Genomic DNA, 55,072 nt, shown 5'->3' on the forward strand with positions numbered 1-55,072 from the left:
CTCATTCTGGCACACTGATGCCGTAGGGGGCCGTCCACCCCATCAACCACCGATTTTCATTGGTTAGGCGAAACATCAACTCCGAGTCGTCGGAATCGAGAGGCCGCGGCGTATGGGTCCCGCCCCCATGCGCAATTGCGCACTAGGCCGGGCGACACAACGGAGAGAGCCGTATCAAATCTTGCCGCCATTGACGTCGCGCTGCACTCGGTTGGCCATCTCGATCAGCCGCCGCCAAGCCCGCTCCACGAAAGACATCATGCGATCCATATCGCGGTCGCTCGGCAGCGGAATCTCGATCTTGCGCTCGCCCTCGGCGACCTTCGGCTCAGCCTTCTTCAACGAATCCGATTTCGGCAGCGCCTCGTCGGTCTTGGCCGATGGCGCGCGCGCGGCGAGCTCGCCCTTCAGTCTGTCATTGTCGGCCTGCAGCCGCCCGATCTCGGCATCCAGCGCCGCGCGCTCGTCGGGCACCATGTAACAGGCCCAGCCGGCGCTGGAATTGGTGCAGGTCGAGACCGCGCCGGTGCGGGTGTCGAGCCGCAGGAAGCCATCGCTGGCCGGCGACAACGCGTAGCGGCCGTTCTCGGTGTCGGGCGCGGCTTGCGCGAGGGCCGCACCGCTTGAGATCAGGACAGCAATGATTGCGATGGACAGTTTCGAAGACGACATCGCGATGGGCATGGCTTGCTCCGCCTCAACCTGATTCCTGCCCCTAGACCACAGAGCTATAGGGCTTGCGGCCTGACTTCAACGCGTCCTCGAGCAATTCGATCCGGTCCTGCCCCCAGAACACCTCGCCATCGAGCACATAGCCGGGCGAGCCGAACACGCCGGCGTCCAATGCAGTCTGACGATTCTGCTCATAGGCCGTGCTGATCGCGTCCGAGGCGGAGCGTTCTACCAGCTGCCGGCCGGGCAAGCCTGCATCGTCGGCGAGCTTCACCAGCGTCGCAGCATCGGCAAGGTTCAGCTCAAGCTCCCACACCGCGGGATAGGCGCGTTGCAAAAACGGCTCCGGGTCGAGGCCGGCCTCGAGCAGCGCGATCACGACGCCGTCGGCAAGCCGCCCATTGAACGGCCAGTTGGCCGGCTGCAGGTGAAAATTCAGCCCGCGCTTGTCGCGCCAGCGCTGCAACTCGATCATCCGGTAGCGTTGCCGCACCGGATGGCGCTGGGCAAGCGGCAGCCCGCCGGTCTCCGAGAACAAATCGACCAGCAGCACGGGCCGGTAATTTACCTTGAGATCGTAAGTGCTTACGAGCCGCACGAAGGGCTTGTGACCGATATAGGCCCAGGGGGATTGCAGCGAGAAGTAGTAATCGATCTGGCGTGACATGCGGAACCTTGACTGCACGAGGTGATACGGACTTTCGGCGATCCGAGCAGAGCCGGAAATGCCAGGCAACATCGCTTCACAGCATACAAGCTGTTGCACTGCGAACACTGCGTCACTCTGACCTTGAATATCTCCAAATAAAACCAGCAGAATCAAAGCAATAACTGGTTACGACGCAATCTTGACTTGATTAGACGCGGTAAGTATGGTCCGCGCGGCTTTTGACGGGGACGGGCGCAATTTCCATCATCCGCGGCTTCGGTTAGTGTTTGCAGCATGGCTGAGAACACCAACGACGGCGCAGGTGGAAGTCGCGATCAATCGCCTCCTGACGAAGCTGCGCTTTCCGCAAGGCTCGGAAGTCTCGATCATCGGTTGTCAGAAATTCGCGACAGCCGCAGGAGCAAGACTGATCAATCCGGTACTGAAAGCGGGGACAGTGCCGCCAGAGCTTCGGCGATGGCGCTCGGTTTTCGTCTTTCCTCGGAACTGATCGCGGGCGTTGCCGTCGGAGCGGCGATTGGCTGGGGGTTCGACCGTTTGCTGTCGACGTCGCCATTCGGCTTCATCGTGTTAACGCTGCTCGGCTTCGTCGCCGGCGTGGTCAACGTGGTGAGGTCCGCGGGCGTGGCCTCGGGCAAGCGCTGAGCGCTGGCGGGAAGTCACGACATTTGAAATTCGATTACCGGCACGATGGCCGGTGGACCAAGAGCCGCGCGGATGAAAATCGACCCGATCCACCAGTTCAATATCGAGCCCCTCTTCACGCTCGGCCACATCGGCAATCATACGATCGCCTTCACCAATTCGTCGCTCTTCATGTTCATCGCGGTGCTGCTGATTGCGCTGCTGATGCTGGCGAGCGGCCGGGACCTGGTTCCGGGACGGCTGCAGTCGGTTGCCGAAATCTCCTACGAGTTCGTCGCGTCGACGATCCGCAGCACGGCCGGCTCGGAAGGCATGAAGTTCTTCCCGCTGATCTTCTCGCTCTTCATGTTCCTGTGCGTCTCGAACCTGGTCGGCGTGATCCCCTACACCTTCACGATCTCGAGCCACCTGATCGTCACCGCAGCCCTTGCGCTGCTGGTGTTCTTCACCGTGCTGCTTTACGGCCTCTACAAGAACGGCCTGAAATTCTTCAAGATCTTCGTCCCCTCCGGCGTTCCGATCTACATCCTGCCGCTGGTCATGTTCATCGAGGTCCTGTCGTTCTTCCTGCGGCCGGTCTCGCACAGCGTTCGTCTGTTCGCCAACATGCTGGCCGGCCACATCGCACTCAAGGTGTTCGCGGGCTTCGTCGCGATGCTCGGCTTCTCGCTCGGCGCACTCGGCTGGTTCGGCGGCGTGCTGCCGCTGGCGCTCACTGTCGCGCTGTACGCGCTCGAACTGCTGGTCGCATTCCTGCAGGCCTACGTGTTCGCGATTCTGACCTGCATCTACCTCAACGACGCCATTCATCCGGGACACTAAGCGGTCCGGGGAATCTCCACCCACCAATCTGTCTATCTTTCTCAAGGAGCTACAAATGGAACCGGCAGCAGCAAAACTTATCGGCGCGGGCATCGCGTGCATCGGCATGGGCGGTGCGGGCGTCGGCGTGGGCATCATCTTCGGCAACTACCTCGCCGCTGCGGTGCGTAACCCCTCGGCCGCTCAGGGCCAGTTCGGCAACCTGATCTTCGGCTTCGCCGTGACCGAAGCGCTCGGCATCTTCTCGCTGCTGATCGCGCTGCTTCTGCTGTTCGTTCCGCTCTGAGCGGCACCCCGGTTCCGCATTAGCGGCAACCCGGTTCCGCTCTCGCGGTAACCCGTTCGCGCCGCCCAAAGGTCGTACCGAGGGCGGCGCGCATGACAGCAACAGGAGAACACCGTGGCTGAGAGTCATGGCGAGGCAAAAGGCCAGAATGCCGGCGCCCACACCGAGGCCGATGGCGGACATCACGGCGGAGCCTTTCCGCCGTTCGATTCCTCCAACTTCGCTTCGCAGCTGGTGTCGCTGGCGATTGCATTTGTCGCGCTCTATCTGATCGTGTCGCGTATCGCACTGCCGCGCGTCGGCGGGACGATCGATGCACGCCAGAACAAGATCGAGGGCGATCTGGCCGAGGCGCAGAAGCTGAAGGACGAGTCCGACGCGGCGCTGAAGGCCTATGAAACCGAGCTGGCGAATGCGCGCTCCAATGCGCAGGCGATCGGCAACGAGACCCGCGAGAAGCTGAACGCGGCCTCGGAAGCCGAGCGCAAGGCGCTGGAAGAGAAGCTGGCGGCCAAGCTCGCCGACGCCGAGAAGCAGATCGCAACGACCCGGACCAACGCCATGAGCAACGTCCGCGGCATCGCGGCGGATGCGGCGGGCGCCATCGTCCAGCAACTTGCCGGCGTCACGCCGGACGCGAATGCGGTCAACAGCGCCGTCGACGCGTCGCTGAAGGGATAGACGATGTTTTACGAACCGGAAACCTGGGTTGCGATCGCCTTCGTCATTCTGCTGGTCGTGTTCGGCTATCTCGGCGTCCATCGCACCCTGCTGACGGCGCTCGATCACCGTGCCGAGCGCATCAAGGCCGAGCTTGAGGACGCCCGCCGTCTGAAGGATGAGGCCAACAAGCTGCTCGGCGAATACAAGGCGCGCCGCGCCAGCGCGGAGCGCGAGGCCGCCGACATCATCTCCAGCGCCAAGGCCGAAGCCGAGCGGATCGCGGCTGAAGCCAAGGCCAAGATGGAAGATTTTGTGGCCCGGCGGACCAAGACCGCCGAGAGCAAGATCGCCCAGGCCGAGGCGCAGGCCGTGGCCGATGTGCGCGCCGCCGCGGCCAACGCCGCCGTGACCGCCGCCTCGACCATCCTGTCGCAGTCGGTCAAGGGCTCGGTTGCCGACGACCTCGTCGGCAAGGGCATCGCCGAAGTCCGCTCCAAGCTGAACTGACGCGATCACACTTCCTTCCGGAAAAGGCCGGCGCGAGATCATCGCGCCGGCCTTTTTCTTTGCTCCTGCCGTTTCTTATTTCCAGCGGCCCCGTCACGACCGGCGCTAGTGCTTCTTCTTTTGCGCGCGGACCTTCGGCTCCGGCTTCAGCGCCTGCGGATCAAAGCCGATATAGAAAATGTAGTCGTCGTTCTCCGCGGCCGACGGCGCCGGATAGACGACATCCTCGGCGACCAGGCTGAACGGCACGCTGCCGCTGTCGTCCATCTGGACCGTGGTGGTGTAGGCCTTGGTGGCGATGGTCTTCTCGCCGACGCCGCCCTTCACCACGGCGACGCGCAGCGGCACCTGGATGGTCGGCGGTGCGCCCTGGGGGCCAACAATGATCCGCCCCTGGATACCGATCTTGGCCGTGATCTGGCCGCTGTTCAGATTGCATTCCCGCGCCGTGCGCGTGATCGAGGCCAGGAATTTGACGTCGTTGCCGACCGCTTCCTTGCCGTCCACGGCCACCGAATAGGTCGAGGCCCCGGAGCGGATCTGCACCGGCGGGCAGGTCAGCCCGGCGTCGGCATCGCTGAGCGGCTGCTGCGCCGCCGGCTTCGAATCGGACGAACCGCCGCCGAACAGGTTCTTGAAGCGGTCGCTCAGCGACTGCGCCGAGCTGGCCGTCGGCAGCAGGGTGGCACCGAGACCGATCGATACCGCCGCCGCGAGCGCGAACCTGATCACCCTGTCACCCATGCGATATCCCTAAAGCCCCCAAACCAGAGTTCCCCGTTTCGCGGGCGTTATAGCAAGCCAATGGCGGCGAACCCAAGGCATGTTGCAATGGCATGTTGCAATGGCATGTTGAAAGCAAGCTGAAACGGCTCGGACGCATCCGCCATCAGCCATTGGCCCAAGGTTCAACCGCGGAAATCCTCGTGCAGCAGGCCGAACAACAGGTGGTCCTGCCAGATCCCGTTGATGCAGAGATAGCGCCGCGCCAGGCCCTCGCGGGTGAAGCCGCACTTCTCCAGCACGCGGATCGACGACGCATTGGAGGGAATGCAGGCCGCCTCGATGCGATGCAGGTTGAGCTCGCCGAACAGCGAGGGCAACAGCACCCGCAGCGCCGTCGTCATGTAGCCGCGATGGGCATGCGGCAGGCCGACCCAATAGCCGATCGTGCCGGCCTGCACGATGCCGCGGCGGACATTGGCAAGCGTGATACCGCCGATCATCACCCCGTCCGATTCGCGGAAGATGATGAATGGATAGGAGCGGTCGGCGGCGATATCCTCGCTGTAGCGGCGCAACCGGCGGCGGAAGCCGGCGCGGGTCAGGTCGTCAGAGGGCCAGATCGGCTCCCATGGCGTCAGATAGGCGCGGCTGAACTCGCGCAACTGCGCCCATTGCGGGAAATCCGACATTTGCGGCGCACGCAGCAAAAGCCCGTGTCCCCGCGGCATCAATGCGGCCGGTCCACCAGACGGCAAACGAAACAGGGCCATGGCCCAACACTCCCCCGACTTCTCCCTCGCCCCGTTCTTGCGGGGAGAGGGTCGGGGTGAGGGGCCGTTCCGCAGACGGAATTTGCGGATAAACCCCTCACCCGAAGCCTTCGGCTTCGACCTCTCCCCGCAAGAGCGGGGCGAGGTAAGCTCAATCCTTAATGCAGCAGCGTCTTCGCCTTCGACTTGGTCAATCCTTCCGCAAAAGACACCGCCGTGTCCAGACCCCTGCCGCTGCCGAGTGCAACAACGGCAGGGCGGCTGCGCGACAGCAGCGCGCGGGCAGCGTTGCGGCTCGATTCGACCGAGACCGCGTCGATCCGCGCCACCAGCTCTTCCACCGTCTGCGGTCGGCCATAGGCTAGCACATGGCGCGCCAATTGTTCGGCCCGGGATGAACAGCTTTCCAGCGCCATCAACAGGCCGGCCTTCATCTGCGCCTTGGCGCGGGCGACTTCGGCCTCGGTCAGGGTCTCCACCGCGTCATTGATGACGTCGACGATGACTTCCATCATTTCCGGCGCGTCGGCGGGATCGGTCCCGGTGTAGAGGCCGAAGAAGCCGGTGTCGGTGTAGGGGGCGTGGAAGGTGTAGATCGAGTAGCACAGCCCGCGCTTCTCGCGCACCTCCTGGAACAGCCGCGACGACATCCCGCCGCCGAGCGTGTTGGTGAAGACCTGCAACGAGAACAGCGACAGGTCGGTCTGCGGCACGCCCTCAAGCGCCAGCGTCAGATGCGCCTGCTCGAGATCGCGATGCACCACCCGCGAGCCGCCCTTGCCGAACATCGCAGGCTGCGGCGCCGGCGCCGGCGTGGCGTCGAAGCTGGCGAACTTCTCGGTGACGTCCTCGACGACCCGCTTGTGATCGACGGCGCCGGCAGCAGCGACCACCATGTCCGGGGCGCGGTAATGCGTCGACAGATAGCCGCGCAGCGTGTCGCGATTGAAGGCCTTCAGCGTCTTGGCGGTGCCGAGCAGCGAGCGCCCCATCGGCTGGTCCGGATAGCAGAGCTCGTTGAGGTGCTCGAACACGACGTCGTCGGGTGTATCCTGCGCGGCGCCGATTTCCTGCACGATGACGCTCTTCTCGCGCTCCAGCTCGTCCGGCACGAAGGACGGATTGGCGAGGATGTCGGAGAGCACGTCGAGCGCCAGCGGCACGTCGGCCTTCATCACCCGCGCGTAATAGGCCGTGGTCTCGGTCGAAGTGCCGGCATTGAGGTCGCCGCCGACCGCCTCGATCTCCTCGACGATCTCGCGCGAGGAGCGCCGCGCGGTGCCCTTGAACGCCATGTGTTCCAGGAGATGCGAGATGCCGTGCTCGTTCGGCTTCTCGTCGCGCCCGCCGACCCCGGCCCAGACCCCGAGTGCCGCGGTTTCCAGATGCGGCATGGTGTCGGTGACGACGGTGAGGCCGCTCGGCAGCTTGGTGATCTCAACACTCATCAGGCAACTCCCTGCTTGGCGGCACGGCTGACCGACAGCACGAAGCGCTCGACCTCGGCGGAATCATTCTTCATGACCGTCATCTGTTCGGATTTCGTCATCAGGCTTCCGAGCCAGGCCGGCAGCTGCGGACGCACCCCGCAGGCCGCCTCGACCGCATCGGGGAATTTGGCCGCATGCGCGGTCGACAGCACGATGTTCGGGATCTTCGAATCCGAGGTGTCGCGATCGGCGACCGCGAGCGCCACCGCGGTGTGCGGATCGACGAGATCGCCGGCCTCGCGCCAGGCGGCGCGGATCGCGGCCGCCGTCTCGGTCTCGTCGGCGCGGCCGGCGTCGAAATCGCGGCGCACCGCGGCCAGCGTCGCATCCGGCAGCACGAAGCGGCCGGACTGCTTCAGCGAGGCCATCAGGCGGCGAACCTGATCGGCGTCACGGCCGCTGGCCTCGAACAGCAGCCGCTCGAAATTCGAGGACACCTGGATGTCCATCGACGGCGATGCCGTCGCGTGCACCTCGCGCACCTCGTAATTGCCGGTCTTCAGCGTTCGCGGCAGGATGTCGTTGACGTTGGCGGCAATACGCAGCCAGCGGATCGGCAGCCCCATGCGCTTGGCGACATAGCCGGCGAAGATGTCACCGAAATTGCCGGTCGGCACCGTGAAATCCACCGTCCGCTGCGGTGAGCCGAGCGCGACCGCCGAGGTGAAATAATACACCACCTGCGCCACGATGCGCGCCCAGTTGATCGAGTTGACGCCCGACAACGCCACCCGGTCGCGGAAGCGGTGGTTGTTGAACATCTCCTTCACCAGCGCCTGGCAATCGTCGAACGTGCCTTCGATCGCCAGCGCGTGAACGTTGGAAGCGCCGGTCGTCGTCATCATGCGGCGCTGCACCTCGGAGATGCGCCCGTTCGGGAACAGCACGACGAGGTCGACGTTGTCGAGATTGGCAAAGGCTTCCACCGCGGCGCCGCCGGTATCGCCCGAGGTTGCGACCACGATGGTGGTGCGCTGCGCGCGCTCGGCCAGCACGTGATCCATCAGCCGCGAGATCAGCTGCATCGCGACGTCCTTGAACGCCAAGGTCGGCCCATGAAACAGCTCGAGCAGGAACTGGTTCGGTCCGACCTGGTCGAGCGGCACCACGGCGGGATGGCGGAAGGTGGCATAGGCCTCATTCGCCATGCGGCCGAGCTCGGCGTCGGAAATCTCGCCGGCGGCAAACGGCCGGATGACCTCGACCGCGACCTCCCAATAGGGACGGCCGAAAAAGGCGGCGATGATCTCGGGCGACAATTGCGGCCAGGTCTCGGGCACGTAGAGCCCGCCGTCACGGGCAAGCCCGGTCAGCATCACATCGCAGAAGCCAAGCGCCGGGGCCTCACCCCGGGTCGAAATATACCGCGTCAAACCGCCCTCCAAAGGCTTCGATTATAGCCTTAAGCCTTTGATATCATGGATTTATCGAGTTCGCCGCATGCGACCCGATGTGGTTCACCATAGAAGATCGGACTGGCAATGGGTAGCCCGAAGCGCGCGCCCCGGGGGCGCACGGAGTGGTGAATGACGGCGGGATTCCCCGGTGCGCAATCGCGCACCGGGGGAATGACGATGGATAGCGTTGTGCGATATCTGCGCTATCGGCCTGCATCGCTCTCCATGCTCCGACGAATGCGATCGCTGACCGTCCGTGCGATCGCCGCCGGCGCCTCGTCGGGGATCGCAAAGCACGAGCTCGCGTTGATCTCGCAGAGCACGTAGGTGTCGGCGCCATCGGCATCGCGCGGACCATAGAGGAAGTCGGCATCCCAGATCACCGGCAGCGACGCTTCATCGATCGTCAGCGTCTCCATCAGCTGCGGAATCCATTCGTCCTCCATCAGCCGCCGCAGCGTCTGGAACTGTGCGACATCGGGACCGTGCATGATGCGCGGTCCGGGTTGAGCTTGCGGTGAATCCGGGCCTTCCGGCGGCGGCGGGATCAAGGCCTTGATCAGCTGGTGTCCGAAGCCCGCGACCTTCGTTCCGCTGACATAGCAACGGATCATGCCCTCGGGCAGGCGCGGCTGGAATGCCTGATCGATGATGCAGCCGCCCCAGCCGAAATACGGCTCGCAGCGCGCCATGAAGGCTTCCAGCGGAATCTCCTCGGGCTGGCTGCCGCGCAATGCGTGCAGCACGCGAACGGTCGCGTCCGTCTTCGGCAGAGCCTCCACTTTCCAGACGCCCTGCCCACCATTGCCCCGGTTCTGCTTGAGCACGCGCGGGCCGGCCGCGCGAAGGCGCGACGGAAATTCGGCGCGGAAGGCCTCCACGGTGGCGTATCGATGCGTGTCGGCGCCCCAGCCCAGATGACGTGTCCGATAGAGCACGTCCTTGACGCCCATCTTGAGGATGATGTCCGGATGTGCGCTGACCCACGGACGTTTCATCGCGGCCTCTCTCAGCAGCGGATCGAGCGCCGCGCGAGTCTTGCCCTGATGGATCGGGTCGACCCAGACGAGAACGCCGTCCATGGTCAGCAATTGGTCGCGGACGAGATCGGCAAAGGTCTCGTCAAAGACCACGGGAAAGACCTCGATGCCGGAAGCGGCAAGCGCTTCGAAGACGCGAACGAAACGGCTGTTCTGCGCCGTCGCCTCCTGCCGCGCCGCGGCATCGCCACGCCACAGGATGGCGATTCTGGAACGACGGGATGTGTGTGGTTCGGTGTCCATATGGAAGCTCCACGACGGTTGAGTGTCGCGCAGAGCTTGGACCGAGGCCTCACGGGGAGTCTGCCTTGTCCCCTTGGCAGGAACTCTAGACCACCCCGCGCAGCTTTCAAGATGGAAGTGGGATCATATCCGGGATCAGGCCGTGATCCCGTGCAACCCCAGCCAGCCCGTGTAGAGGCCGACCAGCACGATCAGTGCGGCCGACACGTAGGGCGCGCGTTGGGCGAAACGGCTGAAGCCACCCCAATGGCGCTCGACATGACGCAGACTGAGCGCGGCCACGACACCGGCGGAGACCATGGTGATCGCAAGCCCGATGCCGAAGCAAAGCACCAGCACGAAGCCGAGGCTGAACTGCTTGAGCTGAAGGCAGAGCAGCAGCACGGTGATCGCCGCCGGACACGGAATGAGCCCGCCGGTCAGGCCGAACAGAATGATCTGCCACGTCGTGACGGTCCGCCCGGCAAAGCGCTTGCGGATGTCGGCGGCGTGTGCGCGCGCATGCGCATCATCGGCGTCGCCGAGGTCCATATGCGCGTGGTCATGCTCCTCGAACAGGACTTCCGCAATGTCGGCGCGCACCGACACGCGCGCCTTGAAGGCATGCGGCTCCGGAATTTCATCGATGCTTTCCAGATAGCCTTCGCGCGCGGCAAAGCGGAACTGCTGCTCGCTGCCGTCGGGGCGGATTGTCACGACATCGACCTCGCCGGCTGCCGGAAGCGCCCCGGCCTCGCTGCGCAACCGCCAGCGCGGCGGCACACCGTCCTCGAAGACTTCGAGCGACAGCGATTGCCCTGCCAGGGTCAATTGCCGAGTTTCATCGTGATGATGGTGGTCGTGGTCGTGGTCGTGCTCGGAAGTCTGCTCGCGCCAGGTGCGCCAGGCCATCCAGGCTGCGATCGAAATGATGATCGCCGCCGAGACCAACTGCAGCCAGGCTTCGCTGCGTTCGCCGGACCATTGCTGGCCGAAATGCAGCCCAGCCAGCGCGACGATCCAGACGATGGCCGTGTGCGAGATCGTCGCCGACAGGCCGAGCAGCACCGCCTGCAGCACGGTGCCGCGGATCGCGACGATGAAGGCTGCCATCATCGTCTTGGAGTGGCCGGGCTCGAGACCATGCAGCGCGCCGAGCAGGATCGCGCTGGGGACGAACAGCCATGCATGCGCGCTGCTCTGCTGCAGCAGCTGGGACAGATCGGTCATGTGCTTCACTTCAAATAGGTACGAACGACGTCGATCAGGTCGGCGGCGCCCTGCGCTCGCTCGGGATCCTTTTCCCGGGCAGGGTCCACCACATGATGGCGGATGTGATCTTCGAGCAGTTCCGCGGTGAGGCCATTGATGGCGCCGCGAACCGAGGCCACCAGCATCAACACGTCGGCACAGCCGAGCTCTGACTCCAGCGCCCGCTCGACGGCCTCCAGCTGACCCTTGATGCGGCGGACCCGGCCGACGAGCTTGGACTTGTGCTTGATCGTGTGCGACATTGTCATAATATAGGGGGGTACCCTATATTCCGTCAACCCGTTTCGGGCCGGCGGGGGGCGCGGCCGTGCTCACGCTGGGTTACCTCGCCCACGCTTTACATTGCGGCGCGAACGGCATTGAATCCGGTCAATCCGGCAACAAGACAACTGGCAAGGGAGGCGTCGCGTGAAAGTCCGCATCCTGATGTTGGCTCTCCCGATCCTGCTTTCGAGCGCGCTGCCGGCCATGTCCAAGAGCAGCATCGGGCATAATGACGGCCCCTGGAATTCCGATCACATCGACAATCTGCCGCCCGAAGTCCGGCAATACATCGCTGGGATTTGCAGAGGGCCGGCCAGCGCGCAACACGACTTCGCGACCTATTCGCCGCGTGAGAAACGCTGGCGGATAAATCTCGAATATCTGCGCTGCAACGGCATCGGCGCGTTCCGTCGGGGCAACCAGTGCCTCGACGTGGATTTCGTCGAGCAAGGCTCGCGATTTCACCTCGGCGCAAAGCAATTCAGGGATTGCGGCTTCTAGATCGCAGCGAATCCCGAATCGTTTGTGTCTCGCGTGATGTCTTGCGCCGCGGTCGAGACATTGTTCCGGACCGCGCGGATGAACTGTTCGTGACAGTGACCTGGACGTTTCGCTTGTGACGACGGCGCACTCCGGTTGACATCGATCAACACAAGGTCTTAATTTCAGAGCACGGGGATGTGCGATCTCCCCGCGAGGCGACATGCCCAAGAATCGCGTCCTGTTCACCAAGGACGCACCATGTCGTCATACACATCGATCTCATCCGAAAAACTGTCTCGTCTCATCGGCACCGCCAAGGCGCCGACGCTCGTCGACGTTCGTATCGACGAGGATTTCGCCGCCGATCCGCGCCTGATCCCGGGCGCCATCAGGCACTCCCATCTCGATGTCCAGGACTGGGCTTCCCGCTTCTCCGGCCAGTCCGTGGTCGTGGTTTGCCAGAAGGGGCAGAAGCTCAGCGAAGGCACCGCCGCCTGGCTTCGATGCGGCAACATTGCTGCCGAAGTTCTCGAGGGCGGCCACCTCGCCTGGACGGCCGCGGAGCTTCCCACTGTTCCCGCCGACAGGATTCCGAAACGCGACGGCCGTGGCCGCACCGTCTGGGTGACGCGCTCGCGGCCGAAGATCGACCGGATCGCTTGCCCATGGCTGATCCGCCGCTTTGTCGACCCCGCGGCGGTGTTCCTGTTCGTCGCATCACCGGAAGTCGAGGCGGTCGCCGAACGCTTCGACGCCACGCCGTTCGACATCGAGAATGTGTTCTGGAGCCATCGCGGTGAGCTCTGCACCTTCGACGTGATGGTCAGGGAGTTTGGCCTGTCGACGCCCGCACTGGAGCGGCTTGCGACGATGGTGCGGGCCGCGGATACCGCGCGGCTCGATCTGTCGCCGGAGGCGCCGGGGCTGCTCGCCGCCTCGCTCGGCCTGTCGCGCATGTTCGACGACGACCTCGAACAATTGAGCGCCGGCATGCTGCTCTACGACGCCTTCTATCGCTGGTGCCGCGACGCGACGCGGGAGACGCACAACTGGCCGACCAGCAAGGTGAAGCCATGAGCGCCGCGATCTTCCGCTTCATCTGAGCAAGCGCGCACCTGAAGAACCTGGGGCAGCACAACACAACCAGGAGAACAACCATGCAGAAGCAGAGATTCCTCCACCTGATCCTTGCGCTCGCGGTCGCAGGCATCGCCGTGCCCGCCCGCGCCCTGACGCAGGACGAGCTTGTCGCGAAACTTCAGGCTGCCGGCTACGCGAACGTCAGCGACGTCAAGTCGACGGCCGAAGGCACGACGGCGAAGGCGATGAAGAACGGCAAGCCCGTCAGGCTCGTGATCGACAGCAGCGGCCAGGTCAAGGAGCAGGACTGAGGTCCTGCTTCGTCCGAAGCTACCAGAAGCCAACGCAATGGAGTGACGATCATGATGAGAACAACCCTGGCCCTGTGCCTCGCCGTGCTGTGGCCCGGCGCAACACTTGCGGCACCGACCGATGGCGGCGAGCAGCTGGAAACAGCCGTCGCATTGCAGGCGGCGGCCGCCCATCCGTCGGCAAGCGAGACGCTGCGCGGCGTCGTCGATAGCGTCGACGAACGCAATGACACACTGCTGATACGCCTGTCTGCGGGCAGAACGGAGCCGTTCAGGGTTCAGGACGGCCTGATCTTCAATGCCGTCCGCTTCGGCGATCCCGTCGAAATCTCGGTGCAGACCATCTCGGGATTCCCGACCATCGTCGGGCTCACGAAGCAATAGAGCGGCAATCTGAAGCAAGAACCATTCAACATTGGGAAAATCCGATGACCATCAACACCGGACGCCGAGACTTCATCGCAGCGGCTGGCGTCGCCGCAGCATCTGCAACCGTGCTTGGCGTCAACCAAGCCGCAGCTGAAGCCAACCCGCAGACAGGAGCCAAAGCCATGTCCTATCAGGCAAAGCCGATGCCGTTCGATCCAAAGTCGATCAGCGGCATCTCGGAGAAAATACTCGTCAGCCACTACGAGAACAATTACGTCGGCGCCGTGAAGCGGCTCAACGCCATCGGCACGCAACTTGCCGAACTCGACTTCGCCAAGGCACCGAACTTCATGATCAACGGCCTGAAGCGAGAGGAGCTGATCGCAGCGAACTCGATGATCCTGCATGAGGTCTATTTCGACGGGCTCGGCGGCGCGGGCAAGCCGGGCGGCGCACTCGCCGAGGCGATCGCGCGCGACTTCGGCAGCATGGAGCGCTGGCGGACCGAATTCGCGGCCATGGGCAAGGCGGAAGGCGGCGGTTCGGGTTGGGTGATTCTCGCCTACTCGCCCCGCGACAAGCGGCTCGTCAACCAATGGGCTGCCGATCACACGACGACGCTCGCCGGCGGCCGCCCGGTCCTGGTGCTCGACATGTATGAGCACGCCTATCACATGGACTTCGGAGCGGCGGCGGCCCGCTACGTCGACATCTACATGGAAGCCATCCGCTGGGACAACGCGGCCAGATTGTATGAGCAATATTCGAAAGAATCTTGAGGAGACGCGCGTGAAGGAGCGGATCAATCGCATCACCCTGGCGCTCTCAGTGTTGGCCGCCCTGCTCGCGAGCGAGGGCGGCGCTCAAGGACAATCCTGCAAGGTCTGCGCCGAGCAGCGCGCGGCATGCATGAAGAACTATGCCGGACCAGCCTGCAAGACCGAGTACAAGATGTGTCTCAAAGCCTGCAAGAAGTGAACGCCGACAAGCGGAGCCAACCGCGCGTGACGTGTCTCGTCGCGGTACTCGTCGCCGTCATCGCAGGCATGGTTACCCCCGACGCAGGATTTGCGGCTGCGCAAAGCCCTCGGAAAGTCACGGGTGCGCAGATTCGTGCCAGGTTCGCCGGGATGCAACTGACGGACGAGGTCCACTACCGCTTCGTGTTCGAGCGTGACGGCACGCTGAGGATCGTCTCGGCGGGAGCAAAGACGCGCGGCAGATGGACGATCGAGAAGGATCAGCTCTGCCTTCATCTCCAGGAGACCGACGACGGTTGCTACGACGTCGCTCAATCGGGCCGGACATTCACGTTGACGCCAACGGGATCAGGGCTCCCCGCTGACGGCATTCTTGAGCCCATCTCGGATTCGCAATGAAAAGCAGAGCTTTTTCCACGGAGTTTCGCAGGTGACCACGCCAACAGATTCACAGCGCAGCCGCTTGGCAGAACTGGCACGCTATTTCCTGCGCCTCGGCTTTCTCGGCTTCGGCGGCCCGGTCGCGCTCGTCGGGCAGATGGAGCGGGAACTGGTCGACGGCAAGAAATGGCTGACCAAGGAAGAGATGAGGGAATCGATTGCCATCTGCCAATCGCTTCCGGGACCGCTGGCGATCCAGGTCGGCATCTATGTGTCCTGGCTTCGCGGCGGCTTTTGGGGAGCCTGGGTCGGTGGATGGTGCTTCATCCTTCCCAACTTCGTCATCGTCGCGGCCCTCGGCGCGCTGTATGTCTATCTCGGCGATCTTCAGCCCGTCACCGCCGTGTTCTATGGCGTCAGCCCCGCAGTCATCGCCCTGATCCTGCATTCCTGCTATCGGCTCGCCAAGCTCGGCATGGAGGACTGGCTGCAATGGGTGATCGCCGCAGTCTGTTTTGCCGTCACCGTGATCTTGAAGGCCGAGGTCGCATTGCTCTTCATCGGCGCCGGGATCGTCGGCATCATCTATTATGGCAACATGAAGCGGCCGCCTGTCGCCCTGCAACTCGCGATCATACCGGCGGCAGCGCCCGGAGCCGCACCGGTCGTGACCGGATCGACGCTCGGCAAGCTGCTGCTGTTCTTCCTCAAGGCGGGTTCGCTGACCTTCGGCAGCGGCCTCGTTATCGTTCCCTTCCTAGAACAAGGGCTCGTGCAGCAATACGGCTGGCTCAACGAACGTGAATTCCTGGTGGCCGTCGCGATCGGCATGATGAGCCCCGGGCCGGTCGTGATCACAGCAACCTTCGTCGGCTACCTGGTCGCGGGCTTCTGGGGCTCGCTCATCTCGACCATCGGCATCTTCCTGCCATCCTTCCTGCTTGTCTTGATCGTGGCGCCCCTGCTGGCGCGGCATCGCAAGAATCCGAATGTCCAGGGATTCGTGAAAGGCGCCTATGCGGCTGCGATCGGAACGATCCTCGGCGCGTGCGTCCTGCTCGGCAAGATCGCAATCGGCGATTGGCTGACCGCACTCATCGGCATTGGATCGCTCGCCGTTCTGTTCCGCTGGAAGGTCAGCAATCCCCTGCTTATTGCAGTGACGGCGGTCATTGGGCTCCTTGCTTACCCCATCCTGCAGCCGGCGTGGGTGCTCACCGGTTTGAAGTGAGACGCCGACGATGCAAACGCTGCTCACGAGGGCCCAGGTAACGCTGCTCAATGTGGCCGCGGCGGTCGCAATCCTGCTGACATCAGTCCAGCCCGCACCGGCCGACGAGGACAAGACGGTTGTCTTTGTCTGCCAGCACGGCGTGGTGAACAGCCAGATGGCGGCCGCCTATTTCAACAAGGCTGCGCAGGAGCGCCGATTGCGGTTCAAGGCGGTCTCGCGCGGCATCGACCTTTATCGGTCAGTGCCAGTCAGGATCCGGGACGGGCTTACGCTGGACGGTCTGGAGGTGGCGAACACGCCGCAACAACTGACCTTGGACGACATGACCGCGGCGGACCAGGTGGTGGCGTTCGATCGGATTCCCGCCGGGCGGCGAGGACGAGCCGACGTGACCTACTGGTCCGGCATTCCCCTGGGTATCGATGATTATGAGTCAACCCGGGACCAAATCGTCCGCCGTATCGACGCACTTATTCCGGCGCTCGCGGCCGAAGCGGCAAGAGACCGAGCGCCCCTCCAGCTCGAAGCGAAAATCCTGCTCGGCGATGTCCGCGGGCGGATCGATCACCTGGCAGTCGACCTGAAACGCCAGCGATTGTTCGTGGCCGAGCTTGGCAATGACAGCATCGGCGTCGTCGACCTGGCTGCCCACAGCCTGCTGCGAACCGTTGGCGGGCTGAACGAACCGCAGGGCGTCGGCTATGAGCCATCGACCGAGACCCTCTATGTCGCCAATGCCCGTGACGGATCGGTGCGACTGTTCGAGGCCAACGAGTACAAGGCGACCGGGCGGATCGAACTTGGCAGCGATGCGGACAACATTCGGATCGACGCGGCGGCTAAGCATGTTGTCGTAGGCTATGGTGATGGCGGTCTGGCGGTGCTCGATCCGTCCACCCGCACCAAGGTACGAAGCCTGCCGCTGAGGGCGCATCCGGAAAGTTTCCAGCTTGAGCCCGACAGCGGACGCATCTTCGTCAACCTGCCTGACGCGCATGCGGTCGCGGTCGTGGACGGTGCTTCCGGGAAACAGCTTGCCAATTGGCCGTTGGACAAGGGCGGCAACTTCGCGATGACCATCGATCGCGATCGAGGGCGTGTGCTTGTGGCGTACCGTAGTCCCACCGAACTTGCCGTCTTTTCGACGGACGGCAAACCGATCGCGAACGCTGAGACCTGCGGCGATGTCGACGATCTCTTCATCGATGCAAAACGCGAGCGGGTTTATGTGAGTTGCGGCGCAGGCTACGTCGATGTGTTCGAAATCGATGGATCCGTCTATCGACGGATGGCGCGTACGCCGACGGCAACGGGCGCGCGAACGGCGCTCTTTGTGCCCGAGATGGACCGTCTGTTCGTCGCGGTGCGCGCTGGCCCCGCAGGACCTGCCGCGATATGGGTGTTTAAGCCGACGCCTTGAGATTGATCAGGTAGGAGGCGGTGCATGTGCGGACGAAGCCGAGGCTTTTGCAGCTGCCCGACACATCTTGCGCTCGGCGCCGTCGTCGCTTCGGTCCTCGTTGCCTTGTCCGGTCCCGCATCGGCCTATCGTCCGTTTGACGGCACGGATGCTGCGGTCGCCAAAAAGGGGGAAATCGAGATCGAACTGCAGCCGGCCGGACGCTTGCGCGACGAGAGCGGGACAAGCCTGATCGCACCGGCCTGGGTCATCAATTACGGACTAAGCGAGAATTGGGAAGCCGTCTTTGAAGGCCAGGGTCAGACCTCTCTTTCCCCACCCGGACCGACGACCCTGACCGCCGCCGGCGCGTTCCTCAAGCATGTGATCGTGCCCGGAAGCCTGCAGGACAAGACCGGCCCAAGTGTTGCGACCGAATTTGGCGTCCTGTTACCTGACAGCACCGGCAATTCAGGTGCCGGGTTTAGCCTGGCCGGGATCGTCTCGCAGCGCTGGGATTGGGGGACGATACATCTGAACGCCGAGACGGCCCTGACCCGTGACCACCATGGCGACGTGTTCCTGGGCGCAATTGTCGAAGGACCGGCAACATGGACGGTACGCCCTGTCGCCGAGATCTTCTACGAGAACGAGTTCGGAAGGCAGGATACGTTCTCGGGCTTGGTCGGGCTGATCTATCGTGTAAGCGATGACCTCAACTTCGACGTCGCAGTCCGGCACGCGCTCACAGGTGGACAGCCGGTGAACGAGATACGTGCGGGATTGACCTTCGGCTTTCCGCTTTCGGCCTTCGGAAGTCACGCCGCGCACCAGGCAGGGCCAAACCTGCCACGATAGTCTGATCGCCTATTGGCGGTCCCGGTTTTCGGGATGCGCCCGCCAGTCGCGGCCAACGGTCTGGTGTTCCTCATTCGGTGTAGTCTGATTGGCGTGGTCATCTTCGCCGCCCACGGCCTTCCAGTCGCGTCCGATCTTGACGTCCTCTGCGCGATTGCGATCCTGTTCACGGGATTGCTCCGACTGCTGGGGCGTCTGTGCCTGTTGAACGGGAGTGGACTGTGCTTGTGCCGCACCACCGTCGAATGCGAAAATCAGTGCGAAAGCAGATAACAGTGCAAGCGATGCTGAAATTCTCATGGTTGTCTCCCTTCCTCGCCAGAACTGTGCACCAACTCGCCGTGAGGGGCTTTGTTCTTAAAAGCAGGCACGTTTGGCGCGCGCCGTGTGGCGCTGGAACCGGCGGATTCCGCACATTTAGAAACTGAAACACCGCTGCGTTATCGGCGTTGAGAACCCGATTGCGGCTCTCTAGATCAGGACTTGCCCTACCCGCCCCCTGCGGCGCTGTCATACCCACCGAAGAGTTGAGCCAATGCGACCCCACATCATCTGCCACATGGGCACGTCGATCGACGGCCGGCTTCATCCCAGCCGCTTCACCAAGCCGGCCGCCGGTATCCCGGCTGACGTGCTGCGCTCTCACTATGAGAAGATCCATGACGGCTTCAATGCCGATGGATGGATCATCGGCCGCGTCACCATGAACGAGATGGCCAAGGGGACGGAGCGGCAGATCGCCAATGCGCCGAAAGTGCCGCGCGAGGCGCATCTCGGCAACCGCGACGGCCGCAAGCTCGCTGTCGGCATCGATCCGTCGGGCCGCGTGCATTTCGGCAAGGACAATGTCGGCGGCGATCACGCCGTCGCGGTGCTCGGCGAACAAGTCTCGGACAGCCATCTCGCCGAGCTGCGCGAGGACGGCGCGTCCTACATCTTTGCAGGCCTCAAGGGCGACGATCTGGCGAGCGCGATGGCGCAGCTCGCATCACTGTTCGGCGCGAGGACGCTGCTGCTCGAAGGCGGCGGCGGGATCAACGGCGCCTTCCTCAAGCAGGGACTGATCGACGAGTTCAGCACGTTGATCCATCCGGCGGTCGACGGCGTCTCGGGATCGCAGAGCATCGTCGATTATCACGGCCCAGACGGTGACCACCCCGGCGCCGGGCAGTCGCTCCGGCTCACCCACTGCGAGACGCTGGAAGGCGGCATGGTCTGGCTGCGCCACGCTGTCGAGCGCGCGCCGGGCTGAGTCGGCTACTGCTCGGGATTCTCCACCCAGCCGCTCCTGCACCCCGCGACGAAGAACGCGACGCCGCGCGCGACGTGCTCGTCGAGCTCGGGATCGAGCGCCTTCAAGTCGACTTCGTAGAGCGCCCGCAGCAGCATCGGCACCGCAATGATGTCGAGGAACAGGCGCGCGGTGGTAGGCAGGTGCTCCGGGGCGAAGGCCGGCAGCTTGCCGAGCTCGTCGGATTGCGTCAGCTCGCGCAAGAGGTGAACACCGAGCTCGGTGGCGAGCGCGCGCGCCCTCCGGTTGACGGTGGCGGCGAGATCCGGGAAGCGATGCGCCTCCGCGATCGCAAGCCGCATCAGGCCGATCCGGTCGGCATCAAGGCCCCAGTGCAACAGGGTCGAGGCAACGCTGGTGAGGCGTTCCTCCACCGTCGCGCCGAGCGGCGCGTCCGCCTTGAACTCCGCGATGCGTGACAGGATGTCCCGCGTCACCACCTCGGTGAACAGCGCCCGCTTGTCGCGGAATCGCGCATAAATCGTGCGCTTGCCGGAGCGCGCGGCCTCGGAAATCTCGTCGATGCTGGCGCCTTCGAACCCGCGCTCGAGGAACACCTTGCGCGCGGCATCGAGGATGCGCGCGTCGACCTCGCCGGCCAATTCCTTCGGCGGCCGGCCGGCGCGCACCTCGGCCGGCCTGGTCGCCGTTCTGGTCTTCGGCGCCCGCGGCATCTTCAGGGTACTGGTGGTCATCAGTCTTCCCCGGGTTCCATAGGCCGGTCCGGCCGGCAATATCAAGCAATATAGCCCTATCACATCTAGTTGTAAATAGAACGGTACAGTTCCGTTTCTATTGACGCTGCACTGCCGCGAGACTATTTGTCGCACAGAACGGAACGGTATCGTTCCTTTTTGCGAAGGCCTTGCAGACCTCGCCTGACAGCAGGAGCAGCCATCATGTTTGAAGACACCGTCTTGGAGCGCAACCAAGAAGGGCACGAGCGCATCGAGGGTTCGCCCTCGGCGCCGGCCTCACGCGAGCTCAACGTCACATCCGAGCGGCCGGAGATCACCGCGCGGGCTCCCGCGCAGGAGCGCCCCGCAAGCAAGCAGCCCGCCCCGCCGGAAACAGTCCCGGCAGAAGTCGTCCCACAACGGCGCGGCTTCCTGCGCCGCCATCCGGTGGTCTCCGCGATCGGCGCCGTGCTGCTCGCCGCCACGCTCGGCGGCGGCACGCTCTACATGAACTACAGCGAGCACTTCGAATCCACCGACGACGCCTTCATCGCGGCGCGGCAGTTCGCGCTGGCGCCAAAAGTTTCCGGCTATATCACCGCGGTTCCGGTCACCGACAACCAGCATGTCGCCGCCGGCGACGTGATCGCGCGCATCGACGACCGCGACTATCGGGTCGCGCTGGCGCAGGCCGAGGCGCAGGTCGCGGCCGCCCAGGCCAACATCCAGAATGTCGATGCGCAGCTCGACGTGCAGCAGGCGCAGATCGCAGCCAACCAGGCCCAGGTGGACCAGGCGCAGGCGGCGCTGACCTTCGCCCAGCAGCAGGCGACGCGCTACCAGCATCTGGAGCAGACCGGATACGGCACGGTGCAGAATTCCGAGCAGTACACCTCGCAACTGCATCAGCAGCAGGCGTCCCTCCTGAGCGCGCAGGCGACGCTCAACCTCGGGCAGCGCCAGGTGGAATCGCTGAAGGCGCAGCGCAAGAGCGCGGTCGCGAACCTCGCCCAGGCTGAGGCGCAGCGCGACCAGGCAGAGCTCAATCTGTCCTATACGACGGTCACTGCCGCGCAGCCGGGCCGCGTCGTCAGTCTCTCCGCGGCCGTCGGCCAGTTTGCACAAGCCGGTACCAACCTGACGATGTTCGTGCCCGACCAGACCTGGGTCACCGCGAACTTCAAGGAGATCCAGCTCGACCAGATGCGCCCGGGCGAGAAGGTGACGCTGAAGATCGACGCCTATCCCGGCCGCACCATCAAGGGCCATGTCGAAAGCGTGCAGCCGGGATCGGGCACCGCGTTCTCGCTGCTGCCGGCGCAGAACGCCACCGGCAACTACGTCAAGATCGTTCAGCGCGTGCCAGTCAAGATCGTGATGGACAATCCGCCGACCGACGTCGCGCTTGGCCCGGGCATGTCTGTCGTCCCGACGGTGCGGATCAACCCCGCGCCGTCGCTGCTCGAGCGTCTTGGAAAGCTCTGATCCGGGAGGCTGTCATGAGTGCAGCAGCAATCGATGCCAAAAGCCTCCCTGCTCCGGGCGTTGCCGTCAATCCCTGGCTGATCGCCATCGTGGTTGCGCTCGCAAGCTTCATGGAGGTGCTCGACACCACCATCGCCAACGTCGCGTTGCCTTACATCGCGGGCGGCATGGGTGTGAGCGAGGACGAAGCGTCCTGGGTGGTCACGACCTACCTGGTGTCCAACGCCATCATCCTGACCGTCTCGGGCTTCCTCGCGCGAAGGCTCGGGCGCAAGACCTTCTTCCTGATCTGCCTCGGCATCTTCACGGTGAGTTCTGTGCTGTGCGGCTTCGCGCCCAACCTCAACGCGCTGCTGCTGTTCCGCATCCTGCAGGGCCTCGGCGGCGGCGGCATGGTGCCGGTGGCGCAGTCGATCCTCGCCGACGCGTTCCCGCCGACCAAGCGCGGCCAGGCATTTGCGGTGTTCGGGATCGCCGTCGTGGTGGCGCCGGTGGTCGGGCCGACGCTCGGCGGCTGGCTGTCCGACAATCTGTCCTGGCACTGGTGCTTCCTGATCAACGCCCCGGTCGGCGTGTTCGCGATCGCGCTGATCGCAGCGGTGTTGCAGGAGCCGGCCAAGGCCAAGGGCGCGCAGAAGGCCGCACAGCCGGACAATACGTTTGACTTCATCGGCTTCGCACTGGTCGCGACCTTCCTCGGCGCGCTCGAGGTAACGCTCGACCGCGGTCTCGAGGACGACTGGTTCGCTTCGCCCTTCATCATCACCTTCGCGGCGATCAGCGCCACGGCGTTCGTGCTGATGATCCCGTGGGAGATGACCCGCCGCAATCCGATGATCGACCTCAGGATGGTCGCGACCCGGCAGTTCGGCGCATGCTTCCTGGTGATGCTGGCGACCGGTGCCATCCTGCTCGCGACCACCCAGTTCCTGCCGCAGCTGGTGCAGCAGGATTTCGGCTACACCGCGACCTGGGCCGGCCTCGTGCTCTCACCCGGCGGCGTGGTCACCATGATCATGATGTTCGCGGTCGGCCGGCTCGCCGCCAAGGTGCAGCCGAAATACTTGATCGTCGCCGGCGCGCTGGTGATCGCCGCCTCGATGTACAGCATGACCAACGTTTATGCCGATCTCGGCTTCTGGTTCATGGCGCGCTCGCGCATGCTGATCGGCGTCGGCCTGCCCTTGATCTTCGTGCCGATCATGGCGGCGTCCTATGACGGCATTCCGCCCGACAAGACCGACCAGGCCTCCGCGCTGATCAACGCGGCGCGCAACACCGGCGGCTCGATCGGCGTCTCGATCGTCTCCAACGTGCTGACCCATCGCCAGCAATTCCACCAGAGCCGGCTGGTCGAGCAGGTGACGCCGTCGAGCCCGCAATACCAGGACACGCTGCACCAGGTGACCGATTTCTTCGTCGCCCAGGGCAATTCGCTGGCGCAGGCGCACAGCCAGGCGATCCAGTGGATCGGGCAGCAGGTGCAGACCCAGGCCTCGTTCCTGTCCTACGTGGACGCGTTCTGGGTCCTGATGCTGATCTCGCTGTCGGCGATCCCGCTGGCGCTGACCTTGCGCAAGGTGAAGCTCGGCGGCCCTGCCCCTGTCGGCCACTGACGAGATGCTGAGGCCAGCTGCGATACGCCCGCGCCACCGATCGGCGCGGGCGTGTTGATTCCGGATCGTCTCGACGCAGATCAAATACCGCGGGTGGCGGCAATGATCGTATCCCGCAGCCAGCGGTGCGCTGGCAGATCGTCGAAGCGGCGGTGCCAGCTCATGACGCTCTGCAGCTTGGATGCGTCGAACGGCAGCTCACGCATCTCGATCGGATAGGCGCGACGGAATTCGAGCGCGAGCTTGCGCCCGAGGATCGCCACCATGTTCGATTGCACCAGGACCGCGCCGGCGGACAGATACGGCACATCGGACGCAATGATGCGGCTCGCCTTGCCGGCCCGCAGCCAGGCATCGACGAAATCCAGATCCTCTCCGCTGGAGGTGATTGCAAGGTGCGGCAGCTCGACCAGCGTTTCGCCCGTCAGCTTCTTGCGCAAGGCCGGGTGACCGGCCCGCAGCACCGCGACGAAGCGGTCCTCGATCAACCGGCTGGCGGCAAAGCGCTCGCCCTCCAGCGCGCGGGCGGAGATCGCAAGATCGAGCTCGGCGCGATCGAGCCGGTCGGCGAGATTGAGCGTCCCGCTCGGCACCAGCGTCAGCCGCACCCTGGGTGCCTGCGCGCGCACCGCCGCGATGATCGCGCCGGCCGCGACCACTGCGGCATAATTGTTGACGGCAATGGTGAAGCGCCGCTCCGCCTGCGCCGGATCGAACCGATCGCCCTCGACCGCGAGCTGCAACTCATTGAGCGCCTTGCGGACCGGCAGCGCCAGCGCTTCCGCCCGCGGCGTCGGGAGCATGCCCGACGGCGTACGGACGAACAGCTGGTCTTTCAGCGCATGACGCAGCCGGTTCAGCGCGTGGCTCACTGCGGGCTGGCTGATGGCAAGCGCGCCGGCCGCGCGCACCACGCTGCGCTCGCGCATGATGGCGTCGAACACCAAGAGGAGATTGAGATCGAGATTGCGCATCCGCATGCCGCATCATGCATGATATGAATTGGTGGATAAAGACAATTCATTTGAATAATATCGGGCTGAGGCCCAGCTTCCGGGCATGTCCGAGAGCCCGCACAGCGCAATCGCAGCCCGGCCCCGTCGCGCCACGACGGGCGTGCTGGTCGGCGTCCTGGTCGCCCCCGATGCCGCGTCCATCGCCGTGCCTGAAACCTTCGCGCGTTGGCGCCGGCTGACGCCGCTGGCGACGTGGCTGCCGATCGAGCTCCGCGAAGCGAGCTATGCCGGCATCCTGAGCGGCGTCGCGGACGCACTCGATCGCGTCGGCGTGATCCCGCGGCAGCTGATCCTGCTCGGCGAGGGATCGGTCGCGCGGCGCATGCTCGAACTGGCGCTGCGGGGCGCGCTGCCCTGCGGCGGCATTGTCGCGATCGACATCGCCTCCGACATGCTGCCGTTTCACATCGTGCCGACGGTGACCGCGATCCGGCTCGTCGTTCATCGCAACGACGATGTGCCGCAAGGCGGTTTGATCGGCGCGTTGCGCGCCGCCGATCTCGACGCACGCATCATTCACCTCGATTTGACCGCCGGCCGCAGCGCGGAAGCGGCCGCGGCGAGCGCAACTGAAACCTTTGTCCTGGAGCTGGTTGCAACGATCGGCCGCCGGACAACCGATGGAGCTGGTGACCCATGAGATCGAAGACCTTCAAGCTCGCTTGCGCGGGCCTTGTGGCAACCGCCGCAATCGGCGCCGGCGCTTACGTCGTGCATCGGCCGGACGGTGTAACGGACCACGCATCGGCGGCTCAGTCGACGACCACCACATCAGCCGTTCCGGTGACGGCGGCGAGGGTCCTGCAGCATGACGTGCCGATCGTGCTCGAGGGACTGGGCACGGTGACGCCGATCAACACGGCGACCATACGCACCCAGGTGCAGGGCACGCTCGACAGCGTCGATTTCGTCGAGGGCAAGCAGGTAAAGCGCGGCGATGTGCTCGCCAGGATCGACCCGCGGGTCTACGAGGCCCAGGTCGATCAGGCCGAGGCCGCGCTGGCGCGCGACGAGGCGAGCCTGAAGAACGCCCGGACCAATCTGGCGCGAACGCAGCCGCTCGCCAATCGCGGCTTTGCGACCCAGCAACTGCTCGACACCCAGGATTCGCAGGTCACGCAAGGCGAAGGCACCGTCGCGCTCGACAAGGCCGCGCTGGAAGCCGCGCAGACCCAGCTCAGCTTCGCCACGATCACCGCGCCGTTCGACGGCGTCACCGGCATCCGCCGCATCGATCCCGGCAACATCGTGCACCCGACCGACACCAACGGGCTTGTTGTCCTCACCCAGCTGCAGCCGATCGCGGTGATCTTCACGCTGCCGTCCGGCGAAATCCCGAGCGTGCGGCAGGCACTGGCGTCCGGAGACGCATCGGTCGACGTCTATGATGCACAGAACAAGCGCAAGCTCGACCACGGCAGCCTGATGCTGATCAACAACCAGGTCGACAGCACGAGCGGCACCGTGCAGCTCAAGGCATCCTTTCCCAATGCCGGCAACACGCTGTGGCCCGGCAGTTTCGTCAACGTCCATCTGACGATCGCGGTTCGCCACGACGCGCTCACCGTGCCGCTGACGGCGGTGCGCCAGGGACCGGACGGCAGCTTCGCCTATGTGGTCGGCGCGAACAGTGTCGTCGGCATCCGCAATGTCACGACCGGCCAATCGCGCGACGGGCAGGTCCTGATCGAGCAAGGCCTTGCGGCCAACGAGACCGTCGTCACCGCCGGTCAGTACCGGCTCAATCCGGGGACGAAGGTCGAGATCGTGGCCGATGACAAGAAAGACCAGGTCCAGGACGCAACCACCGCAAGCGCAGGCATGCTGCCATGAACATCTCCGCAGGTTTTATCCGCAAGCCCGTCGCCACCGCCTTTCTGGCCATCGCCATCGTGCTGGTCGGCCTGATCGCCTTCGTGCGGCTGCCGGTCTCGGCGCTGCCGACGGTGGATACCCCGACCATCCAGGTCACCGCGCAACTGCCCGGCGCCGATCCGCAGACGATGGCGTCCTCAGTCGCGACGCCGCTGGAGCGGCAATTCGGCCAGATCGCAGGTCTCACCGGGATGAGCTCGAGCAGCGGGCTCGGCAACACCCAGATCACGCTGCAGTTCGCGCTGAACCGCAGCGTCGATGCGGCCGCGCAGGACGTGCAGACCGCGATCGATGCAGCATCGGGGCAATTGCCCAAGACCATGCCCTCGCCGCCGACCTTCCACAAGGTCAACCCGGCCGACGTGCCGGTGCTGCTGATCGCACTGATGTCGGACACCGAGCCTCTAACCAAGGTCGACGATTATGCCGACAGCATTTTGGCGCAGAAATTGTCGCAGGTGCCGGGCGTCTCGCTTGTCACCATCGGCGGCATGCAAAAGCCGTCGATCCGGGTGCAGGTCAATCCGGCCAAGCTCGCCGCCGCGGGGCTCGATCTTGAGCAATTGCGCACCACGCTCGGCAACATCACCGTGAACCAGCCCAAGGGCGTGCTCTACGGCAGCCAGCAAGCCTATACGCTCGCCACCAACGACCAGGTGCTGGTCGCGAACAAGTATGACGATCTGATCATCGCCTATCGCAACGGCGCCCCGGTCCGCCTGCGCGATATCGGGCATGCCATCGTGGCCGCCGAGGACGTCACCCTGCATGGCTGGTACAACGACAAGCCCGCGGTCGTCCTCGCGATCCAGCGCCAGCCCGGCGCCAACGTGATCAGCACCGTCGATGGCATCAAGAAGCTGCTGCCGCAGCTGGTGTCGAGCCTGCCGTCCGACATCAAGGTCGAGATCGCCTCCGACCGCACCCAGACCATCCGCGCCAGCGTCGCCGACGTTCAGCTCACTCTGGTGCTGACCATTGCACTGGTGGTCGGCGTGATCTTCCTGTTCCTGCGCAATCTGTGGGCGACCATCATCCCTGCGGTCTCCGTCCCGATCTCGCTGATCGGCACCTTCGGCGTGATGTATCTGCTCAACTACAGCCTCGACAATCTGTCGCTGATGGGCCTGTCGATCGCGGTCGGCTTCGTCGTCGACGATGCCATCGTGATGATCGAGAACATCTCGCGACATATCGAGGAAGGTCTCTCCCCGATGCAGGCCGCCCTGAAGGGCGCCGGCGAGATCGGCTTCACCATCGTCTCGATCTCGGTCTCGCTGATCGCGGTGTTCATTCCGCTGCTGCTGATGGGCGGGGTGATCGGCCGCATGTTCCAGGAATTCGCCGTCACCGTGTGCGTTGCCATCGTGGTGTCGGTGATCGTCTCGGTAACCCTGACACCGATGATGTGCGCCTGGCTGCTGTCGCCGCACCAGGGCGGCAATGCCGGCGCGGTATCGCGCGCGCTGGAACGCGGCTTCATTGCGATCCAGGCCGCCTACGAGTCTGTGCTTGCCAGGGCGCTGCGCTACAAGGCAACGACCATGTCGGTCATGCTGGCAAGCGTCGTGGTGACCGCCCTGCTGTTCGTGGCCATCCCCAAGGGCTTCTTTCCGCAGCAGGACACCGGCATGATCACCGGCATCACCGAGGCCTCGGCGGATATCTCGCCGGCGCAGATGGCGACGCTGCAACGCAGCGTCATCGACGTCATCGCCAGCAATCCCTCGGTTGCCAACGCGACCGGCTATATCGGACCGGGCGGCCCGACCGTGACCGAGAACAACGGCCGCCTGTTCGTGCTGCTAAAGCCGCGCAACGAGCGCAATGCGTCCGCCGACCAGGTGATCCGGCAGCTCGACACCGAGTTGCAGAAGATCAAGGGGATGTCGGTGTTCATGCAGGCGACGCAGGATATCAATCTCGCCAGCCGCCTGTCCAAGACGCAGTATCAGTTCACCCTCACCGACGTGAATCAGGACGAGCTCAATCTGTGGGCCGGCAAGCTGTATCAGAAGCTGAAGACGTTGCCGGAACTGGCCGACGTCGCCACCGACCAGGCCAACGCCGCGCGTCAGCTCAAGCTGCAGATCGACCGTGATGCGGCCTCCCGCCTCGGCATCGATCCGGCCGCGGTGGACAACACGCTTTATGATTCATTCGGCCAGCGTCACGTCGCCCAGCTGTTCACGACGCTCAACACCTATTACGTGATCCTCGAGGTCGATCCGTCGTTCCAGCTCGGCCCCTACGCGCTCAACCGCATCTATGTCCGCTCGTCCGCGGGGACGATGGTGCCGTTGAGCCAGATCGCGAGCATCGACTACGGCACCGCGCCGCTCTCAGTGAACCACCAGAGCCAGTTTCCGTCGGTCACGCTGAGCTTCAATCTGGCGCCGGGCACGGCGGTGGGGACCGCGGTCGCAGCGGTCCAGAAGGCGACCGCCGACCTCAAGGTACCGTCGACCGTGGTCACCAGCTTCCAGGGCAATGCGCAGGCGTTCCAGGCCGCGCTCGCGTCGACGCCGATCCTGATCCTCGCCGCGGTGGTCGCGGTCTATCTGATCCTCGGCATGCTCTATGAGAGCACGATCCATCCGATCACGATTCTCTCGACCCTGCCGTCCGCCGGGCTCGGCGCGCTACTCGCGCTGTGGGCGTTTGGCTTCGGGCTCGACGTGATCGGCCTGGTCGGCATCATCTTGCTGATCGGCATCGTGCAGAAGAACGGCATCATGCTGATCGATTTCGCGCTGGAAGCCGAACGACACCAGCATCTCCCTGCCGAGCAGTCGGTCTATATGGCCTGCAAGGCGCGCTTCCGCCCGATCCTGATGACGACGATGTGCGCGATGCTCGGCGGCGTGCCGCTGATGATCGGCACTGGCACCGGATCGGAGCTGCGTCAGCCGCTCGGCTTTGCCATCGTCGGCGGCCTGATCGTCTCGCAGCTGATGACGCTGTTCACCACACCTGTCGTCTACATCTATCTCGACGGCCTGACCCGCTGGTTCGCCAGGCTGCACCCGAATGCGAAGAAGACCGCACCACACAAACCCGAGGTGGCGTTATGACCTGGCTCTGCGCCGTGAGCTCGCCTCAGCCTGCCCTGCGCCGCTGGCCGCGCCACCACAGCCCGAAGGCGATCGCGACTGCGGCGGCCAGCGAGAACCAGGTGATGGCGTACTGCATGTGGTCGTCCTTGAGCCGCACCTTGAGCGGCCCGGGCTTCGGCGTGCCGCTGTCGGGCACCGGCGCCTCGAGGTCGATGTAGAACGGCGCGAGCTGGGCTCCATCTTTGCCCCAACCGAGCGCCTGCGCCATCGCGCGATGATCGCGCACGAACCACAGCCGCTTCGTCGGATCCTCCTTCGGCGTCAGCCGGCCCGGCGGCTCAGGGAAGCGGATGTAGCCGGTCAGCTCGACCGGCGCGCCGGTGACGAGGCGGCCTGTGACGCGATCCTCGAAGGCACGGTCCTGCATCGTGTTCTGCACGAAGCCGGTATTGATCACGATGGTCTCGCCGCTGGCGAGCTTGGCCGGCAGGAACGCCCAGGTGCCGGGTCCCGCGACATCGTCGCGTACCGCCGAGCCGGAGCTGAAGACCATCGCGTCCGGCTGTTTCGCGTAGGTCGCGGTCAGGGTGACGCGGCGGAATTCATCCTTGGCCGACGTCACCGTGGGCCACGCCGATGGCGGCGGCAGCGCTTCGGTCGGCGCGGCCAGCCGCTCGTCGAGTACGGCAATCAGCGCATGCTTCTCGACCCGGCGCTGCAATTGCCAGACGCCGAGGGCGACGAACACCGCGATCAGGATCAGCGTGAAAATGCCGAAGCCGGCCGCGCTCGGCCGTTGAGAGCCTTTTGACGCGCTTCCTTCGCGCGAACCGGTACCCACTTCGCTGGAAGACGCTGTATTCGTCGTGTCGTTCATTGCGGGTCGCGCTCGATCAATTGGCCTTCGGCGGCCTTGTGGTGGAATTGCAGCGCGATCAGAAGCGCCTTCATGGATCGCAGCGGCAGGATCGTGGTGACCACGATCAGCGGCAGCCACAACGCGGCGTGAACCCAGAACGGCGGCTGGTACTTCACCTCGACGATCAGCGCCGCCGCGACCACGATGGCGCCGGCGAGCATGATAACGAAGATCGCTGGCCCGTCGCCGGCATCGATGAAGGCGAAGTCGAGGTCGCAGGCCTGGCAGCGCGGCGCCAATGTCAGGAAGCCGGAATAGAGCTTGCCCTTGCCGCAACGCGGACAGCGGCAAGCAATGCCGCGGAGCGCACTTTCAGTCACAGTGGGCGGGGTATCCGTCATCGGTTCTCTTCAAAAGCAAAGGGGGCGGCCATCGGGCCGCCCCCTCTTAGCACGTCAGCGAAGTTAGTGTGCGCCGTGCGCCATCGACTCGGCGCCGTGGCCCCAGACGTAGATGCAGATGAACAGGAACAGCCAGACCACGTCGACGAAGTGCCAGTACCAGGCGGCGAACTCGAAGCCGAGGTGCTGCTTCGGCGTGAAGTGGCCGGCATAGGCGCGGATCAGGCAGACCAGGAGGAAGATGGTGCCGACCAGCACGTGGAAGCCGTGGAACCCGGTCGCCATGAAGAAGGTCGCACCGTAGACGTTGCCGCCGAACGAGAACGTCGCATGGGCGTACTCATAGGCCTGCACGCAGGTGAAACAGGCGCCGAGGATCACGGTGAGGATCAGGCCCTGCTTGAGGCCCTGGCGGTCGTTCTCCAAGAGCGCATGGTGCGCCCAGGTGACTGTCGTGCCCGAGGTCAGCAGCAGCAGCGTGTTGAGCAGCGGCAGATGCCAGGGATCGAAGGTCTCGATGCCATGCGGCGGCCAGGTGCCGGGAACCGAGCAGGCGCCCATCGCCGTGCCGGCGCCGCAGCCGAACACCGCATCGCGGGTGGCGTGCACCGCATCGGCCGGGAATAGCGCCGAATTGAAGAACGCCCAGAACCAAGCGACGAAGAACATCACTTCGGAGGCGATGAACAGGATCATGCCGTAGCGGTGGCTGATCTGCACCACGCGGGTGTGGTCGCCCTTGTACTGGGCTTCCTTGATCACGTCGCCCCACCAGCTCGCCATGGTGTAGAGCACGCCGATGGTGCCCACGCCGAACACGATCGGCGCGGCGGAGAACATGTGGTGCATCCAGCCGATCGCACCGAGCGCCATGATGAAGGCCGAGACCGAGCCGACAACCGGCCACGGGCTCGGGTCGACGAGATGATAGTCGTGATGCTTGACTTGCGCCTCAGCCATTGCCGTCTCTCCATTCGCGTGCCGCAAGGCACGTCTTAATCTTAAAATTCCAATCTCATCAGCATGATCTTCTCGGAAAACCGGTCCCCACTTTTCCGGATCATGCTCTAGCCGCCCTTGCGCTGCTCCGCTTCGCCCGCAGCCACGGGCTTCGGCGCGGCATCGCGCACGGGGAAGAAGGTGTAGGACAAAGTGATGTTCTTCAGCGTGTCGTTCTCGCTGTCCTTGGCCAGCGCCGGATCGACATAGAACACCACGGCCATCTCGCGCTTCTCGCCCGGCGCCATGGTCTGTTCGGTGAAGCAGAAGCAGTTGATCTTCTGGAAATAGGCGCCGACCGTCAGCGGCGCGACGTTGTAAGCGGCTTGTCCCGTCGTGGTGCGCGCCGACTGGTTGGTCACGGTGTAATAGACCGTGACGACCTGGCCGATCTTGACGTCGATCGTGTTCTGCTCGGCCTCGAACTTCCAGGGCAGGCCCGGCGCGACGTTGGAATCGAAGCTGACCGAGATGGTGCGCGCGAGCGGCGCATCCGTCGGCACCGAGGTCGCAACCTGGGTGGTGCCGTTGAAGCCGGTGGTGCGGCAGAACCAGTTGTAGAACGGCACGGCGGCGTAGGACGCGCCGACCATCAACACCACGACGAAGCCGCAGATCGACGCGACAATGGCGTCGCGCGTCAGCACGCGGCGCGTGACTTTCGCGCCCTTGGCTTGCGGAGCCTGCGGTGCACCCTGGTTTGCCATCTCACTCATAGCGGCCGCACCAGCACGGCCGGCCCCTTGACGAGAGTGACGGCGAAGAACAGCACGACCATCACGCCGAGCGCCAGCGCAATGGCGATCGAGCGCTGGCGGCGGCTCTTGAGCTGCGCCTCAGTGAGGACGATTCCTTCTGGTTCGCGTTTCTCGTCCATTGCTATCCCATGCGCCCCCATCTTGCCCCCCCGGCGTCCCTACCCGATGAAGACAGGAAGGATCGCGCGGACGACGACCTCGGCAAGGAGGACGGCAAACAGCGCGAACAGATAGAGGATCGAGAAGGCGAACAGCCGGCGCGTGGCGCGGTTGGCGGCTGTGCCTTCACGGCGGCGATAGACCTCGACGGCGAGCCACAGCATGCCGGCGCCCAGAACCAGCGAAGTGACGCCGTAGATCGCGTCGAAATAGCCGAGCGGCCACGGCGCCAGCGCGATCGCGACCAGCACGATGGTGTAGAGCAGGATCTGCAGCCGGGTCGCGTCGGGACCGGCGACCACCGGCAGCATCGGGATGCCGGCGCGCGCATAGTCGTCGCTGCGGAACAGCGCCAGCGCCCAGAAGTGCGGCGGGGTCCAGAAGAAGATGATCAGGAACAGCAGGATCGGCTCGACCGAGAGCGAGCCGGTCGCAGCCGCCCATGCCACCACCGGCGGCAGCGCGCCGGCAGCGCCGCCGATCACGATGTTCTGCGCGGTCCAGCGCTTCAGCAACATCGTGTAAATCACGGCATAGAAGAAGATGGTGAAGGCAAGCAGCCCGCCCGCCACCCAGTTGACCAGGATGCCGAGCGTCATCACCGAGAAGAAGGCGAGCGTCAGACCGAAAGCGGCCGCCTCGGCCTGGGTGATCTTGCCGCGCGGGATCGGCCGGTTGGCAGTGCGCGACATCAAGGCGTCGACGTCGCTCTCATAGGCCATGTTGAGCGCGCCCGAGGCGCCGGCGCCGACCGCGATGCAGAGGATCGAGGTGAATGCCAGCACCGGATGGACATGCACCGGCGCGATCATCAGCCCGACCAGCGCGGTGAAGATCACCAGCGACATCACGCGCGGCTTCAACAGCGCGATGTAGTCGCCCACTTCGGCCTCGGAAATCCGGGGCAGCTCGATGGCGTTGTGATCGACAACCGACAAGATCAGGTCTCACTTCTCTTAGAAAGGCGCGGCGCACCCCGGGGTGCGCCGCGTTGTCTTGGACTTACTGCACGCGGGGCAGCACTTCGAACTGGTGGAAAGGCGGCGGCGAGGTCAGCGTCCATTCCAGCGTGGTCGCACCCGCACCCCACGGATTGTTCGCAGCCTGCTCCTTGCGGACGAAGGCGTCGATCACGCCGTAAATGAAGATCAAGACGCCGACGCCGGAGATGTAGGAGCCCCAGGAGGAGATCAGGTTCCAGCCGGCGAACGCATCCGGATAGTCGACGTAGCGGCGCGGCATGCCCGACAGGCCGAGGAAGTGCTGCGGGAAGAACACCAGGTTGACGCCGATGAAGGTAAACCAGAAGTGCGCCTTGGCGATCCGCTCCGAGTACATGTAACCGAACATCTTCGGGAACCAGTAGTACCAGCCGGCGAAGATGCCGAACACGGCGCCGAGCGACAGCACGTAGTGGAAGTGCGCCACGACGTAATAGGTGTCCTGCAGCACGCGGTCGACGCCGGCGTTGGCCAGCACGACGCCGGTGACGCCGCCGACGGTGAACAGGAAGATGAAGCCGATCGCCCAGATCATCGGCGCCTTGAACTCGATCGAGCCGCCCCACATCGTGGCGATCCACGAGAAGATCTTCACGCCGGTCGGCACCGCGATCACCATCGTGGCGGCGACGAAATAGGCCTGCGTCGCCGACGACATGCCGACGGTGTACATGTGGTGCGCCCACACCACGAAGCCGATGCCGCCGATCGCGACCATGGCGTAGGCCATGCCGAGATAGCCGAACACGGGCTTGCGCGAGAAGGTGGAGACGATCTGGCTGACCATGCCGAAGGCGGGCAGGATCAGGATGTACACTTCGGGGTGGCCGAAGAACCAGAACAGATGCTGGAACAGCACGGGGTCGCCGCCGCCGTCAGCCGCAAAGAAGGTGGTGCCGAAATTGCGGTCGGTCAGCAGCATGGTGATCGCACCGGCGAGCACCGGCAGCGACAACAGCAGCAGGAACACAGTCACCAGGATCGACCACACGAACAGCGGCATCTTGTGCAGGGTCATGCCCGGCGCGCGCATGTTGAAGATCGTGGTGATGAAGTTGATGGCGCCGAGGATCGACGACGCACCGGCGAGATGCAGCGACAGGATCGCGAAATCGACTGCCGGACCGGGATGGCCCGAGGTCGACAACGGCGCGTACATGGTCCAGCCCGCACCGACGCCGTTGGCGCCCGGCTCACCCTCGACGAAGGTGGACAGCAGCAGCAGCGCGAACGAGGCCGGCAGCAGCCAGAACGAGATGTTGTTCATGCGCGGGAACGCCATGTCCGGCGCGCCGATCATCAGCGGCACCATCCAGTTGCCGAACCCGCCGATCATCGCCGGCATGACCATGAAGAAGATCATGATCAGACCGTGCGAGGTCACGAACACGTTATAAGTGTGGGTTTCGTGGAATATCTGGACGCCCGGGTACATCAACTCGGCACGGATCGCGATCGACATCGCCGCGCCGATGATGCCCGCGATCACCGCAAAGACAAGGTACATCGTACCGATATCCTTGTGGTTCGTGGAGTAGAGATAGCGCCGCCATCCGGTCGGATGGTGGGCGTGATCATCATGGGCGTGATCGTCGTGTGTCGCTGCGCCTGTCGCCATGTTCAAAATCCTGCCTTGCAGTCCCTCTTGGACCTTGCGGTCCCATCGCCCTTATTCCATCCGCGCCGCAAGCCGTCAGGCTTACTGCGCCGCCTGACCAGCCGAGGCGTAGGAATTCGCCGGATTGGTCGCAAACTTCTTCTTCGCCCCTTCAACCCAGGTCGCGAACTCCTGGTCGCTGACGACCCGCACCGCGATCGGCATGAAGGCGTGGTCCTTGCCGCACAGTTCCGAGCACTGGCCGTAGAACACGCCGGTCTTGGTGGCCTTAAACCAGCTCTCGTTGAGACGGCCGGGGACCGAGTCGATCTTCACGCCGAAGGCCGGCACCGCGAAGGAGTGGATCACGTCGGCGCCGGTGGTCTGGATCCGCACCACCTTGTTGACCGGGACCACCATCTCGTTGTCGACGCCGAGCAGCCGGGGCTGCTTGTCCTTGTCGAGCAGCGAGTCGAATTCGAACTTGCCGTTATCCGGGTAGGCGTAGGACCAGTACCACTGCTTGCCGGTGACCTTCACGGTGAGGTCCGGCTTCGGCACATCGAGCTCCAGGAACAGCAGGCGGAACGACGGCACCGCGATGCCGACCAGGATCAGGACCGGGATCAGCGTCCAGGCCACTTCGATCAGGGTGTTGTGGGTGGTCTTGGAGGGGACCGGATTGGCCTTGGCGTTGAACTTCACCACCACGATGACGAGCAGCGCCAGCACGAACAGGGTGATGACGGTGATCAGCACCAGCAGGAAATTGTGAAACCAGATGATGTTTTCCATCACCGGGGTCGCAGCCTCCTGCAGCGTGTGCTCCCACGGCGCCGGCTGCCCCATTTCGGCGAAGGCCGATCCCGCGGCGACTGACGCCACACCCGCCACCGCCAACCCCAGCAATTGCCTGCCCAACCGGCCAATCGACATCTTCATGCCGTTCGCGCTCCCTTGCATTATTCCCCAACGCACCCCCGGCACGTGACCGGAGATACAGCACGATCCGCCCTGACAAATGGCCTTCCGGACATACCCGTCTCTAAGTCAAGGTGGGTACGGGAGCCAGATCGCTAGAACGCGTCGAAATCCAGCCTCTCAAACCATAATTCGCAGGCGCTCGCAATGCAGTAGTACGGCCGAAAGCCATGCGCGTGCGATGAAGCTGCCGCTTGCGAATTTTCCCGCAAAATCAAGCGAAAGTCGCCGAAACAACGCCGCGCACTGTTGACAGGGGGATTACCGGATGTAGGCACAGACCGGATAGCCCGCAGGAACCTGATTCGCTGCGGGCTGCCCCAATCCGGCGCAGGAATGGCTTCAAGATCGCCTTCAAGACGCCCTATTGCGGTATCAGTCGACTGATGCGTGCTACCCGGCGGCCCTCCACGGCCGGACCGACCGAACAATCAAAGGATCGACCCCGGATGGGCGCTTCGAAAATTCAGGCAGGACGAAAGGCCGGCTGGCTCGGCGGCCTGCTGATTCTGGCCCTTTCTCTCGGCCTGACCCAGCCGGCGAACGCGCAGGGCGCGGTGCGCTCCGTCCATGGCGACTGGCAGATCCGCTGCGACACCCCGCCGGGCGCCCAGGCCGAGCAATGCGCGCTGATCCAGAGCGTGGTAGCCGAAGACCGTTCCAATGCCGGCCTGACCGTGATCGTGCTGAAGACCGCCGACCAGAAGAGTCGCCTGATGCGCGTGGTCGCCCCGCTCGGGGTGCTGCTGCCCTCCGGCCTCGGCCTGAAGCTCGACAACCAGGACGTCGGCCGCGCCGGCTTTGTCAGGTGCCTGCCCAACGGCTGCGTCGCCGAGGTCGTGATGGACGACAAGCTGCTCGGCCAGCTCAAGAACGCCAAGACCGCGACGTTCATCATCTTCGAGACCCCGGAAGAAGGCATCGGGTTCCCGCTGAGCTTGAATGGGCTCGCGGAGGGCTATGACAAATTGCCCTAGGCCAGCTGCAACGCGCCATTACTGCGTAGCACCACCCGCATAATAATCGAACAGCGCGCCCGCCTCGGCGGATAGCCAGTCCGCTTCTCCCGTCATGTAGCCCTCGACCTGTCCGGTGACGCCGATCAAGAACGAGATCGGCATGCCATAGAGCGCGAACGGCGTGTCGAGCTCGGCAGCGTCGACGCGCGAGACGAGGCCGCCGGGATCGAAGCCGATCGCGAGGCGGCGGAGTTTGAGGCCCTTGACGTAGGGCGACACCGACGCCCGGTTGCGATCGGTGCTGATGGCGACGACCGCAAGGTCGCCGCGGCCACTGGCGGCAAGGCGATCCAGCATCGGCAGTTCGGTCCGGCACGCCGCGCACCAGGTGGCCCAGAAGTTCACCAGCACCAGCCTGCCTTTGAATGCAGTGAGGTCGATCGCGCCGCCGGCGAGCGCCGGTATCGCCACCGGCGGCACCGGACGGGCGCCTCGAACCAGCGTGAACTGATGCCGGATGGTGCCGAATGGCGGCGGTCCCGCTGCCGCGCGCGCCCGTGCTGCCGGCATCGCGAGCGAGGCGCCGGCGCCGATCATGCCGGCGACGACGGCGCGGCGGGTGGGCACGCAAACTGACGTCATGTTGGAGTTCTCCGCTCGGGTTTGTTCGCTCAGGACCGGATGTAGGACCAGCCGGCTTCCTGCAATTCGATGATGCGTCCGGGCCCGTTCGGTACCAGACCGACATTGTCGAGCAGGACCAGCGGATGTCCCTCGGCACGCTCCATGCCGAGCTTGGTGGCTTCGCAGACCACGAAACGGATGTCCGGCGTGAGCCCCCGCACCACCCACAACAAATCCTTCACCGGCGAGGTGTCGGCGCGCAGCATGTGGACGCCGGCATTGTAGGCGACGACTTCGATCTCGAACGGCTCGTTGCGCTCCCGATAATATTTCGGAAGATTGAGCGCGGTCGAGATCAGCGCCCGCATCGTGGTCGGGTCATCGCTGTTGATCGGCAGCACCACATGGTGCACGCGCGGCTCCGCCTTCTTCGCTTCCGGCCTGGAGACCGCCGCGACCGAACCTGTGAGCAGCAATGTCACGGCGAACGGCACCGCGAAGGCCAGCGCAAGCCCGGCGGCCAGCGTCAGGATGCGGCGAGAGACGCGCATCGCGGCCTGCTCACGGCAAGCTCGCGAGCAAACCGAATTGGCTGCGCTTGGCGTAGGCGACGATCGCGCTCAACGTCAGCAGCACCAGGGCGGGCACCGGCGAGCCACCAATGAGGAACAGATGCGTGATGGTGGCGCCGATCATGACGCAGCTCAGCAGCAGGCCGCCGAAAGCTACGACCGGGGGCACCAGGATCAGGACCGCGCCGAGCAGCTCCAGCGATCCGGTGAAATAGCGGAACCACTGGCCGAGCCCGATATGCTCGAATTCCGCGACCAGCATCGGCACGCCGTAGAGCTTGGCGGCGCCGGCGGTGGCGAAGGCCAGCGCAAGCAATCCCCTGACGACCCACAGGGTGGCGGAATTCCAGCGCGACGGCGCGGCGGCAACGGCAACTGACATGGATGACTCCCCAAATGACCCCGCGGGCCACCCGCCCATTCGGCGAGCGGCCCGCGGCTTTCGACACACCAAATTCGGGAGTAAGATGAAAAGAACAAGTAGGATGCTTTTTGTGAGGTAGTATGAAAAAACTGACTATTGAGCCCGCCGAGCCTCCGGCGGCATCCGAACCATGCAACGGCGACCTGTCGGCGCAATTTCATCGGGCGCTGTCGGTGCTGGCCGGGAAATGGAAGGGCGACATCCTCTGGCAACTGGTCGAGCGCAAGCGCCGGTTCGGCGAATTGCGGCAGGCGATCCCCGGCGTGACCCAGCACATGCTGACGACCCAGCTGCGCGATCTCGAGGCCAACGGCCTGGTCAAGCGCACGGTCTATCCCGAGGTGCCGCCGCGGGTTGAGTATGAGATGACGCCGTCCGCCAAGGCGCTCAAACCGGTATTCGACGAGCTGTACCGGTGGGCGCAGGAGCATGGTTTTCCGACCTCGGCGCAGGGCGCGGCCGTCGGCGCGCAGCCGAAGCCGGCACCGCAATCGAGCGAGGCCGACCAGCCGGAAAGCCAGCCGCGCAAGGCGGACTGGCGCACGGGGTGATGACGACAAGATGAGAATCCCGGGAGGCGGCCGTGATCGGTCGCATGGCCGCAGGCACTCCCGGTTTGCCGCCCCCAACACTATGTTGAGCGATCGCCGTCCAGGCCTGAACCGGGACCGGCACAGGTTTCCGGGTTGTAAGGTGAGTTTTGCGCTCGTCTCTGCTTCAATGCCCGAAAGTCCTGCTGCGGGTTCCGCACTGGCAATCAGCTGCGCTTCAGGCAAGGATGACAAGGAATCGTCAGGAATCGCATTGCGTCGGAGTGACCATGACCAATCCCGCCACTACCTCCCTGCTCGACCGCGCCAATCTGGACCGCGATGCCGTCCGCCGCGAGGTGTCCCGCGGACTTGAAGGCGCCGACGACGGCGAGCTGTTTCTGGAGTTCGGGCAGACCGAGGCGCTGGTGTTCGACAATGGAAGGCTGAAGCAGGCGACCTATGACACCTCGCAAGGCTTCGGCCTGCGCGCCGTCAAGGACGACGCGGTCGGCTATGCGCATTCCTCCGACGTCTCGATCCCGGCGCTGATCCGGGCGGCGGATGCGGTGGCCGCAGTGCGCGGCGGCTATGCCGGGACTTTCGCCGCGGCACCGGCCCACACCAATGTCAGGCTCTATGGCGACGAGAACCCGCTGGACGGTCCGGCGTTCGAAGCAAAAGTGAAACTGCTCGGCGAGATCGATGCCTATGTCCGGGACAAGGACCCGCGGGTACGGCAAGTCTCGGCCAGCCTCACCGCGACCTGGCAGGTGGTGGAGATCCTGCGGCCCGATGGCGAGAGCTATCGCGACATCCGCCCGCTGGTGCGCGTCAACATTTCCGTGGTCGCCGGCCAGGGCGACCGGCAGGAGAGCGGCAGCAAGGGCTATGGCGGCCGCGAGGGCTATGCGCGCTTCATCGAGACCAAGGCCTGGCGCGATGCCGCCGACGGCGCATTGCGCGAGGCGCTGGTCAATCTCGAATCGGTGCCGGCGCCCGCCGGTGAGATGGACGTCGTGCTCGGGGCCGGCTGGCCCGGCGTGATGCTGCATGAAGCCGTCGGCCACGGGCTCGAGGGCGATTTCAACCGCAAGCAGACCTCCGCTTTCGCCGGCCTGATGGGGCAGCAGGTCGCGGCCAAGGGCGTCACCGTGGTCGATGACGGCACCATGGCGTCGCGCCGCGGCTCGCTCTCGATCGACGACGAAGGCACCCCGACCAAACGCACCGTGCTGATCGAGGACGGCGTTCTGGTCGGCTACATGCAGGACCGCCAGAATGCGCGGCTAATGGGCATGAAGCCGACCGGTAACGGCCGCCGGCAAAGCTATGCCCATGTGCCGATGCCGCGCATGACCAACACCTACATGCTGTCGGGCGACCGCGACCCGGCCGAGATCATCGCCTCGGTGAAGAACGGCATGTACGCCGCCAATTTCGGCGGCGGCCAGGTCGACATCACTTCGGGCAAGTACGTGTTCCAGTGCACCGAGGCCTACAAGATCGAGAACGGCAAGCTCGGCGCGCCGTTGAAGGGCGCCATGCTGATCGGCAATGGGCCGACCGATCTCCACAGGATCACCATGATCGGCAACGATCTTGCGCTCGATACGGGAATCGGTACCTGCGGCAAGAACGGCCAGGGCGTGCCGGTCGGCGTCGGTCAGCCGACGCTCAGGATGGAACGGATTACGGTCGGAGGAACGGGCTAGTGAGCAGCGGAAACGAAGTCGTGGCGGCCAAGCCGACCAGCTGGCGCGGGCAGGCCGTGCAACTGGCCGCGATCGTGGCCGTCGTGTTCCTCGCCAAGGGCGCGATCGCCGAGCCGTTCTACGTGCCGTCGGGCTCGATGGAACCGACGCTGCTGATCGGCGACGCGCTGGTCGCCTCGAAGTTCCCCTATGGCTACGGCGCGGCGTCGCTGCCGATCCAGATCACGCTGCCGGAGACCGGCCGCGTGTTCGGCGAGACGCCGAAGCGCGGCGACGTCGTCGTGTTCCGCTGGCCGGGCGACCGCTCGCAGGCCTGGGTCAAGCGCGTGGTCGGGCTGCCCGGCGATCGCATCCAGATGCGGCAGGGCCAGCTCTTCATCAATGATCATCCGGCGGCCTTGAAGCCCGACGGCACCGGCTTCGCCGAAGACGATCGCGGCGGCGGCGAGGATGCGAATCGTTATGTCGAGACGCTGCCGAACGGCGTCAGCCATGCGATCTTCAAGATTCGCGACAACGGCCGGCTCGACAACACGCCCGAGGTGACGGTGCCGCCGGGCAATCTGTTCGTGCTCGGCGACAACCGGGACAACTCCGCCGATAGCCGCGTGCCGGTGCGCGACGGCGGCGTCGGCCTGTTGCCGATCGACAATCTGATCGGCCGCGCCGATGCGGTGGTCGGTTCCTGGGACATGGGCATCCGCAGCCAGCCGGTCTGGACCTGGCTCTCCGGCTTCCGCCTCGCGCGCTTCTTCACCTCGGTGCAGTGAGCTTGCCAACGTGACCTTCGACGACGTCAGAACCCTGGTGCTGGCGTGGCCGGAGGTCGAGGACGGCTCTTCCTACGGCACACCGGCGCTGAAGGTGCGCAAGAAGATGCTGGTGCGGCTCAAGGAAGATGGCGATAGCCTGGTGATGCCCGGCGTGCCGCCGGATGAGCGCGACATGCTGGTCGAGAGCCAGCCGAAGGTGTTCTACTTCACCGATCACTACCGCGATTATCCGACCGTGCTGATCCGCCTGTCGAAGGCCAAGTGCGCGACCGTCGAGCCGTTGCTGCGCCGCCACTGGCGCACGCTGGCATCGAAGAAAGCGGTCAGGGATCACGACGCGACCGTCTCGTCGTGACACAAGACGAATTCCTCACAGCTGCGCTGCGCAACCCGGCCAATCAAGCGATCACAGACGAGCTGTATCGCCTTGCCCTGCCCGATGCGTGGCTGGTGTCGGGCTGCCTGGTGCAGACCGTGTGGAATGTGCTGACCGGCCGGCGGATCGATCACGGCATCAGCGACTACGACATCTTCTATTTCGATCCGGATACCTCATGGGAGGCCGAGGACGCCGTGATCTGCGACCTCAAGGCGCAGCTCGATCATCTCGGGGTTGCGATCGAGGCGCGTAACCAGGCCCGCGTCCATCTCTGGTATCCCGGCAAGCACGGCCTGCCCTACCCCGCGCTGTCGCGCTCGAGCGAAGGCATCGATCGCTTCCTCACCGCGACCACGCAGATCGGCATCCGCCGCAGTGCGAACGGTTACGACGTCTATGCGCCGAACGGCTTCGACGATGTCGCCGGCATGATCGTGCGGCCAAACAAGACTGCGAATTTTTCCACGGTGAACTATGCGACGAAGGCGGCGCGGTGGAAGACGCTGTGGCCGGAGCTCACGGTGCTGGCGGCGGAGTAGCCCGTCGTCCTTGCGAAAGCAGGGACGACAGATGTATGCCTAGAGGCCGATGATCAAGCTCAGGCTTGCCAGGAAAATCACGACAACGCCAAGCAAGACGGCCAGCAGGAACCAGTACCGGTCAAACATCGACGTCTCCAAAGCAGTTCTCCCAGTTTGTTGATCGGTATCAGCGGACAGCAGCGAGATGCATGTCGCCCAACGTCGTCGGCAGGCTGCGCGTAATCAGGTCGACGATCGCCCGGTGCAGGCCGTCATCGTTGCCATCGCCCGAGCTGATCGGAAAACTCCCGTCGACCGGCCGGCTCGGACCGGCGAGCGGGACATTTCCCGCATTACCCAGCGGCTGGGCCGCCTTCTTGTCGATGACGTCAAACGTCTTGCCGTCGATCACCCTGATTTCGTAGAGCGCATAGATCTGGCTGTAGGACTCCGTCACCGTCTGGTAGGTGATGAAGCCGACGCCTTCGACCTTTCGGTGGCCGCCACCGTAGGCCGCCTGCGCCTTGGTGATGACGATATACGCATCGAGCCCTTGCGGGGACACCTCGGTCCGGACCAGTTGCTTGAACGGATCGCCGCGAACAAGGTTGGCGGGCGTGAACACGGAATCCTTGACGGTGGCAAAGGCCGAACGGCTGTAGGTGACCGGCTGCACCTGGAAGCGGCCGCCCAGCGCCGCCGTCGCCTGCTGGACGATCAGATCATCAAGGCCCCACGGCTCGATTGGGAAGCTCTTGCTGCCGTTGTCCAGACCCGTGAGCCCTCCCTTGGAGACGGTCACGCGATCGCCGACCGCCGAAATGATGCCGACGGTCTTGACCGCCTGCAGCTTGCTTTCGCTGGTCGCAAACGTCGCGCAACCGGCCACATTTGCGGCGACAAGAACGACCGCCACGAAGCTCGCACATCGACCGCTGCGGCGCATGGGCTCTCATTGAACCTTGACGTCGAATGAATAGGAGGCGCCGACGCCGAATGTGGTCTGATTTGGCGAGCCGCGGACCGTCACGATCGGGCTCTTCGCGGCATCGCCGAGCAATCGATCATATTCGACATAGGAGTGGACCTCCCACTTCGGATTGATCCGATACGACAGCTGCGCGCCGACACCGGCGGAAACCGCCCCGCCCTTGGCGTCAAACACCGGCAGCCCGGTCGCCATCGCATGCACGGTATCGATGCTGAAATAGGGCGAGACCGCCTTCGCGCTCTCCAAGGTGAAGCGTGGTCCGGCGGAAATGGTGAGGCCGCCAAACACCGGCACGATGAAGTCCGCCGAGAAGTCGGAAACGATGCCGTGGTGCCCGCCGAGGCCCTGACGCGTCTCGTTGCGGACACGAAACCAGTCGACCGGAAAGTATTCGACGAATCCGCCGAGCTCGAAGGCCGCGTTGACGTCGGCAAGACCGCTGAGCTCGGGGTACCTGCTCGCCTTTCGCGACGTCACGAACTTGCCGACGGGGCCGGCCCGAAAATCACCGAAGTCGACGATCGCGATGCTCGCATTGTCACGCGGGCTGCGAAACTGGTCGACGGTGCCGGCGCGACGGATTGCGAAAATCGGGACCGGGATGAATTTGGTGTGGTTCGTACCCTCGAAATCCGGTTTGGACGCCCCGCTCGCGCCAATCATCACAGTCCAGTTGCCCGAGACCGAGGACAGGAAAGGGACTGAAAAAGGCGGAGCCGGCAACGTGAACGCGGTTTGAGCGGCAGCCCGACCGGGAAAGGCCGCGACAACGCCAAATGCGGCAGGAAGAGCAGCAACGACGGCACGACGCGCGGTCTTCGCCGCACAAGAACGGAACAACTCTCGCATGGCGGAATGCTCAAAACCTCTGACCTGGGCCTTGTGGGAAGCGTTGTCGTATGGTCGCGGGTAGGTGGCCTGTGAACATTGCCCGAAGATTGCCGCGCCGCGAGCGTCCGCGCAGCGTGAAAAGATTCGTGGCTTGCCTTGCCAAAGCCGCCTGCCGATAAGTGCTGCGAGCGCTGAACCATCGCCGGCGCGATGCCGACACAATCACCTGCAAGATCATCGACCGAACATGCGAGGCAAGGCTTGTGCGCTTTCTCGTGATCGAAGACGAACCGCAAATCGCCGCCTATCTCGACCGGCTGCTCGGGCAGCTCGGCGGCGTCATCGACATCGTCGAGTCCGTTGCGGATGCGAGGCATGCGCTCGGCAGTTTCAACTACGATCTGGCGATCGTCGACCGCATGCTGCCCGACGGCGATGCGCTCAATATCGTCACGACGCTGAGCCGGCTGCCGGAGAGGCCGGCTATCATCATGCTGACCGCCAAGGACGCCAAGGAAGACGTGATCGACGGGCTGAACGGCGGCGCCGACGACTATCTGGGCAAGCCCTTCGAGCCGCAGGAGTTCATCGCGAGAGCGCGGGCCGTGCTGCGGCGGCCCCGCGTATCCGTGCCGTCACTGCTTGCGTTCGGCAATGTCGAACTGAAGATCGGCACCAACGAGGCGACCGTCGCCGGTCACGCAGTCCTGCTCCGGCGCCGCGAGGCCTTGATCCTCGAGGCGCTCTTGATGCGACGCGACCGCGTCATCGCCCGCGAGGCGCTGATCGAGGCCATCTACGGATTCGACGACGAGATCGAATCCAACACCCTCGAGTCGCAAGTGTCTCGGCTTCGCAAGAGACTGTCCGAACTTGGCAGCAACGTCGAGATCCGCAGCATGCGGGGCATCGGCTACATTCTCAGGATGGCAAACATCCGATGACGTCGATCGCGCGGACATTGACGCTCTCGCTGGGGACGGCCGCCGCCGTGATTTTCTTCGGCGCGCTCGGCCTCGTCTTCTGGCTGTTCATCGCGCAGGAGCCCGAACGCAGCGGCTGCTTTGCGGCCGCCTACGTTCTTGGTCGCGCCACCGACATCAACCCCGGCGACAGGCTCACAGTGCGCCCCACCGCCCGATTGGAAGAGCTGAAATCCCAAAGCCCGGAGCTGTGGTACGTCGTGGCTTACGGCGATGTGACAAGCGAGTTCGGACGCGAACGCAGGCCACAGCTGCCGGTTTCGCTGCCCTTTATCGGACCGAGCGGCCTTTCCATGCTCAAGTCGCTCGACCAGAAGAGCTCGTTCTGCATGGTCGTCATGCACACCGGCCACGTCCCCGAACTCGTGATGATGATCGGAAACGCCCACGTCCGCCCTGACCAGATCGCGATGTGGTTCATCCTGAAAAATCTGTTGGAGATTTCCCTCTACGCGGCGGGGTACGTATTGATCGTGGCGATCGGCGTGTTCCTCGCCGTGCGCTCCGTTGCGCGCAGCATCGAACGGGTGACGAAGCTCGCGCTCGCGATCGATCCGGCCGCACCGCAGGGATCGATTTCGCTCGATCGGGTCCCCGCAGAACTGAAGCCGCTGGCCACAGCGCTGAACCGCGCGTTTGATGAAATCCACGCCTACATCCGGACGCAGCGCCGGTTCCTGGGCAATGCCGCCCATCAGCTCCGCACTCCCCTGACATTGTTGCGCGCCAGGGTCGAGGACGTGGCCGATCCCGCCTTGCGGGTGGAGCTGATTCACGATGTCCGCCGGCTGACATCGCTCGTTTCGGCCATGCTGGACCTGGCGCGGCTGCAAAACGGGACGCTCGAAAAGCGGCCGATCGACCTTGCGACCGTGACCCGCGACGTGCTGGCAGATTTCAGCCCCTCGGCTTTGGACGCCGGGATCGAACTCTCGCTGGAACACAGCGACGAACCGGCCACCATGGTGCAGGGCGTCGAAGCTGCTGTCAGGAGCGCGCTGGCCAACCTGGTCGGCAACGCGCTGATTCACGCCCGCGGCGCCCGATGCATCAAGGCCAGCCTGAGCCGCGGCCGCGTATCGATCAGCGACGACGGCGCCGGGCTCTCTCCGGGCTCGGAGCGCAAGCTGATCGAGCCATTCCAGACCGGCGGCACGGCCAGGAACAGTGCCGGCCTCGGCCTGTCGATCGTGCAGGAGATCATGGCCTCGCATGGCGGCGAGCTCGTGATTGCGTCGAACCGTGGACAGGGAATGACCGCTTGCCTTCGCTTTCCGGAGGCCGCGTCGGCCGTGCCAATTCAGCGCGCGGCCGAGGTAGGCTGAGGGCGCGGCCGCGGGTTCGCTGATCACCTTTGCCGATGCGCGGTGACGCTACCGCACCACGCCTGACGTGAACCCCGCCTTGCGGCGTGGCGGCTTGATCTCTTTCTTCAGGAAGCAATGCGCGTCGCGGCCGGCATAGCCGGGCCGGGCGTAGGTCCAGGCGCGGCACTTGTTATCGGCGGTGCAGGCAGCCTGGCAGGCTTCGTCTCCGTCGCTGCTCTTCAATTCGAAATTCTTGTAGTCGCCGCCGAGGCGGTCGATCGAAGTTTCGATGGCGCCGTTGCGCGGTTCGACCACGCCCGCACCACGCACCCCGGAGACGCAGCAAACGTCGTGCACCCGCGCCGGCACGGTGTTCTTCAGCCAGCACACCGCGCCGTTATTGGCGTCGGTCGGATAGTTGAAGCTCCAGGCGCGGCAGCGGCGGTCGCGCTCGCAGGTGAGCGCGCAATCGGCGGGATCGCCTGACGTCACCGGCGCATTCACGTAGTCGCCGCCGGGACGGTCGAAATTGGTCTGCGCCAATGCCGGGCGTGCGACGAAAGCGGCCGCAAGAACCGCGAACATCACCATCCACGCCCTAAAGAGGCGACCTATCCCCATGACATTGCTTTCAAATTCGCACAGCCCCGCGCACTCCGCGGGGTGTCATTTGAACGCCATGAACCTGTACGGCTGATGAACGGCGGGTGCGACACCACCGCCGTCCGCGCGCGTTCCGGGCCCGGATCAGAGGCTGACGATGATCGGGGCGGCGGTTGCGCGCACGATCTGGATGCGGGTTGAAGCAGATTGAGTCTTTGCGATTTCGTTTCGGCGGAATGACGCCGACACGTCGAAATCCACGCGTTTGACCGAAGCGAGCCGTTCGATTGATCACTCAGAAATCATGAGAGCCGTCGTTCACCTGCAGCGACTTCAAACGGACGCCTCGGTCGGTTCTGACATCGTTACGCGGTTCTTTACGCTGGGCCGCTCCTGCATCCTTGCGTACCAGGCCTGAAGTGCCTCGCACTCCGCTGGCACCGGCAACTTTACGAGCCCCGCAAAGATCAAACCGCCTATGACCGTGATGTCGGCCATCGAGAAGGCCTCACCGGCGACAAACGGCTGTCTTTTCAAAATGCTGTCGAAGTAGTGCATACCCCTTAGGGCTTTGTCGCGCTGACGGAACCCCCATTCGGCGTTCTGGTAGATCTCGACCTGAGGCCCAAGTCCCGGCGTGGCATGATGAAAATAAACACTGATGGCGTCGAGTAACTCCAACTCGGCGCGCTTGCTCATCATGTGGATCAAGCCCTTCTCGCGCGGTGACCTGCCGGTGAGTGCGGGAGCGCCATCAAGCGCGTCAAGGTATTCGGTAATGGCCGTGCACTCGGCGAGGAGGGTCCCGTCATCGAGTTCGAGCACCGGCAGCGTGCCTGAGTAGTTCTTGGCGAGGAACTCGGGCTTCTTGTGCTCGCCTTTCCAGAGATCGACCGACACAAACTGGACTAGCGATCGGAGGTTCTTCTCGGCCAAAGCGATACGGACGCGGGCCGGATATGGGCCGGTGGCCCAATCGTAAATCTTCATTGTCACTTCCTTTGCCTACCTAACGATTGGTAGGAGCAATATGAGTTACAGTTTGGGCTGTCAATGCCTATCTGTCACTTGGTAGGTAACTGGAGGCGAAGCAGCAGTGGTGAGGCCGTGAAATGATTGCAAACTCAAGGGAAGCCATCCTCGCGGCCGCCAAGCGGATCGCGCAGGCGCATGGCTACAGCGGCTTGAATTTCCGCAATCTCGCGGACGATGTGGGCATCAAGGCCGCGAGCATCTACCATCATTTCCCGAGCAAGGCCGATCTCGGCGCAGCGGTAGCGAGACGCTATTGGGAGGACACCGCGGCTAATCTCGAATCCATGTTGGCCGAGACTTCGGATCCGGTCAGCTGCCTGGGTCGATATCCCGATGTTTTCCGCAAAGCGCTCGAGAGCGATAATCGCATGTGCCTCTGCAGCTTCATGGCTGCCGAATATGACGACCTTCCGGAAGCGGTGAGGCAGGAGGTCCAAACCTTTGCCGACGTCAATGTGGCGTGGCTGAGCAAGGTTCTGTCCGCTGCGGCCGTGGTCAGTTCCGACGAAAGCGAAGGGCGGGCACGCGCCATTTTCTCCGCGATCGCGGGCGCTCAGCTGATTGCGAGGAGCCGCTCGGATGTGTCGCTCTACGACGCGTTGATCGATAGCTATCGCTTGGCGGGCCTCCTACCGGCATAGGTGGCGCAATGTTCGATCGCCGACGCGCGGCACGGGAAGCCCAGCGATTGGCGACCTCCTGCTTCAGCCGGCGCTGAAGCCGCGGGCAAGGGGAATGCGTAAGCGCGAGCATTCGCTTACGGGGCGACATCAATCAGCATCAAACGACCGGGATGGTGGTTTTCGGACGTGCCGCGAAGATCGGCTTGCGTCCGCAATGCGCATCAACGCGAACGTCATTCGACCAATCTGGATTGAGGTTTGCGTCTTAGAAGGCGTACTCCTGATAGACCGGCTCCACCGAGCCCTTCCAGGGTCCGCTGAACTTCTCCAGCATCTCCTCCGCCGGCGAGCGGCCGGTCTCGATGATGCGCTCGAGCGGTTCGAGGAAGCGGCTCTCGTCGCGTCCGAGATGGTCGATCCGGCCGCGCCGCCGCAATCCGGCGTGCGACAGGATCAGGCACTCCTTGGCGATCTCGAACAGATAGCGGTCCTTGATCCGCGACTTGAAGCCGAAACGCGGCACGTCGTCGCGCAGCGCCTGCCGCTCCGGCGCGGTCCAGTGCCGGACGATGTCCCAGGCGGCGTCGAGGCTGTCATTGTCGTAGAGCAGTCCGACCCAGAACGCCGGCAGCGCCGGCAGCCGGCCCCACGGCACGCCGTCGGCGCCGCGCATTTCGAGGTAACGCTTCAGCCGCACCTCGGGGAAGATCGTCGAGAGATGATTGGCCCAGTCCGACAAGGTCGGGCGCTCGCCGGGGAGGATCTTGTTCTTGCCGGCGAAGAAATCGCGGAACGACGATCCGGAGACGTCGATATATTCATCGCCGCGCTTGACGAAATACATCGGCACGTCGAGCGCGTAATCGACATAGCGCTCGTAGCCCATGCCGTCCTCGAACGCGAACGGGATCATGCCGCTTCGCGCATTGTCGGTGTCGCGCCAGATCTCGGAGCGGAACGACAGGAAGCCGTTGGGCTTGCCTTCGGTGAACGGCGAATTGGCGAACAAGGCGGTCGCGATCGGCTGCAGCGCCAGCGACACCCGCAGCTTCTTCACCATGTCGGCTTCGGAGGAGAAGTCGAGATTGGTCTGCACCGTGCAGGTCCGGAACATCATGTCGAGGCCGTATTTGCCGACCTTCGGCATGTAGTTTCGCATGATCTTGTAGCGCCCCTTGGGCATCACGGGGATCTGCTCGCGCGACCAGGACGGCGTCATGCCGAGGCCGAGGAAACCGATGCCGAGCGGGGTTGCGATCTCTCGCACCTGCGCCAGATGCGCCATCAATTCCGACTGGGTCTGATGCACGGTCTCGACCGGCGCGCCCGACAATTCGAACTGGCCGCCCGGCTCGAGCGAAATCGCGCCGCCGCCGGTGACGTCATAGAGCCCGATGATGTTGCCGCGCTCCATGATCGGCTCCCAGCCGAGCAGGAGCTTCATCCCTTCGAGCAGCGCACCGATGCCCTTCGCGCCTTCATAAGGCACGGGCTGATGGCCCTCGAGCGTGAACGGGGTCTTCTCGTGCTCGGTGCCGATCCGGAATTCGGACTCGGGCTTCACGCCGGCTTCAATCCACGCCACGAGTTCGTCGCGCGATTGCAGCGGCGTCATGTCGATCTGGTCACGCGCCATAGAAAATCCAACTCAAGGGCGCTTCGATCGAAGGCGCGCGGTGGCAGGGACATCCGCGGGCCACAACGGCCGCGGATGATGGGATCAGCAATATCATCGGGCAGGCACGCCGTCTCGTGCCGGCGCCGCCTTGGCATCGCTCTTTGCATCGACCTTGGCGTCGCCGCAGGAGCAGCCCAGACGGTCGAGCAGACCGCACAGCCTGGTCGCGTCGGCATCGGACAATTTCGAGCCGACATGCTTGTCGATCGCGGCCGAATAGGCGCTCCACATCTTCTTCTGGAGCTCGCGACCGGCCTCGGTGATCTCGACGAACTGGCCGCGCTTGTCGATCTTGCATTCGCGCCGGGCGGCAAGCCCCTCGTCGACCAGCTTGTCGATCAGCCGCGAGGTCGAATACTGCGGGATCAGCATCTGCCGCTCGAGCTCGACCGGACGCAGCTCGCCCGACGGCGCGCGCGACAGCTCGAGCAGGGCGTCATACCAGGCGAGCGGCGGAAAGCCGGCCTTCTTCAAATCCTGCTCGACGCAGTCCAGCACCCGGCTCGGCACCCGCATCAGGCGGATCCAGGCGGCCGTCGCCTCGCTCGATAGCTTGCGTTTCATCGTCTAGCCCATAAGGTCCCGGCACCCACCGTACCGCACTGAATGCATCTGCATCAATCTTGACTATTTCATGCAGGTGCATGTAGGCAATCCCTCTCCGGACGCCAAGAACAAGGGAAGGAATACCCCCATGAAGCTTTATTACACCCCCGGTGCCTGCTCCCTCTCCCCCCACATCGCCCTGCTCGAGGCCGGCCTGCCCTACGACCTGGTCAAGGTCGATCTGCGGGCCAAGAAGCTCGAAAACGGCGACGATTTCCTCGCTGTGAACCCCAAGGGCCAGGTGCCCGCGCTGGCGCTGGATACCGGCGAGATGGTCACCGAAGGGCCGATCATCATCCAGATGATCGCCGACAAGGCCGCCGACAAGAAGCTGGCGCCGGCCCGCGATTCCAACGAGCGCTACAAGCTGCTCGAATGGCTGAACTACATCACGACCGAGCTGCACAAGAACCTCGGCCCGATGTTCTCGCCGGTGCTGGCCGATGACGCCAAGGCCTTCTTCAAGGACCGCGCCATGGGCAAGTTCAAATATGTCGAGAGCCAGCTCGCCGGACGTGATTACCTGATGGGCAACCAGTTCACGGTCGCCGACGGTTACCTCTTCACCATGATCATGTGGGCGAGCGACCGGCTCGGCTTCGATCTGTCCGGCCTTCCGAATGTAATGGCCTACAAGGCCCGCGTCGCGGCGCGCCCGAAGGTGCAGGAAGCGCTGAAGAAGGAAGGCCTGCTGAAGGCGGCCTGAGCCCCGCGTTTCATCGCCGGCCTCGCGCAACGACGGGGCCGGCGACCGCTTTGCCGACAATTTTCGGCAGATTGTCGCGTCCGTTCTTACGCGATGTTCTCCACGACTGCGCAGGCCCGGAAACCCCGAGCGCGATCAGCTGGTTGAGAGACCACTCACTCAACTTGGCGTGGAGATGCGCATGAGTACCATTGATCGCGACGCCTACCGTGACCAGTACGTCGCCATGGGCGGCATGGTCGGCGACAGTGCCGCCACAACGTCCGCTTCCGGCGCAACGGGTCAGCCTGCCGGTTCGGATACGGCTCCGCCGCAAGGCGATACGTCGCCGACTCCTCCTCAACAGAGCACAACCCCGACGGGATCCCAGGCGTCCGGCGGCAACGGCGGCTCGGACACCGGAAGTGGTGCAGGTGGCGCGGATACCGGCGGTGGCACCTCGACGTCGCCCGGCCACCCCGGATTGCCGGGATTGGCCGGCGTCCTCGGCGGCGATGGCAGCCTGAACGTTGCGGGCAGCGAAGGCATCTTGCAGCCGGCGCTCACCGCCGTGAACGGCGCGGTCAACGACGTCAACACCGGCGTCCTGGAGCCGGTCGGTCAGGCGACAGGGCTGAGCGATACCGTGCACGACGTGACCGGCCTCGCCGGAACGGTCGGATTGGGTGAGATCGGCGTGCCCACGCCCGCATCGGACGGCCATACCAACCTGCTGACCGACGTCCTCAACGCGCCCGGAACGCTGCTTAATGGCGGCGGCCTTGGCACGGTGCTGACGGAGGTCGGCAGCGATCTCAACGACATCGTCCACTCGGTGGATGGCGTCGTCGGCTCGCTGACCGGAGACAATGGCCTCGTCGGCTCGCTGCTCGGAAGTAGCGGGGTCGTCGGCTCCCTGCTCGGGAATACGGGGCTCGGCTCGCTGCTCGGCGGCACCGGTGCGACCAACCCGGTGACGGGTGTCGTCCATACGGTGGACGGTGTGGTCGGCTCGTTGCTTGGAGACGCAGGCGTCGGCTCCGTGCTCGGCAGCGGCACCGGCGCACTCGCTCCGGTCATCGACGTCGTCCATACCGTGGATGGCGTCGTCGGCTCCCTGCTCGGAGACGCGGGTGCCGGTTCTCTGCTCGGCGGCACTGCCGCGCTGAGCCCGGTGACGGGTCTGCTCGGCAATGTCCTGCACGATGTGGAGACGCTGCCACTGCTCGCCATCAATGGCGGCAACAACGCCGGTGATGGCGGGCTGCTGGGCGGACTGCTCGGCAATCTCGGTAGCTCCAACACTGGTCACCTCGCCGACGTCGATCTCGGCCCCACGCAGCCGAACGGGAATGCGATTGATCTGCTCGCGGCGCCGACATCAGGCGATCACCACACAGTGGAGGTGAATGCCGTCGACGTCGGCCAGAACGGGCCGCACCTGCTCGACCTCGGCGCGCTGACCGGCACCAGCGGGCTCAGCATTCCGAGCCTTGGCGGCACGGGGGCTGACGGCCTCGCCGGCAATCTGCTCGGAAACCTGGATCTCAGTCATGTGCTCGGCGGTAATATCGCCTCCGGCAATACCGCCAGCGCGCCAGTCTCCATTCCGGTCGACGTCGATGCCGTCCTGCACGACCTGGGGCCATTGGCCACCGATCACGGCATCCTCAATAACCACGGCACACACATCCTGTGACGTCGTAACACCCGGCGGAAGCGCGGAGATCGCCGCGCTTCCGCAACTTCCTCACCAATCGATTTGGGCATCACGGCTGGAACATCCGCGAGGGCGAGGTGATCGGTCAGGTCAAGAGGCTTTCGGCTCTGCCGGCGGAGATCCGGAACGCGGCGCTGGCGCTGCGCGGCGCGCTGATCGCGACGGCGATCGCGAGCGGACTGGTCAATCTGCTGATGCTGGTCGCGCCGCTGTTCATGTTGCAGACCTACGACCGCGTGCTGCCGAGCCGCAGCATAGCAACCCTGATCGGCCTGCTGGCGATCGCGCTGGTCCTGCTCATGGTGCGGGCTGGCGTCGACATGCTGCGCAGCCGGCTGCTGGCGCGCATCGCCGAAATCTTCGACGAAACCATGCGCGACGCGGTGTTCGACAGCGTCCAGCACGCCGCGCTCGATCAGCCGGGCAGTGACGGCTTGCAGGTCATGCGCGACCTCGACACGATACGGGGCTTCGTCGCCGGCAGCGGACTGATCGCAATCTGCGACCTGCCATGGACACCGCTCTACATCGTCGTTTGCACCCTGTTTCATCCGCTGATGGGACTGGCGGTGGCCGGCGGTGCCGTTGCACTGGCGCTGATCACGGTCGGGGCCGAGATGTTCACCCGCGCACCGACCCGCTCGCTGGTCACGCTGGCGTCGTCGCGGCGGCAGATGGCGGAGACCGCGTTCCACCACGCCCCGGTCGTGCACGCCCTCGGCATGCAGCGGCGGATGGCCGAGCTGTGGTCGGAGCGCACGCAGGCCTATCTCGACGCGCAGCGCGTAACCTCCGATCTGACCGGCACATTCGGCAGCGCCTCGCGCTTCCTGCGCATGATCCTGCAATCCGGCGTGCTCGCGCTCGGCGCCTACCTCGTCATCAATCAGCAGGCGACTGCCGGCGTCATGCTGGCCGCCACGATCCTCTCGATCCGCGCCCTGGCGCCGATCGAGCTCGCGATCGCCAACTGGCGCAGTTTCATCACAGTCCGCGCAAGCTTTGGCCGGCTGATCGAAGCACTGACAGACATGCCCGCGCGACCGCCGGTCACTCCGTTGCCTGTTCCGAACAACGAGATCCGCGCCACCTCGCTCAGCCTGACCGCGCCCGGAACCAATGCCGTTGTGCTGCATGATGTGAGCTTTGCGCTGCGCGCCGGCAGCGCCGTCGCAGTGGTCGGCCCGAGCGGCTCCGGCAA

The 55,072-nt window shown here is 64.5% G+C and carries 62 protein-coding genes (1 of these 62 cut by a window edge); 33 read left to right on the forward strand and 29 right to left on the reverse strand.

The window, feature by feature from the left end:
- Positions 1–174 precede the first annotated feature (174 nt).
- Positions 175–684 (reverse strand): hypothetical protein, encoded by a 510-nt coding sequence (locus tag CO675_RS35775; protein ID WP_097676589.1) that lies wholly within the window; start codon positions 682–684, stop codon positions 175–177.
- A gap of 31 nt (positions 685–715) precedes the next feature.
- The gene (locus CO675_RS35780; RefSeq protein WP_097676590.1) at positions 716–1,339 is read right to left on the reverse strand and encodes a 2-hydroxychromene-2-carboxylate isomerase; all 624 of its coding nucleotides are present in this window, start codon (positions 1,337–1,339) and stop codon (positions 716–718) included.
- Between the two features lie 276 nt (positions 1,340–1,615).
- On the opposite strand from CO675_RS35780, the gene CO675_RS35785 reads away from it, so the two are divergent.
- The 5 genes from CO675_RS35785 to CO675_RS35805 all read left to right on the forward strand — a co-directional run bounded on the left by CO675_RS35785 (position 1,616) and on the right by CO675_RS35805 (position 4,265).
- Positions 1,616–1,987, forward strand: a complete 372-nt coding sequence (locus CO675_RS35785; protein ID WP_097676591.1) for an AtpZ/AtpI family protein — start codon at positions 1,616–1,618, stop codon at positions 1,985–1,987.
- A gap of 72 nt (positions 1,988–2,059) precedes the next feature.
- Positions 2,060–2,809, forward strand: coding sequence for a F0F1 ATP synthase subunit A (locus CO675_RS35790; RefSeq protein WP_097676592.1), 750 nt, complete (start codon positions 2,060–2,062; stop codon positions 2,807–2,809).
- A gap of 55 nt (positions 2,810–2,864) precedes the next feature.
- Positions 2,865–3,095, forward strand: coding sequence for a F0F1 ATP synthase subunit C (locus tag CO675_RS35795; RefSeq protein WP_016847054.1), 231 nt, complete (start codon positions 2,865–2,867; stop codon positions 3,093–3,095).
- 114 nt (positions 3,096–3,209) lie between these two features.
- Positions 3,210–3,776 (forward strand): F0F1 ATP synthase subunit B, encoded by a 567-nt coding sequence (locus tag CO675_RS35800; protein WP_097676593.1) that lies wholly within the window; start codon positions 3,210–3,212, stop codon positions 3,774–3,776.
- Positions 3,777–3,779: 3 nt separating this feature from the next.
- Positions 3,780–4,265 carry a F0F1 ATP synthase subunit B family protein gene (locus CO675_RS35805; RefSeq protein WP_097676594.1) on the forward strand — a complete coding sequence of 162 codons (486 nt, stop codon included), beginning with the start codon at positions 3,780–3,782 and terminating at the stop codon, positions 4,263–4,265.
- A 105-nt stretch (positions 4,266–4,370) separates the two neighbouring features.
- Here the strand turns inward: CO675_RS35805 and CO675_RS35810 are convergent, their stop codons facing one another.
- The 7 genes from CO675_RS35810 to CO675_RS35840 form a co-directional block, all read right to left on the reverse strand.
- Entirely contained in the window at positions 4,371–5,009 is a 639-nt protein-coding gene (locus CO675_RS35810; RefSeq protein WP_097676595.1) for a hypothetical protein, read from the reverse strand.
- A 164-nt stretch (positions 5,010–5,173) separates the two neighbouring features.
- A complete protein-coding gene (locus tag CO675_RS35815; RefSeq protein WP_021076543.1) occupies positions 5,174–5,761 on the reverse strand; it encodes a GNAT family N-acetyltransferase in 588 nt (195 codons plus the stop codon).
- A gap of 158 nt (positions 5,762–5,919) precedes the next feature.
- Complete coding sequence (locus CO675_RS35820) at positions 5,920–7,209, reverse strand: M16 family metallopeptidase (RefSeq protein WP_097676596.1); 1,290 nt, start codon at positions 7,207–7,209, stop codon at positions 5,920–5,922.
- The gene (gene thrC, locus CO675_RS35825) at positions 7,209–8,624 is read right to left on the reverse strand and encodes a threonine synthase (protein WP_198964864.1); all 1,416 of its coding nucleotides are present in this window, start codon (positions 8,622–8,624) and stop codon (positions 7,209–7,211) included. Before thrC ends, CO675_RS35820 begins: the two co-directional genes overlap by 1 nt.
- Positions 8,625–8,851: 227 nt before the next feature.
- Positions 8,852–9,931, reverse strand: a complete 1,080-nt coding sequence (locus tag CO675_RS35830; RefSeq protein ID WP_097676598.1) for a Cj0069 family protein — start codon at positions 9,929–9,931, stop codon at positions 8,852–8,854.
- A gap of 135 nt (positions 9,932–10,066) precedes the next feature.
- A complete protein-coding gene (locus CO675_RS35835; protein WP_097676599.1) occupies positions 10,067–11,140 on the reverse strand; it encodes a nickel/cobalt efflux transporter in 1,074 nt (357 codons plus the stop codon).
- 5 nt (positions 11,141–11,145) lie between these two features.
- Positions 11,146–11,424, reverse strand: coding sequence for a metal/formaldehyde-sensitive transcriptional repressor (locus CO675_RS35840; protein ID WP_050406339.1), 279 nt, complete (start codon positions 11,422–11,424; stop codon positions 11,146–11,148).
- Positions 11,425–11,590: 166 nt separating this feature from the next.
- Between CO675_RS35840 and CO675_RS35845 the strand changes: the two genes are divergently transcribed.
- The 10 genes from CO675_RS35845 to CO675_RS35890 all read left to right on the forward strand — a co-directional run bounded on the left by CO675_RS35845 (position 11,591) and on the right by CO675_RS35890 (position 18,541).
- Positions 11,591–11,947, forward strand: coding sequence for a hypothetical protein (locus CO675_RS35845; RefSeq protein WP_097676600.1), 357 nt, complete (start codon positions 11,591–11,593; stop codon positions 11,945–11,947).
- Between the two features lie 240 nt (positions 11,948–12,187).
- Entirely contained in the window at positions 12,188–13,006 is an 819-nt protein-coding gene (locus CO675_RS35850; RefSeq protein ID WP_097676601.1) for a chromate resistance protein ChrB domain-containing protein, read from the forward strand.
- Positions 13,007–13,086: 80 nt separating this feature from the next.
- Positions 13,087–13,320, forward strand: coding sequence for a hypothetical protein (locus CO675_RS35855; RefSeq protein WP_245453059.1), 234 nt, complete (start codon positions 13,087–13,089; stop codon positions 13,318–13,320).
- Positions 13,321–13,371: 51 nt separating this feature from the next.
- Positions 13,372–13,704 carry a hypothetical protein gene (locus tag CO675_RS35860; protein ID WP_245453067.1) on the forward strand — a complete coding sequence of 111 codons (333 nt, stop codon included), beginning with the start codon at positions 13,372–13,374 and terminating at the stop codon, positions 13,702–13,704.
- 167 nt (positions 13,705–13,871) lie between these two features.
- Positions 13,872–14,468 carry a superoxide dismutase gene (locus CO675_RS35865; RefSeq protein WP_097676651.1) on the forward strand — a complete coding sequence of 199 codons (597 nt, stop codon included), beginning with the start codon at positions 13,872–13,874 and terminating at the stop codon, positions 14,466–14,468.
- A gap of 10 nt (positions 14,469–14,478) precedes the next feature.
- Positions 14,479–14,667 (forward strand): hypothetical protein, encoded by a 189-nt coding sequence (locus CO675_RS35870; RefSeq protein ID WP_097676602.1) that lies wholly within the window; start codon positions 14,479–14,481, stop codon positions 14,665–14,667.
- Positions 14,664–15,068 carry a DUF4148 domain-containing protein gene (locus CO675_RS35875; RefSeq protein ID WP_097676603.1) on the forward strand — a complete coding sequence of 135 codons (405 nt, stop codon included), beginning with the start codon at positions 14,664–14,666 and terminating at the stop codon, positions 15,066–15,068. The genes CO675_RS35870 and CO675_RS35875 overlap by 4 nt, the downstream gene beginning before the upstream one ends.
- A 31-nt stretch (positions 15,069–15,099) precedes the next feature.
- The gene (chrA, locus tag CO675_RS35880) at positions 15,100–16,281 is read left to right on the forward strand and encodes a chromate efflux transporter (protein ID WP_158231356.1); all 1,182 of its coding nucleotides are present in this window, start codon (positions 15,100–15,102) and stop codon (positions 16,279–16,281) included.
- A gap of 10 nt (positions 16,282–16,291) precedes the next feature.
- Entirely contained in the window at positions 16,292–17,704 is a 1,413-nt protein-coding gene (locus CO675_RS35885; RefSeq protein ID WP_097676605.1) for an arsenate reductase/protein-tyrosine-phosphatase family protein, read from the forward strand.
- Positions 17,705–17,728: 24 nt separating this feature from the next.
- Positions 17,729–18,541 carry a hypothetical protein gene (locus CO675_RS35890; protein WP_097676606.1) on the forward strand — a complete coding sequence of 271 codons (813 nt, stop codon included), beginning with the start codon at positions 17,729–17,731 and terminating at the stop codon, positions 18,539–18,541.
- Positions 18,542–18,550: 9 nt separating this feature from the next.
- On the opposite strand, the gene CO675_RS35895 is transcribed toward CO675_RS35890, so the two are convergent.
- Positions 18,551–18,841: a hypothetical protein gene (locus tag CO675_RS35895; protein WP_097676607.1), complete on the reverse strand. Its 291-nt coding sequence runs from the start codon at positions 18,839–18,841 to the stop codon at positions 18,551–18,553.
- A gap of 235 nt (positions 18,842–19,076) precedes the next feature.
- On the opposite strand from CO675_RS35895, the gene CO675_RS35900 reads away from it, so the two are divergent.
- Positions 19,077–19,793: a dihydrofolate reductase family protein gene (locus CO675_RS35900; RefSeq protein ID WP_097676608.1), complete on the forward strand. Its 717-nt coding sequence runs from the start codon at positions 19,077–19,079 to the stop codon at positions 19,791–19,793.
- 5 nt (positions 19,794–19,798) lie between these two features.
- Here CO675_RS35900 and CO675_RS35905 read toward each other — a convergent pair whose 3' ends face one another.
- On the reverse strand, positions 19,799–20,527 hold the full coding sequence (locus CO675_RS35905) for a TetR/AcrR family transcriptional regulator (protein ID WP_097676609.1): 729 nt from the start codon (positions 20,525–20,527) through the stop codon (positions 19,799–19,801).
- 204 nt (positions 20,528–20,731) lie between these two features.
- On the opposite strand from CO675_RS35905, the gene CO675_RS35910 reads away from it, so the two are divergent.
- Positions 20,732–21,994: an HlyD family secretion protein gene (locus CO675_RS35910; protein ID WP_502693438.1), complete on the forward strand. Its 1,263-nt coding sequence runs from the start codon at positions 20,732–20,734 to the stop codon at positions 21,992–21,994.
- 14 nt (positions 21,995–22,008) lie between these two features.
- Positions 22,009–23,610 carry a DHA2 family efflux MFS transporter permease subunit gene (locus CO675_RS35915; protein ID WP_097676610.1) on the forward strand — a complete coding sequence of 534 codons (1,602 nt, stop codon included), beginning with the start codon at positions 22,009–22,011 and terminating at the stop codon, positions 23,608–23,610.
- A gap of 80 nt (positions 23,611–23,690) precedes the next feature.
- Here CO675_RS35915 and CO675_RS35920 read toward each other — a convergent pair whose 3' ends face one another.
- Positions 23,691–24,590, reverse strand: a complete 900-nt coding sequence (locus tag CO675_RS35920; protein WP_097676611.1) for a LysR substrate-binding domain-containing protein — start codon at positions 24,588–24,590, stop codon at positions 23,691–23,693.
- Positions 24,591–24,669: 79 nt separating this feature from the next.
- On the opposite strand from CO675_RS35920, the gene CO675_RS35925 reads away from it, so the two are divergent.
- Genes CO675_RS35925 through CO675_RS35935 form a run of 3 tightly spaced genes read left to right on the forward strand, consistent with a single transcriptional unit; the run spans position 24,670 to position 29,575 of the window.
- Positions 24,670–25,266, forward strand: a complete 597-nt coding sequence (locus tag CO675_RS35925) for a hypothetical protein (protein WP_245453060.1) — start codon at positions 24,670–24,672, stop codon at positions 25,264–25,266.
- A complete protein-coding gene (locus CO675_RS35930; RefSeq protein ID WP_097676612.1) occupies positions 25,263–26,459 on the forward strand; it encodes an efflux RND transporter periplasmic adaptor subunit in 1,197 nt (398 codons plus the stop codon). The genes CO675_RS35925 and CO675_RS35930 overlap by 4 nt, the downstream gene beginning before the upstream one ends.
- Positions 26,456–29,575 carry an efflux RND transporter permease subunit gene (locus CO675_RS35935; protein WP_097676613.1) on the forward strand — a complete coding sequence of 1,040 codons (3,120 nt, stop codon included), beginning with the start codon at positions 26,456–26,458 and terminating at the stop codon, positions 29,573–29,575. The genes CO675_RS35930 and CO675_RS35935 overlap by 4 nt, the downstream gene beginning before the upstream one ends.
- Before the next feature lie 25 nt (positions 29,576–29,600).
- Here CO675_RS35935 and CO675_RS35940 read toward each other — a convergent pair whose 3' ends face one another.
- The 8 genes from CO675_RS35940 to coxB all read right to left on the reverse strand — a co-directional run bounded on the left by CO675_RS35940 (position 29,601) and on the right by coxB (position 36,273).
- On the reverse strand, positions 29,601–30,434 hold the full coding sequence (locus tag CO675_RS35940; protein ID WP_245453061.1) for an SURF1 family protein: 834 nt from the start codon (positions 30,432–30,434) through the stop codon (positions 29,601–29,603).
- Entirely contained in the window at positions 30,431–30,817 is a 387-nt protein-coding gene (locus CO675_RS35945) for a DUF983 domain-containing protein (protein ID WP_097676614.1), read from the reverse strand. Before CO675_RS35945 ends, CO675_RS35940 begins: the two co-directional genes overlap by 4 nt.
- A gap of 63 nt (positions 30,818–30,880) precedes the next feature.
- Entirely contained in the window at positions 30,881–31,777 is an 897-nt protein-coding gene (locus CO675_RS35950; protein WP_021076884.1) for a cytochrome c oxidase subunit 3, read from the reverse strand.
- Between the two features lie 107 nt (positions 31,778–31,884).
- Positions 31,885–32,523, reverse strand: a complete 639-nt coding sequence (locus CO675_RS35955; RefSeq protein ID WP_097676615.1) for a cytochrome c oxidase assembly protein — start codon at positions 32,521–32,523, stop codon at positions 31,885–31,887.
- A gap of 5 nt (positions 32,524–32,528) precedes the next feature.
- Positions 32,529–32,693, reverse strand: a complete 165-nt coding sequence (locus tag CO675_RS35960) for a cytochrome c oxidase system small membrane protein (RefSeq protein WP_176528844.1) — start codon at positions 32,691–32,693, stop codon at positions 32,529–32,531.
- Between the two features lie 39 nt (positions 32,694–32,732).
- Complete coding sequence (locus tag CO675_RS35965; protein WP_097676617.1) at positions 32,733–33,671, reverse strand: heme o synthase; 939 nt, start codon at positions 33,669–33,671, stop codon at positions 32,733–32,735.
- Between the two features lie 64 nt (positions 33,672–33,735).
- Positions 33,736–35,352: a cytochrome c oxidase subunit I gene (gene ctaD / locus CO675_RS35970; protein WP_097676618.1), complete on the reverse strand. Its 1,617-nt coding sequence runs from the start codon at positions 35,350–35,352 to the stop codon at positions 33,736–33,738.
- Positions 35,353–35,433: 81 nt separating this feature from the next.
- Positions 35,434–36,273, reverse strand: coding sequence for a cytochrome c oxidase subunit II (coxB, locus tag CO675_RS35975; protein ID WP_097676655.1), 840 nt, complete (start codon positions 36,271–36,273; stop codon positions 35,434–35,436).
- A gap of 488 nt (positions 36,274–36,761) precedes the next feature.
- On the opposite strand from coxB, the gene CO675_RS35980 reads away from it, so the two are divergent.
- Positions 36,762–37,289 carry an invasion associated locus B family protein gene (locus CO675_RS35980; protein ID WP_097676619.1) on the forward strand — a complete coding sequence of 176 codons (528 nt, stop codon included), beginning with the start codon at positions 36,762–36,764 and terminating at the stop codon, positions 37,287–37,289.
- 18 nt (positions 37,290–37,307) lie between these two features.
- Here the strand turns inward: CO675_RS35980 and CO675_RS35985 are convergent, their stop codons facing one another.
- Genes CO675_RS35985 through CO675_RS35995 form a run of 3 tightly spaced genes read right to left on the reverse strand, consistent with a single transcriptional unit; the run spans position 37,308 to position 38,849 of the window.
- Positions 37,308–37,913 carry a TlpA family protein disulfide reductase gene (locus CO675_RS35985; RefSeq protein WP_245453062.1) on the reverse strand — a complete coding sequence of 202 codons (606 nt, stop codon included), beginning with the start codon at positions 37,911–37,913 and terminating at the stop codon, positions 37,308–37,310.
- 29 nt (positions 37,914–37,942) lie between these two features.
- Positions 37,943–38,446: a DsrE family protein gene (locus tag CO675_RS35990; protein WP_097676620.1), complete on the reverse strand. Its 504-nt coding sequence runs from the start codon at positions 38,444–38,446 to the stop codon at positions 37,943–37,945.
- A 10-nt stretch (positions 38,447–38,456) separates the two neighbouring features.
- The gene (locus tag CO675_RS35995; RefSeq protein ID WP_097676621.1) at positions 38,457–38,849 is read right to left on the reverse strand and encodes a DoxX family protein; all 393 of its coding nucleotides are present in this window, start codon (positions 38,847–38,849) and stop codon (positions 38,457–38,459) included.
- Between the two features lie 122 nt (positions 38,850–38,971).
- On the opposite strand from CO675_RS35995, the gene CO675_RS36000 reads away from it, so the two are divergent.
- From CO675_RS36000 to CO675_RS36020, 5 genes are all read left to right on the forward strand, one after another.
- Positions 38,972–39,442 (forward strand): winged helix-turn-helix transcriptional regulator, encoded by a 471-nt coding sequence (locus CO675_RS36000; protein ID WP_097676622.1) that lies wholly within the window; start codon positions 38,972–38,974, stop codon positions 39,440–39,442.
- A gap of 269 nt (positions 39,443–39,711) precedes the next feature.
- Positions 39,712–41,136, forward strand: coding sequence for a metalloprotease TldD (gene tldD, locus CO675_RS36005; RefSeq protein WP_097676623.1), 1,425 nt, complete (start codon positions 39,712–39,714; stop codon positions 41,134–41,136).
- Positions 41,136–41,906 (forward strand): signal peptidase I, encoded by a 771-nt coding sequence (gene lepB / locus CO675_RS36010; protein ID WP_097676624.1) that lies wholly within the window; start codon positions 41,136–41,138, stop codon positions 41,904–41,906. Before tldD ends, lepB begins: the two co-directional genes overlap by 1 nt.
- A gap of 10 nt (positions 41,907–41,916) precedes the next feature.
- Positions 41,917–42,264 (forward strand): MmcQ/YjbR family DNA-binding protein, encoded by a 348-nt coding sequence (locus CO675_RS36015; protein ID WP_097676625.1) that lies wholly within the window; start codon positions 41,917–41,919, stop codon positions 42,262–42,264.
- The gene (locus CO675_RS36020; RefSeq protein WP_097676626.1) at positions 42,261–42,827 is read left to right on the forward strand and encodes a nucleotidyltransferase family protein; all 567 of its coding nucleotides are present in this window, start codon (positions 42,261–42,263) and stop codon (positions 42,825–42,827) included. Before CO675_RS36015 ends, CO675_RS36020 begins: the two co-directional genes overlap by 4 nt.
- Positions 42,828–42,996: 169 nt before the next feature.
- On the opposite strand, the gene CO675_RS36025 is transcribed toward CO675_RS36020, so the two are convergent.
- Positions 42,997–43,725, reverse strand: a complete 729-nt coding sequence (locus tag CO675_RS36025) for a hypothetical protein (protein WP_245453063.1) — start codon at positions 43,723–43,725, stop codon at positions 42,997–42,999.
- Between the two features lie 36 nt (positions 43,726–43,761).
- A complete protein-coding gene (locus CO675_RS36030) occupies positions 43,762–44,463 on the reverse strand; it encodes a MipA/OmpV family protein (RefSeq protein ID WP_245453064.1) in 702 nt (233 codons plus the stop codon).
- Between the two features lie 443 nt (positions 44,464–44,906).
- Here CO675_RS36030 and CO675_RS36035 point away from each other — a divergent pair, with 443 nt between their 5' ends.
- Positions 44,907–45,575 (forward strand): response regulator transcription factor, encoded by a 669-nt coding sequence (locus CO675_RS36035; protein WP_245453065.1) that lies wholly within the window; start codon positions 44,907–44,909, stop codon positions 45,573–45,575.
- Positions 45,572–46,939 (forward strand): sensor histidine kinase, encoded by a 1,368-nt coding sequence (locus CO675_RS36040; protein WP_097676629.1) that lies wholly within the window; start codon positions 45,572–45,574, stop codon positions 46,937–46,939. The genes CO675_RS36035 and CO675_RS36040 overlap by 4 nt, the downstream gene beginning before the upstream one ends.
- A 48-nt stretch (positions 46,940–46,987) precedes the next feature.
- Here CO675_RS36040 and CO675_RS36045 read toward each other — a convergent pair whose 3' ends face one another.
- Positions 46,988–47,542: a PAN domain-containing protein gene (locus CO675_RS36045; protein WP_198964865.1), complete on the reverse strand. Its 555-nt coding sequence runs from the start codon at positions 47,540–47,542 to the stop codon at positions 46,988–46,990.
- 315 nt (positions 47,543–47,857) lie between these two features.
- Positions 47,858–48,514: a glutathione S-transferase gene (locus CO675_RS36050; RefSeq protein WP_097676631.1), complete on the reverse strand. Its 657-nt coding sequence runs from the start codon at positions 48,512–48,514 to the stop codon at positions 47,858–47,860.
- Between the two features lie 122 nt (positions 48,515–48,636).
- Here CO675_RS36050 and CO675_RS36055 point away from each other — a divergent pair, with 122 nt between their 5' ends.
- The gene (locus tag CO675_RS36055) at positions 48,637–49,200 is read left to right on the forward strand and encodes a TetR/AcrR family transcriptional regulator (protein WP_097676632.1); all 564 of its coding nucleotides are present in this window, start codon (positions 48,637–48,639) and stop codon (positions 49,198–49,200) included.
- 247 nt (positions 49,201–49,447) lie between these two features.
- Here CO675_RS36055 and CO675_RS36060 read toward each other — a convergent pair whose 3' ends face one another.
- Together CO675_RS36060 and CO675_RS36065 are read right to left on the reverse strand one after the other, a co-directional pair.
- Entirely contained in the window at positions 49,448–50,818 is a 1,371-nt protein-coding gene (locus CO675_RS36060) for a glutamate--cysteine ligase (RefSeq protein ID WP_097676633.1), read from the reverse strand.
- A 93-nt stretch (positions 50,819–50,911) separates the two neighbouring features.
- Positions 50,912–51,424: a MarR family winged helix-turn-helix transcriptional regulator gene (locus tag CO675_RS36065; RefSeq protein WP_097676634.1), complete on the reverse strand. Its 513-nt coding sequence runs from the start codon at positions 51,422–51,424 to the stop codon at positions 50,912–50,914.
- Between the two features lie 130 nt (positions 51,425–51,554).
- Here CO675_RS36065 and gstA point away from each other — a divergent pair, with 130 nt between their 5' ends.
- The 3 genes from gstA to CO675_RS36080 form a co-directional block, all read left to right on the forward strand.
- Positions 51,555–52,172, forward strand: coding sequence for a glutathione transferase GstA (gene gstA / locus CO675_RS36070; RefSeq protein WP_097676635.1), 618 nt, complete (start codon positions 51,555–51,557; stop codon positions 52,170–52,172).
- Positions 52,173–52,353: 181 nt separating this feature from the next.
- The gene (locus CO675_RS36075; RefSeq protein WP_143279203.1) at positions 52,354–53,850 is read left to right on the forward strand and encodes a hypothetical protein; all 1,497 of its coding nucleotides are present in this window, start codon (positions 52,354–52,356) and stop codon (positions 53,848–53,850) included.
- A gap of 98 nt (positions 53,851–53,948) precedes the next feature.
- Positions 53,949–55,072: the 5' portion of a type I secretion system permease/ATPase gene (locus CO675_RS36080; RefSeq protein WP_158231357.1), read on the forward strand. Its footprint extends 667 nt past the window's final position; only the first 1,124 of its 1,791 coding nucleotides appear in the window; its start codon is at positions 53,949–53,951; the stop codon falls past the right edge of the window.

This window comes from Bradyrhizobium sp. C9 (assembly GCF_002532045.1).
Taxonomy (GTDB): Bacteria; Pseudomonadota; Alphaproteobacteria; order Rhizobiales; family Xanthobacteraceae; genus Bradyrhizobium.

Coding starts and splice junctions, on each gene's coding strand:
- CO675_RS35935 (WP_097676613.1), top strand. CDS start 26,456: ATGAACATCTCCGCAGGTTTTATCCGCAAGCCCGTCGCCACCGCCTTT.
- CO675_RS35860 (WP_245453067.1), top strand. CDS start 13,372: ATGATGAGAACAACCCTGGCCCTGTGCCTCGCCGTGCTGTGGCCCGGC.
- CO675_RS35945 (WP_097676614.1), bottom strand. CDS start 30,817: ATGACGGATACCCCGCCCACTGTGACTGAAAGTGCGCTCCGCGGCATT.
- CO675_RS35775 (WP_097676589.1), bottom strand. CDS start 684: ATGCCCATCGCGATGTCGTCTTCGAAACTGTCCATCGCAATCATTGCT.
- CO675_RS35985 (WP_245453062.1), bottom strand. CDS start 37,913: ATGACGTCAGTTTGCGTGCCCACCCGCCGCGCCGTCGTCGCCGGCATG.
- tldD (WP_097676623.1), top strand. CDS start 39,712: ATGACCAATCCCGCCACTACCTCCCTGCTCGACCGCGCCAATCTGGAC.
- CO675_RS35980 (WP_097676619.1), top strand. CDS start 36,762: ATGGGCGCTTCGAAAATTCAGGCAGGACGAAAGGCCGGCTGGCTCGGC.
- CO675_RS35915 (WP_097676610.1), top strand. CDS start 22,009: ATGAGTGCAGCAGCAATCGATGCCAAAAGCCTCCCTGCTCCGGGCGTT.
- CO675_RS35840 (WP_050406339.1), bottom strand. CDS start 11,424: ATGTCGCACACGATCAAGCACAAGTCCAAGCTCGTCGGCCGGGTCCGC.
- CO675_RS36045 (WP_198964865.1), bottom strand. CDS start 47,542: ATGGGGATAGGTCGCCTCTTTAGGGCGTGGATGGTGATGTTCGCGGTT.
- CO675_RS36050 (WP_097676631.1), bottom strand. CDS start 48,514: ATGAAGATTTACGATTGGGCCACCGGCCCATATCCGGCCCGCGTCCGT.
- CO675_RS36000 (WP_097676622.1), top strand. CDS start 38,972: ATGAAAAAACTGACTATTGAGCCCGCCGAGCCTCCGGCGGCATCCGAA.
- CO675_RS35930 (WP_097676612.1), top strand. CDS start 25,263: ATGAGATCGAAGACCTTCAAGCTCGCTTGCGCGGGCCTTGTGGCAACC.
- CO675_RS35920 (WP_097676611.1), bottom strand. CDS start 24,590: ATGCGGATGCGCAATCTCGATCTCAATCTCCTCTTGGTGTTCGACGCC.
- CO675_RS35955 (WP_097676615.1), bottom strand. CDS start 32,523: ATGGCAAACCAGGGTGCACCGCAGGCTCCGCAAGCCAAGGGCGCGAAA.
- CO675_RS36040 (WP_097676629.1), top strand. CDS start 45,572: ATGACGTCGATCGCGCGGACATTGACGCTCTCGCTGGGGACGGCCGCC.
- CO675_RS35900 (WP_097676608.1), top strand. CDS start 19,077: ATGCGACCCCACATCATCTGCCACATGGGCACGTCGATCGACGGCCGG.
- CO675_RS35885 (WP_097676605.1), top strand. CDS start 16,292: ATGCAAACGCTGCTCACGAGGGCCCAGGTAACGCTGCTCAATGTGGCC.
- CO675_RS35795 (WP_016847054.1), top strand. CDS start 2,865: ATGGAACCGGCAGCAGCAAAACTTATCGGCGCGGGCATCGCGTGCATC.
- CO675_RS35990 (WP_097676620.1), bottom strand. CDS start 38,446: ATGCGCGTCTCTCGCCGCATCCTGACGCTGGCCGCCGGGCTTGCGCTG.
- CO675_RS35790 (WP_097676592.1), top strand. CDS start 2,060: ATGAAAATCGACCCGATCCACCAGTTCAATATCGAGCCCCTCTTCACG.
- CO675_RS35960 (WP_176528844.1), bottom strand. CDS start 32,693: ATGGACGAGAAACGCGAACCAGAAGGAATCGTCCTCACTGAGGCGCAG.
- CO675_RS35810 (WP_097676595.1), bottom strand. CDS start 5,009: ATGGGTGACAGGGTGATCAGGTTCGCGCTCGCGGCGGCGGTATCGATC.
- CO675_RS36055 (WP_097676632.1), top strand. CDS start 48,637: ATGATTGCAAACTCAAGGGAAGCCATCCTCGCGGCCGCCAAGCGGATC.
- CO675_RS36075 (WP_143279203.1), top strand. CDS start 52,354: ATGAGTACCATTGATCGCGACGCCTACCGTGACCAGTACGTCGCCATG.
- CO675_RS35890 (WP_097676606.1), top strand. CDS start 17,729: ATGTGCGGACGAAGCCGAGGCTTTTGCAGCTGCCCGACACATCTTGCG.
- CO675_RS35850 (WP_097676601.1), top strand. CDS start 12,188: ATGTCGTCATACACATCGATCTCATCCGAAAAACTGTCTCGTCTCATC.
- CO675_RS35910 (WP_502693438.1), top strand. CDS start 20,732: ATGTTTGAAGACACCGTCTTGGAGCGCAACCAAGAAGGGCACGAGCGC.
- coxB (WP_097676655.1), bottom strand. CDS start 36,273: ATGAAGATGTCGATTGGCCGGTTGGGCAGGCAATTGCTGGGGTTGGCG.
- CO675_RS35820 (WP_097676596.1), bottom strand. CDS start 7,209: ATGAGTGTTGAGATCACCAAGCTGCCGAGCGGCCTCACCGTCGTCACC.
- CO675_RS35805 (WP_097676594.1), top strand. CDS start 3,780: ATGTTTTACGAACCGGAAACCTGGGTTGCGATCGCCTTCGTCATTCTG.
- CO675_RS35905 (WP_097676609.1), bottom strand. CDS start 20,527: ATGACCACCAGTACCCTGAAGATGCCGCGGGCGCCGAAGACCAGAACG.
- CO675_RS35855 (WP_245453059.1), top strand. CDS start 13,087: ATGCAGAAGCAGAGATTCCTCCACCTGATCCTTGCGCTCGCGGTCGCA.
- CO675_RS35940 (WP_245453061.1), bottom strand. CDS start 30,434: ATGAACGACACGACGAATACAGCGTCTTCCAGCGAAGTGGGTACCGGT.
- CO675_RS35815 (WP_021076543.1), bottom strand. CDS start 5,761: ATGGCCCTGTTTCGTTTGCCGTCTGGTGGACCGGCCGCATTGATGCCG.
- CO675_RS35780 (WP_097676590.1), bottom strand. CDS start 1,339: ATGTCACGCCAGATCGATTACTACTTCTCGCTGCAATCCCCCTGGGCC.
- CO675_RS35785 (WP_097676591.1), top strand. CDS start 1,616: ATGGCTGAGAACACCAACGACGGCGCAGGTGGAAGTCGCGATCAATCG.
- CO675_RS35925 (WP_245453060.1), top strand. CDS start 24,670: ATGTCCGAGAGCCCGCACAGCGCAATCGCAGCCCGGCCCCGTCGCGCC.
- CO675_RS36065 (WP_097676634.1), bottom strand. CDS start 51,424: ATGAAACGCAAGCTATCGAGCGAGGCGACGGCCGCCTGGATCCGCCTG.
- ctaD (WP_097676618.1), bottom strand. CDS start 35,352: ATGGCGACAGGCGCAGCGACACACGACGATCACGCCCATGATGATCAC.
- CO675_RS35830 (WP_097676598.1), bottom strand. CDS start 9,931: ATGGACACCGAACCACACACATCCCGTCGTTCCAGAATCGCCATCCTG.
- CO675_RS35995 (WP_097676621.1), bottom strand. CDS start 38,849: ATGTCAGTTGCCGTTGCCGCCGCGCCGTCGCGCTGGAATTCCGCCACC.
- CO675_RS36060 (WP_097676633.1), bottom strand. CDS start 50,818: ATGGCGCGTGACCAGATCGACATGACGCCGCTGCAATCGCGCGACGAA.
- gstA (WP_097676635.1), top strand. CDS start 51,555: ATGAAGCTTTATTACACCCCCGGTGCCTGCTCCCTCTCCCCCCACATC.
- CO675_RS36030 (WP_245453064.1), bottom strand. CDS start 44,463: ATGATTGGCGCGAGCGGGGCGTCCAAACCGGATTTCGAGGGTACGAAC.
- CO675_RS35865 (WP_097676651.1), top strand. CDS start 13,872: ATGTCCTATCAGGCAAAGCCGATGCCGTTCGATCCAAAGTCGATCAGC.
- CO675_RS35895 (WP_097676607.1), bottom strand. CDS start 18,841: ATGAGAATTTCAGCATCGCTTGCACTGTTATCTGCTTTCGCACTGATT.
- CO675_RS35835 (WP_097676599.1), bottom strand. CDS start 11,140: ATGACCGATCTGTCCCAGCTGCTGCAGCAGAGCAGCGCGCATGCATGG.
- CO675_RS35950 (WP_021076884.1), bottom strand. CDS start 31,777: ATGGCTGAGGCGCAAGTCAAGCATCACGACTATCATCTCGTCGACCCG.